Source organism: Bacteroidota bacterium, from assembly GCA_016713925.1.
Taxonomy (GTDB): Bacteria; Bacteroidota; Bacteroidia; order AKYH767-A; family OLB10; genus JAJTFW01.
Genome location: JADJOH010000006.1, coordinates 346,030 through 403,700 on the forward strand (window position 1 = coordinate 346,030; position 57,671 = coordinate 403,700).

General features: G+C 38.8%; 54 protein-coding genes (2 of these 54 only partly in view). 30 read left to right on the forward strand and 24 right to left on the reverse strand.

The window, feature by feature from the left end:
* The 5 genes from IPJ86_07845 to IPJ86_07865 all read left to right on the forward strand — a co-directional run.
* On the forward strand, positions 1–76 hold the 3' portion of the coding sequence (locus tag IPJ86_07845) for a sulfite exporter TauE/SafE family protein (GenBank protein MBK7887203.1). The gene continues 728 nt to the left of window position 1, outside the view; the window shows 76 of its 804 coding nt (coding positions 729–804); the start codon falls outside the window, past its left edge; it ends in the stop codon at positions 74–76.
* A 45-nt stretch (positions 77–121) separates the two neighbouring features.
* The gene (locus IPJ86_07850; GenBank protein ID MBK7887204.1) at positions 122–1,537 is read left to right on the forward strand and encodes an MBL fold metallo-hydrolase; all 1,416 of its coding nucleotides are present in this window, start codon (positions 122–124) and stop codon (positions 1,535–1,537) included.
* Between the two features lie 330 nt (positions 1,538–1,867).
* Positions 1,868–3,283 carry an MBL fold metallo-hydrolase gene (locus tag IPJ86_07855; protein ID MBK7887205.1) on the forward strand — a complete coding sequence of 472 codons (1,416 nt, stop codon included), beginning with the start codon at positions 1,868–1,870 and terminating at the stop codon, positions 3,281–3,283.
* Positions 3,284–3,361: 78 nt separating this feature from the next.
* Positions 3,362–3,688: a rhodanese-like domain-containing protein gene (locus IPJ86_07860; GenBank protein MBK7887206.1), complete on the forward strand. Its 327-nt coding sequence runs from the start codon at positions 3,362–3,364 to the stop codon at positions 3,686–3,688.
* A gap of 69 nt (positions 3,689–3,757) precedes the next feature.
* A complete protein-coding gene (locus IPJ86_07865; GenBank protein ID MBK7887207.1) occupies positions 3,758–5,029 on the forward strand; it encodes an NAD(P)/FAD-dependent oxidoreductase in 1,272 nt (423 codons plus the stop codon).
* Between the two features lie 275 nt (positions 5,030–5,304).
* On the opposite strand, the gene IPJ86_07870 is transcribed toward IPJ86_07865, so the two are convergent.
* From IPJ86_07870 to IPJ86_07890, 5 genes are all read right to left on the reverse strand, one after another.
* Positions 5,305–5,817, reverse strand: coding sequence for a peptidylprolyl isomerase (locus tag IPJ86_07870; protein ID MBK7887208.1), 513 nt, complete (start codon positions 5,815–5,817; stop codon positions 5,305–5,307).
* 222 nt (positions 5,818–6,039) lie between these two features.
* Entirely contained in the window at positions 6,040–6,648 is a 609-nt protein-coding gene (locus IPJ86_07875; GenBank protein ID MBK7887209.1) for a DNA-3-methyladenine glycosylase 2 family protein, read from the reverse strand.
* 44 nt (positions 6,649–6,692) lie between these two features.
* Positions 6,693–8,018: an RNA methyltransferase gene (locus IPJ86_07880; protein ID MBK7887210.1), complete on the reverse strand. Its 1,326-nt coding sequence runs from the start codon at positions 8,016–8,018 to the stop codon at positions 6,693–6,695.
* A 9-nt stretch (positions 8,019–8,027) separates the two neighbouring features.
* Positions 8,028–8,540: a YkgJ family cysteine cluster protein gene (locus IPJ86_07885; GenBank protein MBK7887211.1), complete on the reverse strand. Its 513-nt coding sequence runs from the start codon at positions 8,538–8,540 to the stop codon at positions 8,028–8,030.
* A gap of 12 nt (positions 8,541–8,552) precedes the next feature.
* Positions 8,553–9,773, reverse strand: a complete 1,221-nt coding sequence (locus IPJ86_07890; GenBank protein MBK7887212.1) for an MFS transporter — start codon at positions 9,771–9,773, stop codon at positions 8,553–8,555.
* 194 nt (positions 9,774–9,967) lie between these two features.
* Between IPJ86_07890 and IPJ86_07895 the strand changes: the two genes are divergently transcribed.
* Positions 9,968–10,804, forward strand: a complete 837-nt coding sequence (locus IPJ86_07895) for a DUF2911 domain-containing protein (protein ID MBK7887213.1) — start codon at positions 9,968–9,970, stop codon at positions 10,802–10,804.
* 47 nt (positions 10,805–10,851) lie between these two features.
* On the opposite strand, the gene IPJ86_07900 is transcribed toward IPJ86_07895, so the two are convergent.
* The 4 genes from IPJ86_07900 to IPJ86_07915 form a co-directional block, all read right to left on the reverse strand.
* Positions 10,852–11,397, reverse strand: a complete 546-nt coding sequence (locus tag IPJ86_07900; protein ID MBK7887214.1) for a hypothetical protein — start codon at positions 11,395–11,397, stop codon at positions 10,852–10,854.
* A gap of 74 nt (positions 11,398–11,471) precedes the next feature.
* The gene (locus tag IPJ86_07905; GenBank protein MBK7887215.1) at positions 11,472–13,184 is read right to left on the reverse strand and encodes a sodium:solute symporter; all 1,713 of its coding nucleotides are present in this window, start codon (positions 13,182–13,184) and stop codon (positions 11,472–11,474) included.
* A 124-nt stretch (positions 13,185–13,308) separates the two neighbouring features.
* Positions 13,309–15,798: a PIG-L family deacetylase gene (locus tag IPJ86_07910; GenBank protein MBK7887216.1), complete on the reverse strand. Its 2,490-nt coding sequence runs from the start codon at positions 15,796–15,798 to the stop codon at positions 13,309–13,311.
* A gap of 95 nt (positions 15,799–15,893) precedes the next feature.
* A complete protein-coding gene (locus IPJ86_07915) occupies positions 15,894–17,249 on the reverse strand; it encodes a tail fiber domain-containing protein (protein ID MBK7887217.1) in 1,356 nt (451 codons plus the stop codon).
* A 255-nt stretch (positions 17,250–17,504) separates the two neighbouring features.
* Between IPJ86_07915 and IPJ86_07920 the strand changes: the two genes are divergently transcribed.
* The 18 genes from IPJ86_07920 (at position 17,505) to IPJ86_08005 (ending at position 32,904) form a co-directional block, all read left to right on the forward strand.
* Entirely contained in the window at positions 17,505–17,657 is a 153-nt protein-coding gene (locus IPJ86_07920; GenBank protein MBK7887218.1) for a T9SS type A sorting domain-containing protein, read from the forward strand.
* Between the two features lie 127 nt (positions 17,658–17,784).
* Positions 17,785–18,279 carry a hypothetical protein gene (locus IPJ86_07925; GenBank protein MBK7887219.1) on the forward strand — a complete coding sequence of 165 codons (495 nt, stop codon included), beginning with the start codon at positions 17,785–17,787 and terminating at the stop codon, positions 18,277–18,279.
* The gene (locus IPJ86_07930) at positions 18,248–18,649 is read left to right on the forward strand and encodes a hypothetical protein (GenBank protein MBK7887220.1); all 402 of its coding nucleotides are present in this window, start codon (positions 18,248–18,250) and stop codon (positions 18,647–18,649) included. Before IPJ86_07925 ends, IPJ86_07930 begins: the two co-directional genes overlap by 32 nt.
* A 99-nt stretch (positions 18,650–18,748) precedes the next feature.
* Positions 18,749–19,732, forward strand: a complete 984-nt coding sequence (moaA, locus tag IPJ86_07935; GenBank protein ID MBK7887221.1) for a GTP 3',8-cyclase MoaA — start codon at positions 18,749–18,751, stop codon at positions 19,730–19,732.
* Between the two features lie 84 nt (positions 19,733–19,816).
* Positions 19,817–20,356: a hypothetical protein gene (locus IPJ86_07940; GenBank protein MBK7887222.1), complete on the forward strand. Its 540-nt coding sequence runs from the start codon at positions 19,817–19,819 to the stop codon at positions 20,354–20,356.
* On the forward strand, positions 20,262–20,948 hold the full coding sequence (locus IPJ86_07945) for a hypothetical protein (GenBank protein ID MBK7887223.1): 687 nt from the start codon (positions 20,262–20,264) through the stop codon (positions 20,946–20,948). The genes IPJ86_07940 and IPJ86_07945 overlap by 95 nt, the downstream gene beginning before the upstream one ends.
* Positions 20,949–20,955: 7 nt before the next feature.
* Entirely contained in the window at positions 20,956–21,690 is a 735-nt protein-coding gene (locus IPJ86_07950) for a sulfite exporter TauE/SafE family protein (GenBank protein MBK7887224.1), read from the forward strand.
* Positions 21,687–22,280, forward strand: a complete 594-nt coding sequence (locus IPJ86_07955; protein ID MBK7887225.1) for a molybdenum cofactor guanylyltransferase — start codon at positions 21,687–21,689, stop codon at positions 22,278–22,280. Before IPJ86_07950 ends, IPJ86_07955 begins: the two co-directional genes overlap by 4 nt.
* Positions 22,271–22,504, forward strand: a complete 234-nt coding sequence (locus tag IPJ86_07960; GenBank protein MBK7887226.1) for a MoaD/ThiS family protein — start codon at positions 22,271–22,273, stop codon at positions 22,502–22,504. The genes IPJ86_07955 and IPJ86_07960 overlap by 10 nt, the downstream gene beginning before the upstream one ends.
* A 3-nt stretch (positions 22,505–22,507) precedes the next feature.
* Positions 22,508–22,972, forward strand: a complete 465-nt coding sequence (locus IPJ86_07965) for a HesA/MoeB/ThiF family protein (GenBank protein MBK7887227.1) — start codon at positions 22,508–22,510, stop codon at positions 22,970–22,972.
* Between the two features lie 57 nt (positions 22,973–23,029).
* Positions 23,030–23,626 carry a hypothetical protein gene (locus IPJ86_07970; protein MBK7887228.1) on the forward strand — a complete coding sequence of 199 codons (597 nt, stop codon included), beginning with the start codon at positions 23,030–23,032 and terminating at the stop codon, positions 23,624–23,626.
* Position 23,627: 1 nt separating this feature from the next.
* Positions 23,628–24,086: a molybdenum cofactor biosynthesis protein MoaE gene (locus IPJ86_07975; protein MBK7887229.1), complete on the forward strand. Its 459-nt coding sequence runs from the start codon at positions 23,628–23,630 to the stop codon at positions 24,084–24,086.
* A 1-nt stretch (position 24,087) separates the two neighbouring features.
* Positions 24,088–25,773 (forward strand): formate--tetrahydrofolate ligase, encoded by a 1,686-nt coding sequence (locus tag IPJ86_07980; GenBank protein ID MBK7887230.1) that lies wholly within the window; start codon positions 24,088–24,090, stop codon positions 25,771–25,773.
* A gap of 3 nt (positions 25,774–25,776) precedes the next feature.
* Entirely contained in the window at positions 25,777–26,586 is an 810-nt protein-coding gene (gene fdhD, locus IPJ86_07985) for a formate dehydrogenase accessory sulfurtransferase FdhD (protein ID MBK7887231.1), read from the forward strand.
* A gap of 17 nt (positions 26,587–26,603) precedes the next feature.
* Positions 26,604–28,253, forward strand: a complete 1,650-nt coding sequence (locus tag IPJ86_07990; protein MBK7887232.1) for an NAD(P)H-dependent oxidoreductase subunit E — start codon at positions 26,604–26,606, stop codon at positions 28,251–28,253.
* 1 nt (position 28,254) lies between these two features.
* Positions 28,255–30,984, forward strand: coding sequence for a formate dehydrogenase subunit alpha (gene fdhF / locus IPJ86_07995; protein MBK7887233.1), 2,730 nt, complete (start codon positions 28,255–28,257; stop codon positions 30,982–30,984).
* On the forward strand, positions 30,981–31,928 hold the full coding sequence (locus IPJ86_08000; protein MBK7887234.1) for a bifunctional molybdenum cofactor biosynthesis protein MoaC/MoaB: 948 nt from the start codon (positions 30,981–30,983) through the stop codon (positions 31,926–31,928). Before fdhF ends, IPJ86_08000 begins: the two co-directional genes overlap by 4 nt.
* A 25-nt stretch (positions 31,929–31,953) precedes the next feature.
* Positions 31,954–32,904, forward strand: a complete 951-nt coding sequence (locus tag IPJ86_08005; protein MBK7887235.1) for a sterol desaturase family protein — start codon at positions 31,954–31,956, stop codon at positions 32,902–32,904.
* 213 nt (positions 32,905–33,117) lie between these two features.
* On the opposite strand, the gene IPJ86_08010 is transcribed toward IPJ86_08005, so the two are convergent.
* The gene (locus IPJ86_08010) at positions 33,118–33,789 is read right to left on the reverse strand and encodes a hypothetical protein (protein ID MBK7887236.1); all 672 of its coding nucleotides are present in this window, start codon (positions 33,787–33,789) and stop codon (positions 33,118–33,120) included.
* A 331-nt stretch (positions 33,790–34,120) separates the two neighbouring features.
* Here IPJ86_08010 and IPJ86_08015 point away from each other — a divergent pair, with 331 nt between their 5' ends.
* Complete coding sequence (locus IPJ86_08015) at positions 34,121–34,966, forward strand: T9SS type A sorting domain-containing protein (GenBank protein MBK7887237.1); 846 nt, start codon at positions 34,121–34,123, stop codon at positions 34,964–34,966.
* 598 nt (positions 34,967–35,564) lie between these two features.
* On the opposite strand, the gene IPJ86_08020 is transcribed toward IPJ86_08015, so the two are convergent.
* The gene (locus IPJ86_08020) at positions 35,565–35,882 is read right to left on the reverse strand and encodes a hypothetical protein (GenBank protein ID MBK7887238.1); all 318 of its coding nucleotides are present in this window, start codon (positions 35,880–35,882) and stop codon (positions 35,565–35,567) included.
* Positions 35,883–36,229: 347 nt separating this feature from the next.
* On the opposite strand from IPJ86_08020, the gene IPJ86_08025 reads away from it, so the two are divergent.
* From IPJ86_08025 to IPJ86_08040, 4 genes are read left to right on the forward strand one after another with little or no spacing between them, the layout of a single operon-like run.
* Positions 36,230–36,976, forward strand: coding sequence for a hypothetical protein (locus tag IPJ86_08025; protein ID MBK7887239.1), 747 nt, complete (start codon positions 36,230–36,232; stop codon positions 36,974–36,976).
* Complete coding sequence (locus IPJ86_08030) at positions 36,973–37,368, forward strand: hypothetical protein (GenBank protein ID MBK7887240.1); 396 nt, start codon at positions 36,973–36,975, stop codon at positions 37,366–37,368. The genes IPJ86_08025 and IPJ86_08030 overlap by 4 nt, the downstream gene beginning before the upstream one ends.
* Entirely contained in the window at positions 37,365–37,709 is a 345-nt protein-coding gene (locus IPJ86_08035; protein MBK7887241.1) for a SprB repeat-containing protein, read from the forward strand. Before IPJ86_08030 ends, IPJ86_08035 begins: the two co-directional genes overlap by 4 nt.
* Positions 37,706–40,852, forward strand: coding sequence for a T9SS type A sorting domain-containing protein (locus tag IPJ86_08040; GenBank protein ID MBK7887242.1), 3,147 nt, complete (start codon positions 37,706–37,708; stop codon positions 40,850–40,852). Before IPJ86_08035 ends, IPJ86_08040 begins: the two co-directional genes overlap by 4 nt.
* 391 nt (positions 40,853–41,243) lie before the next feature.
* On the opposite strand, the gene IPJ86_08045 is transcribed toward IPJ86_08040, so the two are convergent.
* From IPJ86_08045 to IPJ86_08065, 5 genes are all read right to left on the reverse strand, one after another.
* Entirely contained in the window at positions 41,244–41,441 is a 198-nt protein-coding gene (locus IPJ86_08045; GenBank protein ID MBK7887243.1) for a cold shock domain-containing protein, read from the reverse strand.
* Between the two features lie 637 nt (positions 41,442–42,078).
* Complete coding sequence (locus IPJ86_08050; protein MBK7887244.1) at positions 42,079–43,293, reverse strand: hypothetical protein; 1,215 nt, start codon at positions 43,291–43,293, stop codon at positions 42,079–42,081.
* A 216-nt stretch (positions 43,294–43,509) separates the two neighbouring features.
* Positions 43,510–44,493 carry a HipA domain-containing protein gene (locus IPJ86_08055; protein ID MBK7887245.1) on the reverse strand — a complete coding sequence of 328 codons (984 nt, stop codon included), beginning with the start codon at positions 44,491–44,493 and terminating at the stop codon, positions 43,510–43,512.
* A gap of 22 nt (positions 44,494–44,515) precedes the next feature.
* Complete coding sequence (locus IPJ86_08060) at positions 44,516–44,836, reverse strand: HipA N-terminal domain-containing protein (protein ID MBK7887246.1); 321 nt, start codon at positions 44,834–44,836, stop codon at positions 44,516–44,518.
* On the reverse strand, positions 44,833–45,051 hold the full coding sequence (locus IPJ86_08065; GenBank protein ID MBK7887247.1) for a helix-turn-helix transcriptional regulator: 219 nt from the start codon (positions 45,049–45,051) through the stop codon (positions 44,833–44,835). Before IPJ86_08065 ends, IPJ86_08060 begins: the two co-directional genes overlap by 4 nt.
* An 859-nt stretch (positions 45,052–45,910) precedes the next feature.
* On the opposite strand from IPJ86_08065, the gene IPJ86_08070 reads away from it, so the two are divergent.
* Positions 45,911–46,537, forward strand: a complete 627-nt coding sequence (locus IPJ86_08070) for a hypothetical protein (GenBank protein ID MBK7887248.1) — start codon at positions 45,911–45,913, stop codon at positions 46,535–46,537.
* Positions 46,538–46,827: 290 nt separating this feature from the next.
* Here IPJ86_08070 and IPJ86_08075 read toward each other — a convergent pair whose 3' ends face one another.
* The 8 genes from IPJ86_08075 to IPJ86_08110 form a co-directional block, all read right to left on the reverse strand.
* A complete protein-coding gene (locus IPJ86_08075; GenBank protein ID MBK7887249.1) occupies positions 46,828–47,523 on the reverse strand; it encodes a hypothetical protein in 696 nt (231 codons plus the stop codon).
* A gap of 398 nt (positions 47,524–47,921) precedes the next feature.
* Positions 47,922–48,611: a macro domain-containing protein gene (locus tag IPJ86_08080; protein MBK7887250.1), complete on the reverse strand. Its 690-nt coding sequence runs from the start codon at positions 48,609–48,611 to the stop codon at positions 47,922–47,924.
* A gap of 1 nt (position 48,612) precedes the next feature.
* Positions 48,613–49,119 (reverse strand): hypothetical protein, encoded by a 507-nt coding sequence (locus tag IPJ86_08085; protein ID MBK7887251.1) that lies wholly within the window; start codon positions 49,117–49,119, stop codon positions 48,613–48,615.
* Complete coding sequence (locus tag IPJ86_08090; protein ID MBK7887252.1) at positions 49,088–49,483, reverse strand: DUF4433 domain-containing protein; 396 nt, start codon at positions 49,481–49,483, stop codon at positions 49,088–49,090. The genes IPJ86_08085 and IPJ86_08090 overlap by 32 nt, the downstream gene beginning before the upstream one ends.
* A complete protein-coding gene (locus IPJ86_08095) occupies positions 49,479–53,333 on the reverse strand; it encodes a hypothetical protein (protein ID MBK7887253.1) in 3,855 nt (1,284 codons plus the stop codon). Before IPJ86_08095 ends, IPJ86_08090 begins: the two co-directional genes overlap by 5 nt.
* Positions 53,333–56,839 carry a hypothetical protein gene (locus tag IPJ86_08100; GenBank protein ID MBK7887254.1) on the reverse strand — a complete coding sequence of 1,169 codons (3,507 nt, stop codon included), beginning with the start codon at positions 56,837–56,839 and terminating at the stop codon, positions 53,333–53,335. Before IPJ86_08100 ends, IPJ86_08095 begins: the two co-directional genes overlap by 1 nt.
* Positions 56,840–56,878: 39 nt before the next feature.
* Entirely contained in the window at positions 56,879–57,226 is a 348-nt protein-coding gene (locus tag IPJ86_08105) for a hypothetical protein (protein ID MBK7887255.1), read from the reverse strand.
* A gap of 14 nt (positions 57,227–57,240) precedes the next feature.
* On the reverse strand, positions 57,241–57,671 hold the end of the coding sequence (locus tag IPJ86_08110) for a hypothetical protein (protein MBK7887256.1). It continues 481 nt past the right edge of the window; only the last 431 of its 912 coding nucleotides appear in the window; the start codon falls outside the window, past its right edge; it ends in the stop codon at positions 57,241–57,243.

Consider the following 57,671-nt stretch of genomic DNA (forward strand, 5'->3'; position numbering starts at 1 on the left):
ACTGAAGAGAGGTTTTGGATGGTTTGTTCTGGTCACAGGAATTTATATCATTATTAAGGAAGTTTGGTTTAAATAAAACTTGCAGATAGTCGTCATAAAATAATATTAAAAATATAAAAACATGAAAATAGAACAAATTTATACAGGGTGTCTGGCACAGGGCGCGTATTACATTGTTTCAGAAAATGAAGCCGTGGTGATTGATCCCCTTAGGGAAGTGCAGCCCTATATCGACAGGGCTGAAAAAGATGGAGTGAAAATCAAATATGTGTTTGAGACACATTTCCATGCAGATTTCGTTTCAGGTCATATCGACCTGGCGAATGCTACCGGAGCAACTATCGTTTATGGTCCGAATGCTCAAACAGGTTTTACAGCACATGTAGCGAAGGATGGTGAAGAGTTTAAGGTGGGAAAGGTTACCTTTAAAGTTTTACATACCCCCGGACATACCATGGAGTCCACTTGTTTTCTGTTGAAAGATGATAAAGGAAAAGAATCCACATTGTTTACAGGAGATACGTTGTTCATCGGCGATGTGGGTCGTCCTGATCTCGCGCAAAAGGGAGATATAACGCAAGATGATCTTGCCGGTTATCTATTTGATTCTTTACGAAACAAGGTCATGACATTGCCGGATGATATTACCGTTTATCCTGCGCATGGTGCAGGTTCAGCATGTGGTAAAAATATGAGCAAGGAGACGTATGATACACTCGGTCATCAAAAGGAAGTGAACTATGCTTTGAGAGCAAATATGACCAGACAGGAATTTATTAAAGAAGTGACTGCCGGTTTAATGCCTCCTCCTGCGTATTTCCCACAGAATGTCAAATTGAACAAGCAGGGGTATGATAATATTTCAGATGTTTTGAAAAGAGGTACAAAAGCGCTGAGCCCTGAGGCTTTTGAAGCTGCTGCCAATGAAACGGGTGCACTTCTGCTCGATACCAGAGATGCTCAGGTTTTTGCAAAAGGCTTTGTTCCGAATTCTATTAATATTGGTATTGATGGTAGTTTCGCTCCATGGGTAGGCGCTTTGATTCCTGATGTGAAACAAGAGTTGCTCATTATCACCGAACCGGGAAGGGAGGAAGAAGTAGTAACACGATTGGCGAGAGTGGGATATGATTTTACTCTGGGATATCTGGAAGGCGGTTTTGATGCCTGGAAAGCTGCAGGGAAAGAGGTAGATACCATCACGTCCATTTCTGCAGAAGAGTTGGCTGATTTGAGAAAGAAGAATGCTGCAGCTAAAATTGTAGATGTAAGGAAGAGTAGTGAATTTGCTTCTGAGCATATTAAAGAGGCCACCAATGCCCCTCTTGATTTTATAAACGATGCTATGTCACAGCTGGATAAAGATGAGCCGGTGTATATTCATTGTGCAGGTGGTTACAGGTCTATGATTTTTGTTTCGATCCTCAAGGCGCGCGGGTATGATAACCTGATTGATGTGAAAGGTGGTTTCAAATCTATTAAGGAAACTGCGAAATTTGAATTGACAGATTACGTTTGTCCTAGTACTTTATTGTAAAATCAATAGTCATAAATAATTGAACCCGGAAAGTGATTGGAAGTTCCAATAGCTTTTCGGGTTTGTTTTTTTTTATGATAAAACATTGCATTTTTATCTGCTAAGAGATTACATTTGATAGTCTAAGATCTAGGTCATCGAATGAGTTTAAATTGATTTTTGAAAATTCTGCAGATTCTTTTTTAAAAATCAATCTTTCCAATCCAACATTAGCAATGACAAAGATCATAAGATTCATGTAACATAAGTAGCTCGAAGAGGGGAGGGAGCCGTGTAAATTTGTAGAATAAATAATACCCCCGTTAAATATAACCTTAAAAAATAACTATCATGAAAATTGAACAAATCTACACCGGCTGTTTGGCTCATGGCGCTTATTACATTGAATCCAATGGTGAAGCCGCTATCATTGATCCATTACGTGAATTCGCACCTTATATGGAACGGGCTGCGAAGGATCATGCGAAGTTTAAGTATGTCCTTGAAACGCACTTTCATGCTGATTTTGTTTCCGGTCATCTCGATTTAGCAAAAGAATCAGGAGCAGAAATCGTTTTTGGTCCGACAGCTCAACCGGAGTTTAAGGCGCATGTTGCTACAGATGGTGAGATTTTAACATTGGGAAAAATTAAAATTAAAGTATTACATACTCCCGGACACACGATGGAGTCCAGTTGTTTTTTGGTGATAGATGAGAACGGAAAAGACTATGCAGTATTTACAGGTGATACCTTGTTTATTGGAGATGTAGGTCGCCCTGATTTGGCACAAAAAGGTGCAATTACGCAAGAAGTACTGGCGGGCTATCTTTATGATTCTTTGAGAAATAAAATAATGAATTTATCGGATGAAGTGATCGTTTTCCCCGGACATGGTGCCGGATCTGCTTGCGGCAAGAACATGTCAGACGAGACAACAGATACTTTAGGTCATCAAAAGATGTCAAATTATGCATTGAGATCCAATATGACTAAGGAAGAATTCGTGAAAGAGGTTCTAACCGGATTGATGCCTCCTCCTGCATATTTTCCTAAAAATGCTGCCATGAATAAGAAGGGCTATGAGAGCTTTACCGAAGTAATGCACCGTGGCGCAAAGCCCTTAACTCCTGAAATGTTTAAGATGGTAGCTGCCGAAACAGATGCTATGATTTTGGACACGCGTAAACCGGAAGAATTTATAAAAGGCTTTATACCTAATGCAATTAATATAGGACTGGATGGTAATTTCGCTCCGTGGGCAGGTGCATTGATTCCTGACCTGAAACAAGAAATATTAATTGTTTGTGAACCGGGAAATGAAGAGGAAGTCATTACGCGGTTGTCACGGGTGGGTTATGATTTCACAATCGGTTATCTGGATGGTGGATTTGAATCCTGGATGAAAGGAAAACATGAAGTGGATGCGATTGAATCAGTTTCTGCAGAAGAAGTATATAAACTGACCGGCAATGACCCATCTCTTCCTATAATGGATGTCCGTAAAAAAAGCGAGTATGACGCAGAGCATCTCCTGAATGCAGTAAACGCTCCTCTTGATTTTGTGAACGATAGCATGACAAAAATTGATCGCAATAAGAAAACACTCGTTCATTGTGCAGGAGGATATCGTTCTGTAATATTTATTTCAATATTAAAAGCACGTGGATATAATAACCTGGTAAATATAGCCGGCGGATTTAAAGCGCTCAAAGATACCGGGAAATTTAAAGTGAGCGATTACGTTGCTCCTACTACAATGTTGTAAAATTAAATTCCGGGGTCAGGAAATTATATCCTGATCCCGGACTAATTTATTTAAATAGAATCCTCAAAACAAGAAAAGATGTTTAAATTTATTTCAAAGTTATTTGCAAGCGAATTCGAGAGCCTGGACGGTATTGAATTTAAATTGAAATACAAACAAACTCCAAATGCGACGTTGCTGGATGTTCGCACACCGGCTGAATTTAAATCAGGTACTATTCAGGGTTCAGTAAATGTTGACGTGATGAGCACAGGATTTAAACAAGCGTTTGTTAAATTAGATAAGTCTAAGGAATATTTTCTGTTTTGCAGAAGTGGAGCGCGGAGTGCAACGGCATGTAAAATGATGTCTAGTGAAGGTTATAAAGTTTATAATCTGAAAGGAGGAATTAGTTCGTGGAAGTAATCCTATACAACTAATGGATGGCTTACTTTCAAATGCTATAATTGTAATTAACAAATTAAATATTTTATTATGAAAACGAAACATCAGGTACTCATCATTGGCGGCGGTAGTGGAGGGATTATGACTGCAGCTTATATGAAGAGGGTGAATCCCAAAGTAGATATTACAATTATTGAACCTTCCGGTGATCATTATTATCAGGCAGCGTGGACATTGGTCGGCGCGGGCACTTTTAATTTTGAGGATACGCGTCGCAATGAATCTTCGGTGATTCCAAAAGGGGTGCTGTGGATAAAAGATTTTGCTGTTAAAGTAGTTCCGGAAGAGAATAAGGTGATAACAAAAGATTCGGGAGAACATATCTATGATTTTTTAGTCGTTACTCCGGGTTTAATTATGGATTTGGATGCCATGCCTGGCTTGCGTGAAGCATTGAAAACGGATTCGGTTTGCAGCAATTATGTTGATCCCAAACATACCTGGGAAGTATTGAAGAATTTCAAAGGTGGGAATGCCGTCTTTACCCAGCCTTCATCGCCAATAAAATGTGGCGGCGCACCTCAAAAAATCATGTATCTTGCTGAGGAAGCATTTGTAAAGAGCGGTGTTCGCGATAAAACAAATGTTATTTATGCGTCTCCGGGATCTTCCATTTTTGGAGTTAAAGCTTTTGCGGATACGTTGAACGAAGTCATTAAGAGAAAGAAAATAATCACCCGCTTTTTTTACAATCCGGTAAAGATAGATGCTGTGCAAAAGAAAATCTGGTTTAAGTATACCAAGCCGGAGACATCTACCAATAATCTTGCTGCGGATGCTTCTATAAAAGAGAAGTTTGAGGAGGGAAATTTAATAGAGATGTCCTATGACATGCTTCATCTCGCGCCTCCGCAGAAAGCACCTGATTTTATCCGTGAATCTATGCTAGCGCATCAGGACGGTCCTTCTAAAGGCTGGATGAACGTGAACATTAAGACCTTACAGCACGCTCTCTATCCAAATGTTTTTGGTCTTGGGGATGTTGCAGCACTTCCAACCGCGAAGACGGGTGCAGCTATTCGAAAACAAGCACCAGTTGTAGTAGAGAATATACTCTCACTCATAAAACATGGCGGAACACTCTCCCGTGAGTATTCCGGTTATTCCTCTTGTCCATTAGTTACAGGTTATGGTAAAATGGTGCTCGCAGAATTTAAATATGATAATGTCCGCGATTCAGATCCATTACTCAGTAAATTTTGGGATACCTCCAAGGAGCAATACAGTATGTGGATTTTGAAGAAGTATGGTCTCCCGTTCCTCTATTGGAATATGATGATGAAAGGAAAGATGATGGAATAGAAGTTAATTCAGAATTCAGAATTCAGAATGCAGAATTCAGAATTCAGAATTGGGAATAGGTAACCGGGAATATGGAATCGGGATTTCGGAATTGGGATTTCGGAATATTGCACTTGTCTATAGCGAGCTAATCCTACATTCTCATACTTAAAACTATAACTTCCTGTAGCATACCACAATCTACCTGTAGCAAACAGGTTCTGCCTTCTGAACTCTACATTCTGAATCCTACATTCAAAATTCAAAATTCTGAATTCTGCATTCTGAATTCTGAATTAATGATCGTGCATCCCCGGATGATGCGCATGTCCATGCGACAATTCCTCAGCAGTGGCTTCTCTCACGCTCACAACCGTGCCGCTAAAATGCAAATCCTGACCTGCGAGCGGGTGGTTAAAATCTAATAAAATAGTAGTATCTTCTATTCCTGCAATTTTTGCGACCAGTTGATTTCCTTCTCTGTCCAGCAATGGAACCATATTGCCAATGCGTAAAACTTCCAGATCCAATACACCGTCTACCTTAAACATATCGTCCGGAACACGTACCAATGCATCTTCCTCCATCTCTCCATACGCTTCTCCTGAATTGATATTAAAAGCGAAAGGACTGCCTGAAGTTAATCCCATTAAATTTTCTTCAAAGGCAGGAATAAGTTGACCTGAACCTACCAGAAATACGAGTGGATTCTCTTCTCCTGTTTCCTCAACCATGTTTTTTTCACTGCCTGCCTTACTGCTATGTAAAACATAAGTCACTGTTACTACTTTGTTCTGTCCGATTTGCATTGTGTTTAGTTTTTACAAAGGACAGAGTACAAGATGTGATTTCTGACACTTTGGGTTGTTGAATGGCCTACTACAGGCAGGTGCAAATTTACTGAATATTTGGTGTTTTAAATTCATGTGCTCTTCAAAATTAATTGATTGTGAAACAAATAATTGCGGAGAAAGGCCACTCGAAAGTCCTTATCCATTCATAAGAAGTTAGAGATAAAACAAAAATAAATTTTAAAAGTCCCTCCATCTCCATAGATGTCGAGCGGCCAGACTTCTGTACGGCCTCCATGTATTTGAAATCTCTATCATTTTTTGTTTGAGTTCCTTCCTTTCTTCTTTCAGGTTATATAGCGCTATCATCGCTTGTTGTATGCCAATGTCATCAACTGGAAGAATATCGGGTCTGTTTAAGTTAAACATCAATAGCATTTCCGCCGTCCATCTGCCTACACCTTTAATCGAGGAGAGATAGAGGATAAGTTCTTCGTCACTTTTTCTATAAAGTTTGCGATAATCGAGTGTTTGCTCCAACGAAAAGGTGGCAATGTTTTTCAGGTAGCCCGCTTTCTGATAAGATAATCCTGCACTGCGCATCAGCTCAGGGTCTAATTGGAGTATGGATTCCGCTACCGGCTGCTGTTGATCGAAGAGTAAGATAAATCTGCTCCAGATGGTATCGGCAGCCTTTGTTGAAAGCTGTTGTGAAACGATAGCTCTCAATAGTGAAGTAAAAAGATCTTTATGCCCGGTATGGTCGAGTTTGCCGGTTTCCTTAATGATGATTTTCAAATGCGGATCTTTGTTCAAGACTTTATAAGCAGTACTTAAATCCCAATTCATGGTGCAAGGTATGATATATTATTCATGTATTTAACCAACTATTTTTAAGGAATCGCCATTCGAATTCTCCAGTCTTTAGGATAGTAATTATTCCATCGTTGTCGGATCTTCTTTGCCCAACCTAATGCATGACCTTCAAAGTTAATGAGATGCCAGCCTTCCATTTCAGATTCAGCTATGATGGAATCTCCTCTTAAAAAATGTAAAACCTCTTTTAGCTGAAGAGAACAAGCGGGTGTGTCGCTTTTTAATTGAAGACTCATGGCTAATTCCGGTGCGGGAATAAAATCATTTCCCTTGGTCTGTCCAAGAGGTAAGCCCGATTGACGTATATAACATTTTCTTGCTAGTGCTTTTGTCAGAGAGATGATAGCCGGGGTAGCTGCATTCAGATATTCTTCCTGCTGAACTACTTCAAATTTATCCGGTTCTTTCAGCCACAAGCCTTTATTAAAGGAACGATCGGTTTTAAAATTTTGTTCAATGTTTTGTTTTTTATTGCCGGTACCCTTGTATTGTAAAAGGCAACAGTAAAAGCCTTCCGCTGCAACTTTATGAGGAAAGGATTGCCATCCATGAGTGGTAGCTACTATTCCTTCAGGTGCGGGAGGAGTAATGTTAATGAAAGGATGATGTAGGAGTAGTCGTTCTATTTGTTGATCATTTTCGGAAGGTTCATACGTACATGTAGAATAAAGCAGGTACCCCCCCGGCTTAAGAGCGGGAATGATATCCTCTAAAATATTTGTCTGTCGCACTGCACAAACATCCACCTGTTCCGGGCTCCATTCCCGTATAGCTTCCGGATCTTTTCTAAAGAGTCCTTCTCCGCTACAAGGAGCATCTACTACAATAAGGTAAAATAAAACAGTACTAGTCGCTATATCTTTTGCTTCATTTTGCGTGACGATACTATTTGAATATCCCCATTTCGCAAGGTTATGTCTGAGTATTTTATTCCGTCCGGGAATTATTTCATTGCAGATGATATTGCAGTCTTTGGAGAGAAGACTAATCAGATGTGTTGTTTTGCCTCCAGGGGCTGCGCAGAGATCAAGTACATTAGCGGTTTTCAAATCCCCGATCACATCCCTTAATATGGATTCAATAAGCATCGACCCTGCTTCCTGCACATAGTAACAGCCGGCATGGAACAAAGGGTCGAGTGTAAAAACAGGCCTGTCCTTTAAGTATCTTCCTTGTGAACACCAGCTCACCTTTGTGGCATCACGGAAAAGTCCATTGTCTTTTTCGGGATGGATTCGAATACTTACTGGTGAAGGTCCTTGTAAGCAGGCTATAAGAGAAGAAGCTTCACCACCCAATTGATGGTGCATTCTTTTATAAAAATCTTCATATAGTCCTTGCATGGCGTTAGTTCAATTTCTCTTTTGCTTCTCCACAGCGTAATGTAATTTTAGTTTTTCTACCGTGTGAAAAACAATCGGACAAATTCCATAATGAGCTATAATTTTTCGTATTCTATATTTTACAAGAGGTCTTTCCAAATCAGGGAAAGAAATACATGCATTGGGTCGTGATGTGTAGATGGTGCATAAATTACAGGAGAGAAAGATACATGGTTTTTTACTTAGAAACTGAATTTTCGTGTTATCTTCAGTAGAAACTTCTGAATTTGTGAAATCTTCTTGCGAAAGTCCTTTTAAGTGAGCCAACTTTATTAATTCATCAGGTGAGATTCCGGCTTCTAAAACTTTGCAACAATTTGCACATAGCCGGCAGTCGATTGCGGTGGAAATATCTTTTGCTATGGGTAATATGATTTGGTCGAATTCTTTGGCGTTCGCAGCTATTACCTTCTTGAGAAGAATTTGCAATTCTTGTTGTTGAAACCTTGCTGCGTCTGCTATTTTACTTAAATTGATTTCCACCTTGTGTTTTAGTTATTCTTCAATGAAATCGAGATTTTTCCCATATGTTTCAGGTAGATAAAATACAGCGATCAATGCCAGGCTCCAGACGATTCCTCCTGTTATGGCAAGACTTTGAATAAGATCTATTCTGAAATATGATTCTAACCAAAGATGTAGTGGAACCAGCAATGTAACGGCACCACGCATAAAATTGGTGACAGTAGCAGTTATCAAAACTCTGAGATTGGTTCCAAAATGTTCGGCTGTGGCAGTCACAAAAACCGAAAGATAGCCGCAACCTGTTCCCATAAGTAAGGAAGTAAGATATATACCGGAACTATTACTGATGAGAATAAAATGAAAGAGGGTAGATGCCAGAGCGAAAAGCATATAGGCGATCATCACTTTTTTCCTGGTCCTTAGAAGTTGACTTAGAATCCCACTGCTTAAATCTCCAACAGTTATTCCAATTTGAAAAAGGATAAAGCAGGTCGCCAGTTGTAAACCTTCAATGTTTTTTAATGCTGCAATTTCAGGAGAAAGAGTAATTAAAAGTCCCACACTGTACCAAATGGGAATACCGGTTAGAATACAAGCTAAATAAGTGAGTGAACGTTTTCTATTGGAAAATAGTAAAGGAAAGGATCCTCTCATAATGCCATCAGCTGATGTTCGCTTACTAAACATTTCAGGTTCTATCGTGCTCATTCTTAGAAGGAGAAGTAGCAATCCTATACAGCCCGCGGCGAAAAATGCGATTCTCCAGGGAACGACGTTTCCAATTAATCCTGCAGTTACTGCACCCATTGCTCCTAAAGTCGCTACCATAATAGTTCCATAGCCTCGTCGCTCAATGGTCATCGATTCACTCACCAATGTAATGCCGGCACCAAGCTCTCCTGCAAGACCCGCCCCGGCCAAAAATCGAATCACTGCATAAGAAGTAGTATCCTCAACAAAGGCATTCGCAATATTACTAATTGAGTATAACAAGATCGATCCATAAAGAACGTATACCCTTCCTTTCCGGTCACCAATAATTCCTGTGATTATTCCGCCTACAATCATCCCAGCCATCTGAATCGCTAAAATATTTTCACCCGTGCGGGTGAGGTCTTTTCCGCTTAATCCTAAGTCCTTCAAACTGGGAATCCTGTAAATATTAAAGAGAAAAAGATCAAATGCATCAATAAAAAAGCCAAGGCCGGCCGCGAAAACAACGAGATTGAAGGGTGATTTTTGGAGTGACATATTAAAGTATGGCGAATCTAGGTGTTTTTACTGTAAATTCAATTTGTTGATATTCAGTGCGCTATAAGTAGAATATGTACTTTAACTGATATGCGGCAATGATAATTTAATTTATAAGCATTGAACTTATTTCCAATTTAATTGTGGAACTTTGCCCACCGGTAAAAAAATAAATATTCTTAAAACATATAAATATGAAAAAACTTATTCTTGTTTCCTGTGCCATTGTGTTCGCAACCCTGGTTGCTGATGCACAATCTCTGAAAGTTCCTGCTCCTTCACCTTCACAAACATTGAAGCAGGATTTCGCATTATCAACTATTGAAATTTCTTATTCCCGCCCTGGTGTTAAGAATCGTACCATATTTGGGGATATTGTTCCTTTTGGTACATTGTGGAGAACTGGTGCAAATTCAGCAACTACAATTTCTTTTGGCGACACAGTGATGATAGGTGGTGTAAAAGTGAACCCCGGAAAGTATGGCTTATTGACAATTCCCGGTCAAACAGAATGGGTGGTCATTATCAGTAAAAGCACAACAACTACAGGTGCTGATGATTATAAGAAAGAAGAAGATGTTGTTCGCATGAATGTGAAGCCATCTGCATTAAGCAGCAAAGTAGAAACTTTTACCATTCAATTGGAGAACATTAAAAATAATTCATGTGATTTGCAATTGATGTGGGATAAAACAATGGTTTCAGTGGGGATCAGTACTGATATCGATGGCCGGATTATGAAGGATATTCAGAAATTGGTAGTAAATGATAGCCGACCATATGGTGCTGCGGCTAATTACTATATGGAGAATGGAAAGGACTTGAAGTTAGCTGCGGAATGGTATGACAAAGCTATTGCAGGTAATCCTAAAGCCTATTGGTTGGTTCATCAAAAAGCGAATTGTCAGGCGAAGATGGGCTTAAAGAAAGAAGCTGTTGAAACGGCAAATAAGTCTATTGCCATCGCAAAAGAACAAGGCGATGATAATTATGTGCGATTGAATGAAAAGTTAATCGAGACTTTGAAATAATATGAAAGAAAATTTAATAAAAAGGGGAGCTAAAAACTCCCCTTTTTTTATTTAATCACTTCTCCTTCAAATTTCACAGTCAGCCCAATTTTGACTTCAAAGACATGGTCTATAGGTGCCGTAGTAAATCCGGATAACTTGAATTTAAATTTAGATTGTTTAAAATAACTGAGTAGTTCTACATCTGAAACATCGAGGTCAATTGTATTTAAACCGCCGGTGGGAACAGGATCTTTTTTTGCAAACTCGATCAAACCGGTACCACTCAAATTTCCTATTTCTGCATTTATCTTATTGGTCAGATCAAAGGTATACGGTGTACTATTGCTGTCTATCATTGTCAAAGTTACTGCTTTGATTTTTACAGAATTCAAATTATCTATACTTACCCCATTATCAGACACAAGTCCTTGTATATCGGTATCGAATTCAATAGTTCCCATTTCAATATTACCTTGTGTTGTCGTAGGATTAACCTGAATAGTGAATTCTGCATAGTCATTTGTAAATGAAAATGCAGTGGGGTTATCTTTGTCGCAGGAAGTGGTAGTAAGTACCATGGCGACTAACAGAGCGTAGAGGTATCTTTTCATGATTTGGATTTTGTAAATTATAGGAGACCAATTTAGGAAAAATACCAAAGAATTCCAATAAAAAAGTACGATTTTTATCCGGTGACCTGAAATTTAGGAAGAATCAGTTTTAAGAGGAGAGATAACAGAATCACAAAGGCACAACCGATGAGGTTTAACCAAAGAAATGAAATGGTATCGGAAAAATAGATGGCTATCACCAATACTTCAGTAATCAGTGCAGCAATAAACACCTGATTTCCCTCAATTGATTTCAAAAAGAGCGCTACTGAAAAAATACCCAGAATTGTTCCGTAGAAGAGAGATCCCAGAATATTCACTGCTTCTATCAATGAGCCCATTCTTCCTGCTAATTGTGCTACAATAATGCAGAAGATCCCCCAGGCTAATGTATAGTATCTGGATAATTTCAAATTTCGGGCATCCGTTCGATCCTTAGGTCGTGCCAGATGATGCCAGTCGATCATGCAGGTCGAGGCCAGTGAATTCAATGCAGCGGCAATGGAACCCCATGCGGCAAGGAATATGATAGCGATGAGTAATCCGACTAATCCTCGTGGTAAATTATTTACAACAAAGTGAAGAAAAATATAATTGGTATCATTGGAATCTGCAGAGGCATTTGATTTTTGAATGAGTGTTGCCGCTTTCTTCCTTAGACTTGTGTTTAAAATACTTAAAGAATCAAGTTTTGATTTATAGAAATAACTACGCATCTCGTCTCCGGATTTTTCAGCATTCAGGTAGTTAACAGCTACTTCATTCTGCAATTTTTGCAAGGAAGAATAATTTGTTTCAATGTCTGAAATTTCGTTCCCATAGCTACCTTCTCTCGCTGAATCCAGCATTTTCGTGTTAAAATAGACCGGACTCTTATAGAAAGTATAAAAGGTGAAAACCAATGCACCCACCAATAAAATTAAAAATTGCATAGGGATTTTGACAAATCCGTTCATCAATAATCCTGCTCTGCTTTCATTGGTATTTTTTGCAGTCAGGTAACGACCAACTTGCGATTGATCTGTCCCGAAATAGGAGAGCGCGAGAAAGAATCCCCCAATAATACCACTGAAAATATTGTACTTGTCATTCCAGTTGAAGCCATTTTCATTGAAACCGCTCGTGATTACATTTAATTTACCGGATGCCCCTGCAATTTTTAACGCGTCTGCAAATCCCATATCCTCCGGCAGTAAATGAACCACCATGTATCCGGAAAGGAACATGGCAAGAAAAATAATGATGAGTTGCTGCGTTTGGGTATACGATACCGCTTTAACTCCGCCACTTACTGTATAAATGATGAGCAAACCTCCCATCAATAAGTTGGTAAGATGAATATTCCAACCCAATAAGGAAGAAAGTATGAGTGATGGAGCATAAATACTGATACCGGTAGATAAACCTCTCTGAAGCAGGAAAAGAAAGGAGGTGAGCAATCTGGTTTTGGTGTCAAATCTTTTTTCCAGATATTCATACGCCGTATAGATGTTCAGCTTACTGTAAATAGGAATGAAGAAAATGCATATAAATATCATCGCCAGCGGCAGTCCGAAATAGTATTGAACAAAACGCATTCCATCAGTATAGGCTTGCCCCGGAGCTGATAGAAACGTAATGGCACTCGCCTGTGTTCCCATAATGGAAAACAGAACAATATACCAGGGCAAAGAGCGATTGTTTAAAAAATAGCTCTCAAGATTTTTTTGACCCCTGCTTTTATATATACCGTAAATAATTACAGAGAATAACGTAACGATCAATACAATCCAGTCGAGGAGGCTCATTGGAAATAATTACTAAACCATGTATAAAATGCTATTTGGAAAAATAAAAATGCGATCAGATACAGATAATTCTTCCACTTGTATTTTTCATCTTCCTTACTCATAGTTTGGTGATCAGTTGTTTCTATTTCTTATCGTTAGATGGCTTTTGTCCGATGAGGTTGGCAAATAAGCGGAAAGCTCCCGGAACTCCAGCCGGAAGTTGACGAAAGAAGGAGAGCCCGGTATAAATATAAGTTCCCTTTCCATATTTGGTCACTATGAGACTCCCTTCTTGCGGTTGCTCGCCCTTGTCATTCATCAATAAAATATTGGTGAAAGCCGAATCTATTTTTGTCGCGAAATATAGGCCTCGTTCCTGTACCCAGCCTTCAAAGTCTTTGGAGGTAATTTTATTCGGATGATTTAAGAGGGGGTGATTTTCATCCGTTAAGGTTACTACAGCCTCTTCTTCTGTGACTCTGTTCCTGCTGATGGTGTATGGATACGGCGTCATGATCGATGCAGGATGAAGATTAGAATTGGTATTGTACTGTACTAAAAATGTTCCTCCCTTTTCTACATAGGCCATTATTTTGCTGAATACAGATGGAAGATTTTTATCGGTATTGTATGCTCTGATTCCGGTTACAATGGCATCATACTGATCCAGATTAATTTCAGAAATTTCTTCTGCAGTTACTTCATCCGATTGAATTCCGATTTGCTTTAACATGACCGCTACATCATCACCGGCGCCTTTGATGTATAAGATTTTAGTCGCGTTAGTTTTAATATCGGCAAATTTTAACGTTGTCTTAAGTTCAGGAAACCACGTAATAGGTGGAATATGATCATAGGTGATCTCTTTACTACTCTTCAGTTGTTCCGTAGTGGCATTTTTCATTTGAAATCTGAAACTCAATGCAGCATCTTGCAAGGTTTTCTCTGTTGGCTGTATGAAAAAATCGATTTCCTTTTCTTCTCCCTTTAGGGAAAAGGATAAAAGGGTATCGGTAATATTTATTTTCCATCCTTTATCTCCTGTAATATCGGTATAAAGTTTAATCTGCTCCGATTGGGAACCTTCGTATTTAAGTTTAAGTTTATATTTTCTTTTACTAAGATTATTATAAATAGAAGTGTTTTCGGATAGACGACCGGTTAGTAGGGGAGCTATCACTAAAGGTTTTATCGATTCGCCTTTTACTGGATCGGTTACTTTATAAGTGACAGGTATTTCAATGGGGATTCTGCTATCCTTTAAAACAATTTCGGCTTGCAAAATAATGGGTTCGGGATTCCATGCTTGTCCTGTAAGTAAAATATCCGGAATCTTAAAGGTACCTTTGTCGGGAGTTGTTTGCAGCCAATACGGTTGAGTTGTTGCAGATGGTCCTTTCAGAATGATCGCTTTGTTTTGCATCGTTTGGTTGACAAGTGAAAAGGTACTGCTGCTGTCATTGTATTGATTTCGTAGTAAACGAACCGTAACAGAATCATATTCGCGGACGACCATCTGTAAATTCACATGCAAGGTATCGTTTATGGCGTACTTTTCACTGAATGAATAGGCGGATTTCCACAGTCCAAGACAATCCGAAATGATGAGATCGAGTTCTTTTAACTTCTGATTTTTTATACTATGATCAGGGAGTTGTGAAATGATTTTGCGAAGATTTATAAGAGAGGGTATGGATGAGGAAGGCTTTTTGAAATCAAATGCCGTAAGTGTGCTATTAATTAGTTGTATAATTTCATTTCCATCTTTTTGCGAGGCCCAGAAATTATCATTCTTAAAAACATCAGTCACATTGGTATCACCTGCCACCGGACTGAAATACTCTATTTGAGTTCCTCTTTGTGAGGGTACACCAAATCCCTGGCTTTTATGCTGAGATCTGCTTTCGGCAGATAACTCTCCGTAACTTTTTCCAAGCAAAGGATTATAACTACCCACATCAATCTTTAGTTGTTGTTCACTTGTAGTGTTGTTCCCTCCAAACTTAAATGTATTCCAGTAGAGCCTTTTTACTTGCCACGATCCTAACGATGTAACTTGTTGAGGGAACTTAGAAGGATCAGCAGCCATATCAAATGCTTCTTTCGCCAATAGGGCACTGGAGGAATGATGTCCATGTCCTGCACGTTGATCTGGTGGAAAGCGACAAATCATTACGTCGGGTTTGATTTTACGGATAACATACACCATGTCTTCCAATATTTTTTCTCGGTTCCAAAGTGTAATCGTTTCTTCTGAAGTTTTTGAATAACCAAAATCATAAGCCCGGGTAAAATATTGTTCACCGCCATCAATAGTTCGTGCTGCCATCAGTTCTCTGGTGCGAATTAGACCCAGGTCTACGCCAAGTTCTGCTCCGATTAAATTCTGACCACCATCTCCTCTGGTCAATGAAATATATGCCGTTCGAAATAGTTTTTCTTTCGACATCCAGGTGATTAATCTCGTGTTTTCGTCATCCGGATGTGCAGCAATATATAAAACCGTGGTAGTTTGTTCCAGCTTTTTGATACGACGGTAGATGTCTGATGAAGATTGAGCCAGAGCGCTGTTATAGGTCATAATCAATAGCAATTGAAGTATGACCTGAAGAGGTGTTGAATGATTTTTCATGATTGTAGAGGTCCAAAGATACAGACAATGCCATTAAAAAAGGAAAGGTCGTTACCTGTCAGATAACGACCCTTCCTAATGCTTGGTAAATTAATTTACTTTGTGATGACCAGTGTTTTAGTTGCTGTCATAACACCGTTCACGTACAATGAATAGAGGTATGAACCAGCACTCATATCTGCAGCAGAAAGTTGAACCTGTCCGGACTTGTTACCATTGATACTTACTTCACGGATCAATTTACCATCCATAGTAGTGATCATTAATCTTGCATCACTTGTATTTGAAGGGATTTCAAAATTGATAATTGTGGAATTACTAAATGGGTTAGGTTGATTCTGATCTAAACGAACATCACTCAGGCTGGCGCCGGTTTTACTGGTAGAAGGAGCGTTCGCTTCGAGGCGGGCTAAACGTGTTTCAAGGGCAATCAGTTGCTTTTGCATATCAGCTATTGCAGCGTCCTTGGCAGCAATTTGTACTTGTTGTTCCTGAATGGCAGAAGTAAGTACCGGAATCATTCCCATGTAATTTACAACTTTCACATCGGCTTTTTCAGAAATAATTCTTCCTGTTTTCGGATGAATTTTTTCCGGCATTGTAGTTTCTACAACCATATCAGGGAATTGTTGTTGTAAGTTCTCGGCCAGGAAGCCGGTTTGCAAGCCTGCAGGAAGGTGAAGTTTTGGAAATTCAGCTGTTTTATAATTGTAGGTAGCTGTTTTCACATTCATAAGGCGAGACAACACGCTATGAAGTGGCTGTACATTCTTTTTCATTCTTTCATCAGAGAGTTGAAAGTAGCGATATCCGAATACATTTCCCTGAAAATAGCCTGCATAGTCACGAACGCCGCCTACCGTTGCGGTGTCCGTTGCAATTCCCCATACAGATATATTTTGGGTAGAATTTTCGGCGATTCCAAAAACTCCGTTTCCTTGTTCTCCCCCGTCTGATTGTCCCCATACACCGGTTGGAAAACCTGTTGTTCCTGCTACAGAAGATGATCCCAATACTCCAATTATACCGGAACCGCTAACTCCAAATAAATTACTAATTCCTTCTACACCCGCTAAGTTTCCGACCCCCTGAACTCCAATGCCGCTGGTATCAGATGGAGTGGAAGTACCTTTAATAGCAATAACATCTGCACTGCCTACATACTTTCCGGTAACGTTTACTACCGGCTCAGTCGCAGAAGTCAATCCAAGAATATCCAATCGGGATACAGGTGCAGCATTTGCTATACCAACTTTACCGGTGCCGGTGATCACCATTCGGGTTGCATTCTTGGTTTTGAATTTTAAAGGTATGTTGTTTATTGTACCAATAAAATCATTGGTTGTCGCATTTGAATTTCCCTGTAATAACCATCCTGTTTGTGCATGGCTATTCATACTTAGGCAGGCAATGCCTAGTACAGTAATTGTAGTGAGAAGTGTTTTTTTCATAAGTATTGTTTTAGTTTTATTTGATTATAAAATTATGACTTTATTTACTATTTAGAAATAAAAAGCATATTTATTTTCTGTTTACCTGCAGCCACTGCAAATTTTACTGAATTCGAGTGTCTGTTTATTCACAACGCTGAGTTATTTATTGTTTTTGAAACCATTGTTCAATACTATCTGATTGGGGTGTAAATCACGGAAATCATGGCTATTTTCGCTATTGCATTGATTATTAGGGTTATGTTTTTATAAACTTTGAGAGGCCAGGTGACTTTTAACCAATCGTATTCAGCACTGAGCGGTAAAAACATCATTAATCTTCCCGTAAGTGATTTGAAAGCGGGTGTTTACATGGTGAAAGTAAATATAGGTGGTTCCGTCCTAAACAGCCGTCTTGTTTTCAACTAGTTCGTACATTATTAATCATAAAACGGTCTCTTTAATCAGGGGCCTTTTTTTTTGAATAGTTGCAAGCCTCATTATCACTTTTTTGATATCTATGTTAGTTTTGTTCCGATATTCGCAACAATTCACGATGAGAGAACTTCCCGGAAAAATATTGTATTATCTCGTCATACTTCCTGTATCGCTATTGCCTTATTTTTTTCTGTATAGAATATCGGATTTTCTTTTTTTTCTTTTTTATTTTGTTTTGGGCTATCGTAAGAAGGTAGTTATTGGAAATATCAAACGTTCTTTTCCGGATAAAACGGAAGTAGAACATAACCGAATTGCAAAGGCATTTTATCGTCATTTTGCAGATCTGATTGTGGAGAGTCTTAAGGTTTTTACCATTTCTAAGAAGGAAGTGGGAGAAAGAATGAAATTTGTGAATCCGGAATTGATCAACCGGTATTTTGCAGAAGGGAAAAGTGTAATTTTGGCCGGGGGTCATTTTAATAATTGGGAACTTTTTGCGGTGGCCATTGATCAGGCAGTGAAGCATCAGAGCATTGCCATTTACAAGCCTTTGACCAATAAATTTTTTGATCGAAAAAATGCGTGCTACAAGGGGAAAATATGGTCTTGAAATGATTTCCATTAAGGATGTAAAGCCCGTTTTTGAGAAAAATAAATCTACACTGACACTTACTATATTTGGTACAGACCAGTCTCCGGGAAAAGTGAAAAATGCCTATTGGACCAGATTTTTAAATCAGGATACCGCAGTGCTTTATGGGACAGAGAAATATGCAAAAGAGTATAATTGTCCTGTAGTTTTTTGTTGTATTCATAAGATTTGCCGCGGACATTATTCCATTGAATTCCGGGACTTGATTCCCGACCCATCGAAAACCGTGTATGGAGAAATTACGGAGGCACATACTAAGATGCTGGAACAGGATATTCTTCGGAAATCCGGAATTTTGGCTTTGGAGTCATCGCCGATGGAAACATAAAAAGCCGTTGGAGTGAAAATTAAATTGAAGAGTAAATTTCGTACTTTTATTCCTGTACTTCAACTTTTATGGTAGTGATAGATATTCAATTAAGAACAGATGCTGACTGATTCATTTAACAGAAACCATGATTATCTTCGGATTTCCTTAACAGATAAATGTAATCTGCGTTGCACCTATTGCATGCCGGTTGACCCTCCCCATGGATTTTATGCAGGGAAAAATTTGATGAATGCAGAAGAGATCAATCGCCTTGCCGGAATTTTCGTGAAATTGGGCGTAAAGAAAATCCGCCTAACAGGTGGTGAGCCATTGATCAGGAAGGATGTGGCTGAAATCATACACCTGCTTTCACAATATCCTGTAAAACTTACGCTGACCACCAATGGCGTTTTTCTGGATCAGTTTATTGAAGTTTTTAAACAGGCTGGAATAAATTCTGTGAATGTGAGTCTGGATTCTTTAGAGTCGAATGCCTTTAAAATTATTTCGCAACGGGATCATTTTGATAAAGTCATGTCAAATATTCTCTTGCTGCTCAGGGAAGGCTTTCATGTCAAAGTAAATATGGTAGTGTTAAAAGAGTTGAACCATCTTGAAATAATTGATTTTATCCAATGGACAAAGGAATACCCGTTGCACGTACGTTTTATTGAGTACATGCCTTTTCGTGACAATAACTGGAACCATCTTCAGGTTTTTACTGCAGAAGAAATTTTATCTTTAGCAAGCCGGAAATTTAATTTTTATAAATTGAACGATCGTCCGAATGATACCGCCCGGAATTTTCAGGTTCACGATTATAAAGGGACATTTGCAATTATTTCAACGATGTCAGATCCATTTTGCAGCAACTGCAACAGATTGCGATTGACAGCAGATGGGAAAATGAAGAACTGCCTTTTTTCAACCGGAGAAGTGGATTTGCTTTCTGCATTGCGTAATCAGGAAGATGTAGAACAGCTGATTCGTCAATGTGTTTGGGATAAGAAAGCCGAACGGGGAGGGCAAATGGATGCAGCAATGGAAGATTTGAAAGCGGATGCACTAATGAACAGGTCAATGATCTCAATAGGCGGTTGATATGAAAGTGAAAAGAATGATTCATGATCACATGCCGGAGTTCGGAGAAGCGCAGCAAATCGTACTTAAGCATCTTCCCGCTCAATGGTTAAATCTGTTCCTCTATTGGAGGCAGTAGGTCGGGTGTTGGCTGAAAATATAAAAGTGACCACTGACTCTCCTCCGTTTCATCAATCTGCTATGGATGGTTATGCTTTTAATTTTAAGAGGTGGGATAAAGTGTCGCCTCTTCGTATTATTGATGAAATCCCGGCTGGTAAAGTATCAAAAAAATTGTTGAAAGCGAATGATGTTGTTAGAGTTTTCACAGGTTCCGCTGTACCTGCTACTGCTGATACTGTAGTGGTGCAGGAGAATGTGATAAAAGATGGTGCTTTTATTCACTTAAATGATCCTTTTCTGCAACAAGGGGCCAATATTCGTAAAAAGGGGTCGCAAATTAAAGCCGGTAACATTGCTTGCAGAAAGGGTGAAGTGTTGTCTGTGGGAGCTATCTCCTATCTTGCTTCATTGGGAGAGCGTAGAAAAAGTGAAAATATTTGCTCCTCCGGGTGTCAGTATATTGGTTACAGGTTCAGAGTTGTCCCAACCCGGAAATCGACTTCCCCCCGGTCATGTATTTGAATGCAATTCGTTTGGATTGTCTGCGGCTTTAGGGAAAATACAAATAGTGCCTGCCCTTATTGTGCATTGCAAGGATAAGGAGACTGATTTGGTAAAAGCGATCAGGAAATCACTAAAAGTATCGGATATTCTTATCCTGACAGGTGGTGTTTCGGTGGGGGATTATGATTTTGTGGCTGCAAGTTTAGAGAAATGTGGCGTGAAGAAAAAATTTCATAAAGTGCGTCAGAAACCGGGAAAGCCCTTGTATTTTGGAGTGAACGGTGAAAAATTAATTTTTGGTCTTCCCGGTAATCCGGCGGCAGTGTTATCCTGCTATTACACTTTTGTTTTAAGAGCAATAAGTGCTATGATGAAAGTGCCCTATACACATACTGTTCTTTTGCCGGCAATGAATTCATACAGTAAGAAGGGGACTTTAACGAATATTCTAAAAGCCCGGACAGCTGCACGTGGTGTGGAGATTCTGGATCATCAGGAAAGCTATAAGTTGAATGCAATGGTGGTGGCAGATAGTCTGGTTATTTTGCCTCCGGATAAGCAAGATGTGAAACCGGGTGATATGCTGGAGGTTCTATTGATAGATAATTGAACAAAGGATGGAAATTTCGTTTGCATTTTATTTTTTCTTGCTGCTGATTGCCTGCATGTATTCCTGCGTAGGACATGGCGGTGCAAGCGGCTACATTGCTTTAATGTCCATCTATGCTTTTTCTCCCGATTTTATCAAACCTGCGGCTTTGTTGTTAAATATAGTGGTTTCCATGCTTGCCTTTGTTCAATTCTACCGTGCAGGATATTTTAAGTGGGAATTGTTTTATCCTTTTGCTTTGGCTTCTGTTCCCGCTGCTTTTCTGGGTGGCACATTAATGGTGGATGAAGATGTTTTTCATGTGATTTTGGGTCTATTGCTCATCTTCCCGATTTTAAATTTATTGGGATTGTTTAATCCGGGAATAGAAAGTGTACAGCGAAAGCCTCCTTTGGTATGGGCATTTGTTGCAGGAGGATTAATCGGTTTCTTGAGCGGCGTGATGGGCGTAGGTGGTGGGATATTGCTCAGCCCATTACTTTTGTTGGCACGATGGGCAAATGTGAAAGAAACCGCTGCCATTTCTGCGCTCTATATTTTTGTGAATTCGGTGGCGGGATTGTTGGGTCATACCGTTGTAGGTTTCATCTTGGATGGTTCTTACTTTGTTTTGATCACAGTTGTGCTCCTGGGTGGTCTCGCCGGTGCATATATGGGTTCATTTAAATTGAATTCGCTTGTTTTGAAAAGAGTTCTGGCTGCTGTATTGTTAGTAGCAACAATTAAATTGATAATACTATGAGCGCAGCCAAACAAATAGACGGCTATATTCTGGCCGGAGGTAAGAGCTCGAGAATGGGGACAGATAAAGGTTTGTTGAAAGTGAACAACCGTTTCCTGATTGAATTTGCCATTGATCATCTTCGAAATTGTGTAGATAGAATATTCCTCTGTACCGGCAATCCTGAGTATGTTCAATTTGGTTTGGAATTGGTGCCGGATAAGATTCAAGAAGAAGGTCCTGCCAGTGCTATTGCAACAGCATTGCAGCATGCTATAGCACCGAAATTGTTTGTCTTAAGTTGCGATACCCCGTTCATAGGTGAAGTAATTATTCAACGAATTATTTCATTCTCAGAAGGTGCAGAAATTACGGTACCTTTGGTGAAGAACAGGATCGAACCCCTATGCGGTGTGTATGCTTCATCTTGTAAAGATAAATGGAAGGAACAGTTTGATGGCGGTGTGCGGAAAATGCAAACATTAATTGAACATTTTAATTTTAAAACACTGGATGGGGTGTCGGAAATCAAAGCGGACGAAATGGCCTTCATGAATATCAATTCACCGGAGGATTTTGAAATAGCAAAAAAACAACTAAGATGGGTGTAAAAATTCTTGTTTTTGGTAAATTAGCAGAGGTGATCCGGTTAAAGGAAATTGAAATCGCTGAAGTGAAGGATGTAGCTGCACTGCGTAGCCTTCTCATGAAAAATTATCCCGGACTGAACGGATTAAATTATATAGTAGCTGTGAACAGGAAAGTGGTGGCTGATGCATTTCCGATCAGTACAGGAGATGAAGTGGCACTGATGCCGCCCTTTTCAGGAGGTTGATGTATGGAAAAGAATGGGAACGATAGATATAGCCGCCAGATCATTCTTAAGGATTTTGGGCCCGAAGCGCAACAGCAATTAGCTCATGCCCGGGTACTGATCATCGGTGTTGGTGGACTCGGATGTCCTGTGTTAATGTATCTCGCCGCCGCAGGAGTAGGAACAATTGGAATTGCCGATGGTGATCATGTGGAATTGAATAACCTGCATCGACAAATTTTGTTTGACACCCCTGATGTCGGTTTATCAAAAGTGCAGGTGGCTTTTACGAAAATGAAACTGAAGAATCCTGAAGTAAAAATAGTTGCTCACGGTTGCTTTGTTTCTACAGCGAATGTTTTCGATCTGTTATCCTGCTATGATTTGATTGTTGATGCTACAGATAATTTTGCCTCCCGTTATATGATAAGTGATGCATGCCATTTGATGAATAAGCCGTTGGTGTATGGGGCAGTTTCCTGTTATTAAGGTCAGGTTGGTGTTTTTAATTTTAATCCGAATGGTTTTGCATCAAACTACAGAGATTTGTTTCCTGTGCCCCCTGCCCCCGGAGAAGCAAACTCCTGTACTACCGAGGGGGTTTTAGGGGTATTGCCGGGAATTATTGGCCTTATGCAGGCAAATGAAGTAATTAAAATACTTACCGGCGTCGGAATTCCCTTGATCAATAAATTATTTACCATTGATATTTCCGATTACCGTACACTTGAAATGGAAGTCTCCCCGGGTGTACATTCCGGAATGCCAGGTTCTGTTGAGGAGTTCATGCGTTTTGACTACGATTCTTTTTGTTCCGTTAATGCTACCTCTGATGAGGTGATTGCTGCTTTCACTTTGAAAGAATGGATGCTCAATGAAGAATGGAGTATCATCGATGTGCGTGAAAAGGAGGAGGTGAAAGAGAATGATTTGTTTTCAAGCGTAAATGTTCCTCTTTCCACTTTCAAAACTGAAATAGAAAATGTTACTTTAGCGGAGAATGTGATTTTCGTTTGTGCTTCCGGCGTGCGAAGTCGTCTGGCTTTGGATATTGCTAAGAATATTTTTCCTGAAAGAAAATTGTTTTGCCTTAGAGAAGGTGTTCAAGCATTGATTAATTTAGAGTTTCAAAAGGAAAATTAAGATGTCAGAAAAGAAGAAGAAGACAATGTTTGTTGATGGGCCGATAACACCGGCATTCATTGCAGAAGCTATCTCAAAACATAGTGCTAATTTGGAAATTGGAGCTCATGATATTTTTCTCGGACAGGTTCGCGCCGATGAAATCAAGGAGAAGAAGGTGATTTCAATTTTGTATTCAGCTTATGAACCCATGGCAGAAGATGTCGCTTATGAAATCAGGGAAGCCATTTTTGAAAAGTATCCCCTAACTTGTATGCATATTTATCATAGTCTGGGAAATGTGAAGGCCGGTGAGATTTCCCTGTTTATTTTCACCTCTTCAAAGCATCGAAAAGCAGCCATAGATGCCTGTTCTGAACTCGTTGAAAGAGTCAAAGCAGAAGTTCCTGTTTGGGGGAGGGAAATTCTCGAAGATGAGACTTATATTTGGAAAGAAAATAAAGAAATACCTCAAAATTAATATGATTACTACTGAACATTTGACGGATCTGGAAATAGCCCAAAAAGCTGATATTAAGACCATTAGAGATATTGCCAGGGGGATGGACCTTGATTTGGATCTTTTGGAGCAGTATGGAAAGTTCAAGACGAAACTGCCTTTGTCGCTGATAAATGAAGAAAAAGTAGCTAAGGGTAATCTGATCCTCGTTTCTGCAATCAATCCAACCCCTGCCGGAGAAGGAAAAACAACGGTTTCTATTGGTCTAAGCGATGGATTAAATAAAATTGGAAAAAATTCAGTGGTAGTTCTTCGGGAGCCTTCCCTGGGTCCCGTTTTTGGTATGAAAGGTGGTGCTGCGGGCGGTGGTTACTCTCAGGTGATTCCCATGATTGATATCAACCTGCATTTTACAGGGGACTTTGCCGCCATTGAAAAAGCAAATAATTTATTGGCAGCGCTGATCGATAATAATATTCAGAGCAAAGTGAATAACCTGAATATCGATCCACGAACGGTTGTCTGGAAACGTGTCATGGATATGAATGACCGTGCACTTCGTCATATTATTATTGGAGTCGGCGGTAGCGCGAATGGCATTATGAGAGAAGATGGTTTTAATATTACTGCTGCATCTGAAGTCATGGCAATCATTTGTCTTTCTAATGATATTGATGATTTGAAGAAGCGGTTGGGTAATATATTTATAGGCTATACATTCGATAAAAAGCCAATATTCGCCCGCGATCTGAAAGCACAAGGAGCGATGGCCTTATTGTTGCGTGATGCGATTAAGCCCAATCTCGTGCAGACGCTTGAAAATAATCCTGCAATAATTCATGGTGGACCTTTTGCAAATATCGCCCAGGGAACTAACACGATCGTAGCTACGAAAATGGGACTCTCTCTATGTGACTATGCGGTGACGGAAGCCGGATTTGGTGCTGATTTGGGGGCAGAGAAATTCCTGGATATTAAATGTCCGATGGCCGGTTTGAAGCCCAAAGCGATAGTGCTGGTGGTGACCATCCGCGCTTTGCGCCATCATGGCGGTGCGAAAAAAGCGGAATACAATACGCCAAATATGACTTATCTGGAGAGAGGCTATGAGAATCTCGCAAAGCACATTGAGAATTGTAAGAAGTTTGGACTGACTCCGGTGGTTGCAATTAACAGTTTTTACAGTGATACAGAAGAAGAGGTGAATTATGTTCAGACCCGGTGCGCAACAGAAGGGGTGAAAGCGGTTGTTTCTAAAGGATGGGAGTTTGGAGGAGAGGGAACAAAAGATCTCGCTCGTGCTGTGGTGGAGATTATTGAGAGCGGAAAGAATAATTATAAGCCACTTTATGAAATGAGTCTTCCATTGGAGGATAAAATTAAAAAAATAGCTACTGAAATCTATGGAGCAGATGATGTCACCTATTCTTCGAAAGCGAAATCACAATTGAAAGATTATATTGAACTTGGTTTTAATCATCTTCCGGTTTGCATGGCTAAAACACAAATGTCATTTTCTGACGATGAGAAAAAAATTGGAAGACCCAAAGGTTTTAAAGTGAACGTGCGTGAATTTGAACTCGCTGCCGGTGCAGGTTTCGTAGTGCCAGTGCTGGGAACGATAATGCGTATGCCGGGTTTACCTGCAGTACCAGCTTCAGAAGGAATGGATATCGATAACAATGGGAATATAACCGGACTTTCATAAATAATGGATGTTAAAACCTACCGGGGACTTTTTTACAACGAGGGACTTTTTTCCACGGTTGAAGACGTATTGGCTGTTGAGGAAGCATTGAGTATTTCAATCAACAATATTCCTTTTACGATAACGATGCGTTCACCGGGCAGTGAAAAGGAGTTAGTAAGAGGCTTGCTGTTATCGGAAGGAATTTTTAAGGATACTGCTCTCGACCCCGATATTCAGATCACTGCTACTAACGGTAAGGGATATGTTACTTCAGTAAATGTGGTGATTCCGGATTGGCTATTGTTAAAGGATTTTTCAGGATCTAGAAATATGATGTCGGTTTCTTCCTGTGGGATCTGTGGGAAGAAAACCTGGGACGAAGAAATGGATACTATACAGCTAAAGAAATCCGGTGTTATCGATCCGGGTTGGGTTGCTTTGATGTTTGAACGTATGAGTGACCAGCAGAAAGCGTTTACTCAATCCGGAGGGACACATGCCGCTGCTGCATTTACATTGGAGGGTGAATTGTTAGATATAAGAGAAGACATCGGTCGTCACAATGCAGTGGATAAGGTCATTGGTGCCTTGCTGTTAAATAAAAAATCAGACAGCGCGGGATTTTTGACTGTTAGTGGAAGAATCAGCTATGAAATTGTGAGCAAAGCAGCCCTCGCCGGAATTCCTGTGCTCGCTTCTGTTTCTGCTCCGAGTAGTCTGGCAGTAGATTCTGCTGAGAAATGTGGAATGACCTTGCTGGCCTTCTGTAGAAAGAAAAAATTGACCGTGTATTCACACCCGGAACGTGTGTTGCAAAAACAAATAGTGTAAAATAATATTGCCGGAAAATGTCGAAGAATTTAAGCGAATTAGCAGGACGAAAAGGACTTAGCAAGACTCTCTTTGAAGAACTCGGGAATGCCGCTTCTCAAAATGGTACTCCATCCGGGAGTGATATGGATGCTTTGTGCGATGAATTCCTTGTAGGAAAGGCGAATGTATATGGTACGGTTTCCTTTTATGATTTTTTAAAACCGGAGAATCAGGGAAAGAAAGTGTATGTATGCAACGGAAGCGCTTGCATGACAGCAGGAACACAGGATGCTTTGAAAGCGAAGTTGCGAAAACAATACGCAGTTCAGGAGATAGGGGAGATGTGTTGTTTGGGCCGTTGTCACGAGAATAATGCGTTTCATGTGAACGGAAAAAATTATTCTGGCACTGATATTGAAAAATTTAACAGTGCTGCGGATGATGTAACTGCAGAGAAGTACGCCGTTGGAAGTAAGGGTACTCCTGTACTAACTGCACCTTACGGAGATGTAAAATCCTATTATTCGATTTTTCTGGATGCGTTGAAGAAATCTCCTGATGAACTTTTAGCAGAATTGAAAGATTCCGGTTTAAGAGGAAGAGGTGGAGCAGGATTTTCAATGGCGTTTAAATTGGAGTCGTGTAGGAATAGTACCGGTGAAGTGAAGTTTATCGTCTGTAATGCCGACGAGGGTGATCCCGGTGCGTATTCCGATCGATACATTATGGAACAACGCCCGCATGCCATGCTGATGGGGATGATGTTGGCAGGGTATATTACCGGTGCTGCCTATGGAGTGGTGTATATCCGTGCAGAGTACCCGGAGTCCATTACTATTATTGAAGAGTCAATTGCATATTTAAGAAGGGAACAATTAATCGGAGAAGCTATTCAGGGATCTTCATTTTCTTTCGATTTCAAAATTATTAAAGCACAGGGGGCCTATATCTGCGGAGAGGAAACCGCGCTTTTATCCTCTATTGAAGGGCAACGTCCTGAAGTGCGTACGCGTCCCCCTTATCCCACGCAACAAGGACTTTTCAATAAACCAACGGTCGTTAATAATGTAGAGACGCTCGCCAATCTACCTTTCATTTTTAAAAATGGTGGTAAAGCGTATGCCTCAATCGGCACGGCAAAATCTACAGGAACAAAGTTAGTTTCACTCGATGGATTCTTTAATCGACCCGGTATTTATGAAGTGGACATGGGCACTCCATTAAAAGTAGTGATCGACGAATTAGGTGGCGGTTTCCGGAAGCCGGTAAAAGCAATGCACATAGGCGGTCCGTTAGGTGGTTTGGTGCCCGTACCGAAAATTGATAGCCTTACCGTTGACTTCGATTCCTTTGCCCGCGAAGGATTTTTGCTGGGTCATGCTTCCGTAGTTTGTATTCCCGATGATTATCCATTGATTGCCTACCTGGAACATTTATTTCGGTTTACCGCTCATGAAAGCTGTGGAAAATGTTTCCCTTGTCGTCTTGGTTCAACACGTGGTTATGAAATGATTGATAAAGCAAGGAATAGTGATTATAAAATGGATAAAACATTAATGAATGATTTGCTCGAAACACTGGAAACAGGATCACTTTGCGCCTTAGGTGGTGGTCTTCCATTGCCGGTAAAGAATGCATTGAAATATTTTGAAACGGAATTGGCTCCTTACTTCAATAAATTGTAAAATGAGTAAATCAGCATATATCAATGATACCTTGTTCCCAATTCAGGAAGGGGAAACAATTTTGAACTTCGTGCGTCGTCATTTCGGAAAGGATTATGTACCTACTTTATGTGATGCGCCCAACCTCGATCCTTATGGTGCTTGTCGTGTTTGTAGTGTCGATGTGGCCTTGGTGAAAGATGGTCCCGCAAAAGCACAGGCATCCTGTCATACCCCTGTCATTCCGGGATCGTTTATTTTTACAGAGTCTGAGCGAATCCAACGATTGCGGAAAAATATTATTGAATTGGTCTTAACAGATCATCCGCTGGATTGCCTGACGTGCGAGGTCAATAATAATTGTGAACTGCAAACGGTAGCTGCCCGCGTGGGGATTCGTGAGGTGAGATATCCTGCCGGAAAAAATCATTTGCATTATGCAAAGGATAAATCACATCCCTACATGACGTCTGATTTTTCCAAATGTATTAACTGCGGTCGCTGTGTGCGGGCCTGCGATGAAGTGCAGGGCGAGTTGGTACTCAGCATGGCCGGACGAGGTTTCGATAGTCACATCGTGAAGAGCAATAACAATAGTTTTTTTGAATCGGATTGTGTGAGTTGTGGTGCGTGTGCCCAGGCTTGTCCCACTTCGGCCATATCGGATGTATTCGAGTCTAAATCGGTGGTGGCTGATAAAAAAGTGAGAACGATTTGCACGTATTGTGGTGTTGGTTGTAATTTGGATATTGCGGTTGTCAATGGAAAAGTGAAATCCATTCAGGCACCTTATGATGCAGAAGTGAACGAAGGACATACCTGTCTCAAAGGGCGTTTTGCTTTTTCTTTCTATAATCATCCGGATCGTCTCCGTACTCCAATGATCCGTCGTAACGGTGAATTACAGCCTGCCACATGGGACGAAGCTTATGATTATATCACTGCTCATCTTTCTGAAGTAAAATCTAAGTATGGCCCTGATGCTATTGCAGGAATTTCTTCGGCACGTTGCACCAATGAAGAGAATTACCTCATGCAGAAATTTATTCGCGCCGTAATAGGTACAAATAACATTGACTCCTGCGCAAGAGTTTGTCATTCACCCACAGCATTGGGGATGCAACGTGCATTTGGTACCGGTGCTGCTACCAATTCCATCATTGATTTAAAGTACACCGATTGCATCATGGTGATTGGTGCGAATCCCACCGATGCGCATCCAGTTACAGGTGCAAAGTTGAAGCAGTTTGCGATGAAGGGCAAAACAACGATCGTGATTGATCCGCGAAGAACGGAGATTGCACGTTATGCCACTTACCACCTGCAACTGAAGCCGGGAACCAATGTGGCACTGCTCAACATGATGTTGTACTACATTGCTTCTTCAGGGTTGGAAGATAAAGATTTTATAGAGCGACGCACTGAAGGGTATGACGAATTCAAAGCGCAAATTCTGAAAGTGAATATTGATCAACTGGAAGAGATTACGGGTGTAAACAGAGAGCTGGTGAAAGCCGCAGCACTTGCTTATGCCAAAGCACCGAATGCTATGTCATTTCATGGACTGGGTGTAACAGAACATAGTCAGGGCTCTTATACCGTCATGCTGATATCTGATCTCGCCATGATCACGGGGAATATTGGCCGGCGTGGCGTTGGAGTAAATCCATTGCGCGGACAAAATAACGTGCAGGGTGCAGCGGATATGGGTTGCCAGCCTCATCAGGGAGCCGGTTATCTGAATGCATACGATCCGGAAATCAATAAGCAGTATGAGGAATTTTATAAAGTGAAAATCCCGATAGGAAAAGGATTGAAAATTCCGGAGATGTACGAGGCATCCATAGGAGGGAAGCTCAAAGCGATGTGGCTCATGGGTGAAGATTTGATTCAAACCGATCCCAATACCAATGTAGTCATTGCGGCGATGAACAATCTCGACCTGCTCGTAGTACAGGAAATTTTTATGACGGAAACGTGTAAGTATGCGCATGTGGTGCTTCCTGCTGCATCTTTCCTGGAGAAGGATGGTACCTTTACCAATGGTGAACGAAGAATTCAGAAAGTGCAGAAAGTCGTAGAGCCGCTCGCAGGTACAAAGAGTGATGGGCAGATAATGGTAGATATCATGAAGCGTATGGGATTTCCTCAGGAAGATTATCATCCGGCTACCCTGCTCAAAGAGATTTCAAGAATTGTCCCCTTCTTCGCAGGAGTGAAATGGGAGGAACTGGGTGAGAATGGTAAACAATGGCCGGTACTCGCCGATGGATCGGATACGGAAATACTCCACACCGAAACTTTTAAGAGAGGAAAGGGAATGTTTCATTATTTTGACTGGAAAGAATCTGAAGAGCTTAGAAAGAATGGAAAAGAGTTTCCTTATATCATCACCACCAACCGCGAACTGGAGCATTACAATGCCGGTACCATGACCAGACGTACAGGGAATGTGGACATTCTTACTGAAGATGTACTCCTGATTCATCCCGATGATGCAAAGAAACATTTTATTGAAGAGGGAGATATGGTATGTGTTGAATCGCCGAGAGGAAAGGTCGATATAAAAGCCCGGTTAACTGATGAAGTGAAACAAGGTGTGCTAAGTACGACCTTCCATTTCCCGGATCTCACATTGAATGTCATCACCAGTAGTGAACGCGATTCGGAAGCGATGTGTCCGGAATATAAAGTGGTCGCAGTGAATATCAGAAAGAGTAAAGGGAAGTTTAAGGAGAGAGAGAAAGTATGATAAATATAACGCATAAAAGTAGCACGCTACGTAAAGCTATCGCTGCGGCGGTCGTTAAAGTGAGTGCAGTTTCTACCATTGATGCTATTTTGGAGAAGCGTGTGCCGAAGGGAGATGTGCTGGAGTGTTCACGTGTAGCCGGACTTTTTGCAGTAAAGAAAACCAGTGAAATGATTCCCGATTGCCATCCTCTTCCTGTAGAGTATACAGCCATCCGGCATATAATTGAAGGATTGGAAATACACATCGAAGTTGAAGTGCATACCATTTACAAAACCGGTGTAGAGGTGGAAGCCATGCATGGTGCTTCTGTTGTTGCATTGACCATTTATGATATGCTTAAACCCATCGATAAGGGAATTGAGATAAGTCAGATTCGATTGCTGAATAAATCCGGAGGGAAAAGTGATTTTAAGAATAAGCCCATGAGAGCACTCAAAGCTGCTGTTATCGTTTGTTCGGATACCATTTCTGCCGGAAAGAAATCCGATAAGGCAGGATTGGTAATTATGGAAAAATTAAAAGTAGCCGGTATTAGTGATCTGCAGTATGATATTATTGCTGATGAGATAGAGCTGATAGCTGATAAAGTTAAATCGTATTCAGCACAACATGTTGATTTGATCATTTTCACCGGTGGGACAGGACTTTCGAAAAGAGATGTTTCACCTGAAGCCATTCAGCCCTTACTCGACAGAGAGATACCGGGAATTATGGAAGCTGCGCGCAGCTACGGTCAATCGCGGACGCCCTATGCGATGTTATCGAGAGGAGTGGCCGGAATGAGAGGGAAATCGCTCGTGTTGACGTTGCCGGGTTCTACCAGGGGTGCTGCGGAGAGCATGGATGCCTTGTTTCCACACCTGTTGCATGTCTTTGCCGTGGCAGAAGGTGCTCGTCATGAGAAGGAATCCGTGACTGAAAAAGAGGAGTTGAATAATTAAATGGTTGTGAAAAGTAGTGCAGATTATGATTTCATTATTTGAAAAATACTTATTATTAATTTCATTACCACTCTACTCATTGGTCATACTTACTGAAGTAGTGATGAGTAACTGGCAGATGAAAGCATTCTATTCTGTCAAAGAGTTTATCATGAACTTTTACATGACAGTAGTGAATGCCGGGATAGATTTACTCTTTCGGGGTGTATATTTGATTGCATTGTTTTTTATATATGAACTTAGTCCGGCTGAAACAGCATTGAATCCAATTACATATTGGGTTTTATTATTTCTTCTGGAAGACCTTGCATTCTATGTGGAGCATCGCATGGATCATTCCACCCGAATCTTATGGGCGGTGCATGTTACCCATCATTCTTCACCGGAGTTTAATTTAAGTACAGGCTTCAGGTCTTCCGTGTTGCAGCCGCTCTACCGGTTTATTTATTTTCTTCCCATCGCATTCTTAGGTTTTGATCCGGTTGACATTCTGTTCATGTATTCCCTCACACAGGTCTATGGGGTATTGGTGCATACACAGTACATCAATAAAATGCCTTCCTGGTTTGAAGCTATTTTTGTAAGTCCATCACATCACCGCGTTCATCATGCCAGTAATGTGTTGTATCTCGACAAAAACATGGGAATGGTATTAATTATCTGGGATAAACTTTTCGGTACCTTTCAACCTGAAGTCCCCGAAGAGCCCGTAAAATTTGGTATTACAACAATGCCTGACCATCCTTATCATCCCATAAAAGGCATCACCCATGAATTTAAAAACATAGGTCAGGACTTAAGTAAAGATATTCCATGGAAAGCTAAACTGGGCTACGTTTTCATGCCACCCGGCTGGAGCCATGACGGTAGTACAAAAACTTCACGGGAACTGCAAGATGAACTTCAAACGCAAAAACAGTTAGATAATGAACTAAAGAGTATTTTCAAAGATAGATTACTTGAAGAGAGTCTTTAGTAATCGAATCTTTGCTACTAGCTTCTTGCTTCTGGCTGCTTGCTTTTTTTCAGGAGAATTCGAATTCCTGTACCATCCATGAAAATATTTGCAAGAGTAAAGCGAATCCCTGTTTGGATGTTCGCAAATATAGAAGAATAGAATCTTCTGATAATTTTTCAAGCTTTCTGAGCTAGCAGCCAGAAGCAAGCGGCAAGAAGCCAAACGAAATTTTCAAACCTGTTTACTCGCTTTCTTTGACCCGGAATAAATTTCAAATTTTAAAAAACGGCATTCAATCGGACCATTGTACAATTGCATTTTGCGGGAAGGTCGTAATCCAATAAACTTTGCAACTTCCAGATTGCCTGTGAAAATCCAGCAGGTCCAGCCTTTAAAATCTTGTTTCATTTTATCTCCCATGCGTTGATACATATCCATGATGTCTTTCGGTTCAATGCGTAACCCATAGGGTGGATTGCAAATTAAAACACCTTCTTCAGCAGGAACAGGGAATTTTTCAAAAGGACATTTTTTTAAGCGGATCACATCCGATAAGCCCGCATGTTCTATATTTTGTCGTGCTTTGTCCAATACAGTTCCGCTGATATCAGAGCCGTAGAGTAGGAGACCCTCCGGTTTTAATTCTGCTGCTATGGCATCTTTGTAAATTTGTTTCCATAAGGCTTCATCAAAATCTTTCCAGCCTTCAAATCCAAATCGCTGTTTGTGTTTGTTGGGGGCGATATTCAGGGCAATCATGGCGGCTTCAATGAGGATGGTTCCGCTGCCGCACATATAATCAGCCAATGGCATTTTTCTGTCCCATCCACTGAGCATCACTAAGGCTGCTGCCAAAGCTTCGTTGATGGGTGCCTTTTCAGAATTCTCAGGGCCGTACGGCAATGCAAATTTGCTTTGTACATCAATGCCAGATCGCCCTCAAACTCCACCGCCCGGGTTAAAATACGGGTTTCTGTTGCCCCCAGTGCCTCAAGTTCCTGAGATAATATTTCTTCGCACCCGGCGAATGTTTTAGCAATGAGGAGCATATGATTTTACCCGGTGGAAGAATGCCGGACTCCGAAAGTAGTGAATTATTCTCCCGAATGAATAATTTTCGTGTAGAGCTATTCGAGGGTATGTTGCCGGATTGATAAAAACTGAATTGCGGTTTGATCACTATTTTATTTTTCTGAGTTTTCACTATTTTTGAACTCAACTATAACTGTTATATATGATGAAAGCATTAGGATTAACGATTTCAGGCACTACTTTTATACTCCTACTGCAAATTATACCAGTTCAGAGTAAAATTTCAGGTGCACCGGCAGGACATACAGGTTCTCCCGGTGATGGTCAATCCTGTAATGTTTCCGGATGTCATACCGGCTCTCCAACATCCGCATGGGTCTTTGATTTATCAAATTCGATTCCTGCTTCAGGATATGTACCGGGACAAACCTATACGTTCACCGTTTTTATGACCAGGAATTCAACTACAAGATTTGGTTTTCAATGTTCGCCACAAGATTTAAGCGGGAATCTGGTGGGTACTTTGATCATTAGTAATACTGTCCAAACGCAATTAAATGGCAATGGAAAATATGTGACGCATACACAAATTGGGACAACAGGTCCAAACGTAAAAACATGGAGTTTTGACTGGCAGGCCCCGGTGGCGGGATCGGGTCCGGTAGTGTTTTATTCGGGCTTCAATTATGCAAACAATAATTTTTCACCCAGTGGAGATTTTACCGGTAGCGTAGCGGATACTGTAGTAGAAAATACCAGCGTAGGACTGCTGGATATGGTTTCGGATGTTAAGCCCCTATTAGTTTACCCTAATCCTGTTCGTGATGAACTGCAAATCGTGTTAAATTCCGGTTTGAAGGGAAAATTAAATTTTACCTTGTTTCAACTCAATGGAGAACAGATGCTGCAATGGTCGAATGAGGCGGATGCTGTGTTTGATCCGTTTGTTAGAGTTACTTTGCCGGAGAACATCAGAAACGGTGTTTACCTTCTTAAAACCGATGATAGCAACCATTCGTTTATTGAGCGGATTTTAGTCATGAGGTAAATTCACTTTGATGGAAATTGCCTTTTCTATTTCCGGCTTACTACGGAATCGTTTGATTCAAAATTTAAAGGCGATAGCATTGTACTTTTTTATAAAGTATGGTAATAGAACTCTTATTTAATTTCTTGATTTATTTCTTCTGCAGTGATCAGATTATAAATTAGTCATTTCATATTCTTTTAATGCTATAGAAATATTTTTCAAAGTGCTCCAAAAAAATATTTTATCCTACCGGAACATGTTTTTTATTATGCTCGTCGGTACAGTTTTAACGGCTATCACATCCTGACATTGTAGTTGCTAATGCCTCGAACATTGAGTCTCCATTGCCTACCGAACGAAGCTTTAGCGAAAAATGGTTTTAAATGAAGAATACCCTTTAGATGACGATTTCTATTCGCTTGAAATCTCAATCAATAATTTTCGATAAACTGATTTGCTAAACGGTAAAAATCGCGAGGCTTCATGATCATAATTTTCTCGAAAACTTCTTCACTAAAGCTTCGACGTTGCAGATCGTAACGAAGTGAAGATCCCGAGTGGAATGCGAAGCAGGGAGCACCGGGAACCGAAGAGCTGCTATCCAATCTCTTAAGCGTTAATCTCCGCATTTCCCATCTCCATAAAGTTTGTTTCCCGCAAAACCATCTCCGCAAAAACCATCTCCGCAAAAACCATCTCTGCAAAACCCATTACCGCAAAACCCATCTCCGCAAAACCCATTCCCGCAAAACCCATCTCCGCAAAACACATCTCCGCAAAATCCATCTCCGCAAAACACATTTCCGCAAAACCCATCTCCGCAAAATCCATCTCCGCAAAATCCATCTCCGCAAAATCCATCTCCGCAAAATCCATCTACACAAAATCCATCTCCACAATATCCATCTCCACAAAACACATCTGCCCAAAACACATCTGCGCACCACCCATCTCCCCGCAGCCCAATTCTAACTTCTAATTAATTCCTAATTCCTAATTCCTAATTCCTAATTCCTAATTCTGAATTCTGAATTCTGAATTCTGAATTAGCCCTACCGAGGTAAACAAGTGCAAAATCCTTCTTTGCATTGAAATGTAACAAACCAGCACAAAAATAGTATAAAGGTGTTCTGGTTGAAGCGAAAGTTATGTTCATTATTTCTTTAAATCAATTATAATCAAGATCTAAAACAGAGCCCTTCGTTCCAGAAATTCAACTGCAATCCACCATTAAATTATAAAAAATGAATAAAAATTTTACAAAAAAGAACCACCCGTAGCTTGTCAACCACAACTATCGCGTGTCTCCTGTTCGTTCTTCTGTTGACACAGAAATCGATTGGACAAACCTCAGTTACCGCCGGTATAACATCAGCCGGATATTCCTTGAATACTTCAGCCATTGCTGTTGATCCGGGAATAGTCATCACCTCCGGGTCTACTATTAATGGATTTAAGGTGACCATTTCAGCAGGCTTAAAATCTTCAGATGTACTGTCGTATACAGGAGCACTGCCCTCCGGAATCACTGTCACTGCTTATAACAGCAGTACCGGTGTGATTACATTCAACGGTTCCACATCTGCTGCCAATTGGCAAACATTTTTAAGAACTGTTACCTATCAGAATACAAATACGGCTCAATATGGTGATCGTACCATAACATTCAGTGCCGGGAATTTATCGGCAAATTCAAATGGGCACTTTTATGAATATGTGAGTACCGGGGGGTCCTGGACAACGGCTAAATCATCAGCCGCAGCACGAACTTATTTGGGTTATACCGGATATTTGGCTACAATTACTTCAGCTGCAGAAAACGCTTTTATTCGTCAGGTATTAAATGCAGATGCATGGATTGGTTCATCGGATGAAAGAACACAAATAAATACAGCTACCGGAGCTTCTACTTATGCAAATCAGGCAGCAGCAGAAGGTAATTGGTATTGGGTGACAGGGCCGGAAGCGGGAACAAGGTTTTCGATTGGAATAATATTTCCAATAACTCCGCTACAGGTGCACAAGTGATTTGTAACGGTTCATCTGCTTCTGCAATTACAGGCGCAACTCCTTATGGTGGAAACGGATCTTATACCTATAAATGGATCAGTTCGACCACAAGTTCAACATCCGGTTTTGCAGATGCCTCCGGTACAATTAATACGGCCAGTTATACGCCGGGGTCTTTAACCAATACTACATGGTACAAACGCGTGGTTACTTCAGGCTCTCTTTCAGATACAAGTGCTGCAATTATGAAAACGGTGAATCCTGCTTTAAGTTCATCAGCATCACAAACCAATGTTGCCTGTAATGGTGCAACAACAGGAATTGCTTCCATTTCAGTAAGCGGGGGACATCAGGTTATTCTTATAGCTGGTCTCCTTCAGGAGGAACTGCTGCTTCTGCATCAGGATTGACAGCAGGAACATACACCTGCCTGGTGACCGACGGAAACGGATGTACTCTTTCAAGAAATTATACGATCACTCAACCATCTGCTTTAAGTGCATCAACCTCTTCTACCAATGTGAGCTGTAATGGTGCAACTAACGGTACGGCAGCGGTGATAATGTCCGGTGGTACCCCTTCTTATTTCTATTCATGGTCACCGTCAGGCGGAACAAATGCAACAGCAACCGGTCTTGCGGCAGGAGCTTATACTTGTGTGACTACCGATATCAATGGCTGTACGATTGCAAGAAACTTTGCGATCACTCAACCCACCGCTTTAAACATAAGCAATAGTTCTACAATGTGAGTTGCAATGCCGGCACCAATGGTACAGCTTCTGTATCTCCTGCGGGTGGAACAAGTCCTTATACTTATTCCTGGTCAAATGGTGGTACATCAGCTTCTAAAACCGGATTGGCTGCAGGTGCTTATACCTGTACAACAACAGATGCAAACGGTTGTACATCTGTAGCAACGTTTACAATTACACAACCTACTGCATTGAGCGCTTCAACTTCGTCAACAAATATTTCTTGTAATGGCGGTTCAAATGGTACTGCCGGAGTTTCTATCAGCGGTGGAACCAGTTCTTATTCGTATTCATGGGCTCCGTCAGGTGGAACTGCAGCTACTGCTACAGGGTTGTCTGCCGGAACATATACATGTACGGTAACCGATGCCAATGGATGTACACTTTCTCAAAATTATACCATCACGCAACCAACAGTCTTAGCGGCCTCTACCTCTTCTACCAATGTGGCATGTAATGGTGCGACAACAGGTGCTGCATCTATTTCTGTTTCCGGCGGTACTGCATCGTATTCGTATGCATGGACTCCTACGGGTGGTACCGGTGCTTCTGCAACAGGTCTCGCAGCAGGTGCTTATACTTGTGTGGCTACGGACGCGAATGGTTGTACGATTGCCAGAAACTATACGATCACACAACCCACTGCTTTAAGTATCAGCAATAGTTCCACCAATGTGAATTGCAACGGCGGTACGAATGGTGCAGCATCAGTTACTCCATCAGGCGGAACGACTCCTTATACGTATGCCTGGTCAAACGGTGGAACATCTTCTTCTAAAACAGGTTTGAGTGCAGGTACCTATACTTGTACTACGACTGATGCCAACGGATGTACATCTGTAACTACGTTTACCATCACACAGCCCACTACAATGGCAGCAACAGCAACATCAACCAATGTTTCCTGTAATGGTGGTAGCAATGGTCAGGCAGTTATTTCTGTAAGCGGTGGAACAAGTTCTTATTCGTATGCATGGTCTCCTTCAGGAGGAACTTCGGCAACAGCTTCCGGATTATCAGCAGGAACTTATACCTGTGTGGCTACCGATGCAAATGGATGTACCATCTCTCAAAATTATACAATTACACAACCTACTGTTTTAGCAGCATCTTCTTCTGCCACAAATGTAGATTGTAACGGCAATGCCAACGGAACAGCTACTGTAACGCCTTCCGGTGGTACAAGTGGATATACGTATTCCTGGTTCCCTTCCGGACAAACAACAGCAACAGCTACAAGTTTACAAGGTGGATCATATACCTGTACCATTACCGATGCCAACGGATGTACCACTGTTAGTTCAGTGCAGATTACAGAACCGGGTGCGTCATTATCGATTAATGCGGGTGGATCAGATGTGACTTGTAATGGACAGGCAACAGGTCTCGCTGCAACAGGAGTAGGTGGTGGAACATTCCCTTATACTTACCTCTGGTCGAATGGAAGTACCAACGGTGCAGTCAATGGTTTGATGGCCGGTGTATATACTTGCACAGTAACCGATGCCAATGGTTGTTCAACACAAACGTCAATAACAATTAATGAACCAACTGCAATTACTGTTTCAACATCAACAATAGATCCACTTTGTTTCGGGTTAACCGGTAGTGCTTCAGTGAATGCAACAGGTGGCACAGGAAATATTACTTTTAGCTGGACCAATGGTGGTTCAGGTGCTGCTGTGAATAATCTTGCAGCAGGTACGTATACAGTAACTGCAACGGATGATAATTTCTGTACCATCGATCAGACAGTAACGATTACTGAACCCGCACAAATCAGCAGCACAACCGCTATCACAAGTCCTCTTTGTAATGGCGGTACCGGTACGGCAACTATTAACGTGACCGGTGGCACAGGTGCATATACTTACCTCTGGTCAAGTGGTGGTACTACTGATACAGAGCAGAATCTCGGCGCCGGACAATATACTGTTGATGTTACAGACGCCAATGGATGTACTTATACAGAAAACGTTACTGTTACCGAACCTACTGCTATTTCAACAACCTTTAGCACAGTAGATCCATTATGTAATGGTGGAACAGGAAATGCAACAATAGGAGTAACCGGTGGTACAGGAAACATTACGTATGCCTGGTCAACCGGTGGTACAACGGATACAGAAATCAATCTGGCCGCAGGTACTTATACAGTACAAGTGACCGATCAAAACGGTTGTATCGAAAATACTTCAGTAACGATCAATGAACCTGCCGCAATTACTGCAACGGGAACAGCGACCGATGAAAATTGCAATCAGTTAAATGGTACTTTATCCATCACTACAGGTGGTGGTACAGGTAACTTATCTTATTTATGGGATAATGGAAACACCACAAGTGCATTAACCGGTTTGAGTACAGGTTCGTATATGGTTACCGTTACAGACGATAACGGATGTGCTGAATCTTTCACCTTCGCTGTAGGAGCCACTGCAGTTCCGGTAGCCGTTTCAACCGCTGTTGGTGTTACTTGCAACGGGGATAGTAATGGTTCTATTGACTTACAGGTAACTTCAGGTACCGGAAATTATACCTATAACTGGAGCAACGGAATGACCACTGAAGATCTCCAGACTTTACCCGGAGGAACATATCTCTGTACGGTAACAGACGCGGCAGGATGTTTCACTATTGCAACAGTGACAGTGAATGAGCCTTCAGCCATCAACGGAACATATACGACTACCAATGAAGTTGCCGGTAATGACGGAAGTATTGATCTTACCGTGAGCGGTGGAACAGCGGGATATACATTTATGTGGGATAACGGTGCAACGACTGAAGATATCAGCGGGCTTCCCGCCGACGATTATACGGTGATCATTACGGATGCCAACGGTTGTACTACCAGTTATACGATTACGGTGAGTTCTTCTGTAGGACTTGATCCTAATGCAAATGCTATAATCGTTCAGGTTTATCCTAATCCTAACACAGGTGTATTCTTCATTAAAGGCTTACCAGCGGGACAATACCGTGTGGTGGATGCCATCGGTCGCTCCATTACACAGTTTGTAGCGCAGAATTCAGATCAAACGATTCTGGATCTAAGCCATATCAGCAATGGAATGTACTTCATCCATACAGCCGATGGAAGCCTGAACCACATCGCGAAATTCTCGATCATGAAATAAGATATTATTCTATCAGCTGAAATAAAAATCAGTTTCAGGAGAAGTCCTGTCTCACCCGGGACAGGACTTTTTCTATTGTAATCACTTCATTTTTAAGCATTGCAAATTCCGGATCATAGGTTAAGTATAGTTTTGAAAATGGGACATGAAAAGGACGGTCAGCCCCTTAACCCTTAACCCTTAAACCTTAAACCTTGAACTTTAAACTTTAAACTTTAAACTTTAAACCATGAAGCAGAATCGCGAAAAGCGATACGCTTCATGGGACCCCTTAAACAAAAAAAAGGCTCCATCCTGTTACGGAGAGAGCCTTTTCTAATGTAGTAAATATCTGAGTAATTATTTATATCGTTTTAAGCGATAAAAACAATGACAGGTTTTTACCAAAGGATTAATGAGCGTTAGCCAATCTTACGTTGATAGCGTTCAAACCTTTCTTACCTTGTTGAGTTTCGTACTCAACTTCATCATTTTCACGGATGTCTTCTGTTAATCCTGATACATGAACAAATAACTCCTGTCCATTTTCTTCTGTGATAAAACCAAAACCTTTAGCTTCATTGAAGAATTTTACTGTTCCTTTTTTCATTTGTTTTTTTAATTGTGCTCGTGGAATACGAGCGGTTATTGTTTAATTAGTTGGCAATAGCGCCAATGTTTTTATCTTTTTATTTCAGGATTCGAAATGAACCATAGGATATTTAGATCCTGAAATTGAAGTGGAGTGTGAGTTGTTGTTAATTTGCGTGGAATGAAATCTGTTCATTCATTAAAACCACTGCGGTGATGGGTGAGCGTTTAAAATGGAAATGATAATGATCTGTTTTATTATTCGGTTATTACTTATTTGATGTCAAACTATTCTTAATATTAAAATTTCTAATACGCCGAAGTTATTTTAGTTTATTTCAGATGGCTTTTTTACGTGTACTATCTGATAATGTTGCAAATGTACTACGAATTCTTCTCAAAACCTAATTGGGTAATCCCGCATTTCATCGAATATATTTATAAGTATTTGATATATAGTATAATAGATGTATTTTTATTATTATTTTGTCTTGGTTTTCATCCTTTTTGAAGAAAGTAGGTCTATTGTGAATTAAATAAATGTTGGATGTAACCGATTTGAAAGTGAGTGTAATCATCTGGTTCACGATTGACACTATCAGAACTGACATTTATGGATCTGCCGTTATTTTAAAAATTGCAGTAATTCAGTCGCATTAAAGTGAGTTTCTTTTATTTTGAATGAGCTGGTACAATGCCGTTGCCTTAGAAAGTGAAATCCCCGAGTTTTCCGCTAATTTTTTTAAATCGGGCTCTTTGTTGGTATTGATATATGGGAGGAGGATTTTGATAAAATCGTTTATTTTTTTTACTGTCTCCTCATTTTCATCATCAGCTTCATCTTCTTCCGGATCATTAAACAGGTGTGCGAATGGATTAAATTCTATGTCTCGTTTCAATATTTCAGAAGCTGCTATTTTCATACCGATGCTTAAACGAATGTCTGCATCCTCGTCTAAAGGGAAACCGGAAGCGATGAGCGCCTGACTTATTTGCTCAAACCCAAAAGCAGTATGACTCATTCTGAATAGGGAATTGGTATTGGTGTCAAGGTAACCTGCAGCAAAATGAGGAAACTGATGGCAGGAAGGAAGTACAAGTTTATAAACTCCGTTTTTGTTGGTCAATTCAAATGAATGACTTAGTGCATCAATATTATATTCGGTAATGCTCTCATGACTTACATTGTATTCAAATTGATGATTACTGTGAACTACCACCGGCACATCGGAATAGGCCATCAACATAAGAAATGGAAGCGGATGTTGTTGAAGATATCCCACCAAGTCATTTTCATCTTCAATTTTTGGATTTACTTCAGTGGCGAAAAAATAGATGTCATCGGGGTGGAAGCCCTTTAATCCAATGATTGGTCCGTAAGTTTCCCAGCATTGACCATTATAAGCCGTTAGTAATAACCATAGTTGAGGGGTGTAAGATACCATGGTCTGCGTCATTCCCGGCGAATAAAGCAAGTGTCTTTCATTGGTGAAAGCGTTTTCCATTACATAAAAATCAGTAGCCGGATTATCAATTATGACTGAAAATACAAATTTCCATGGATGTTCAATGTAAAAAGCCAGGTGATTTTGTTTTTCAATCTGGAGATTCTTAATGGCATTTTGGTTGATGTATTTATGGATATGTCCATCTTTTTTAAATATTTGATGTGCCATATATGCTGCTCTCAACCTGTTGATAAACTCTACGGGTATTTTTTTCGCTATATGTTTAAAAGGAAAAAGTTTAGCGTCAAACTCGACACTGAGTCTGTTCTTTTCATCTCCATAATAAAGAATGAATTCATCAATAGTATTCTCCTGCATCTTTCTTCTGGAAGATATATGGGCTTTGATTTCATCGTAGTTCATAGGGCGAATTTCAAGACAATTTTAGCAGACTTATGATGGATTAGAAATGGAGATTTTTTTTGATTGTTGAATTTCTTAATTCTAATCAAAGATAACAAAGTGAAGAGAGATGTTTAGAAGGAATAGTTATAAAGTGGGTGAATTGTTTTTTGGTACACTTGTTTTTTAGGAGTTGAGACCTGATACTTTGACTCCGTGCGTAACGCTGAAATTTGTTCACCTTGTTAATTTATTCAACCTTTTCTGATAGGCTTGCAAATAATTGCGCTTCATTGGTTCACTCAAATAGGAAGCTTCGATCAGGATTTTCACTTTATCAGAATTCGTTAAGAAAATAGTAACAAGTGAATTGACTTGTTTTTCACTAATTTCAGCCAACTTAGCCAGGAGATGAAATTGGTCTAAAATTTTCCCCTGTGCAAGATGGGGAGGGAGGAGTCCATCTTCTAACGCAAAATCGGTATCAGCCACATGCATCCTGCTGTTCAATAAGTCATAGGCGGGACTCAAGCGGTAATCTCCCAGAGGAGTTTCAATGACTGAAAAGTTTTTCAGATGCGCATCACCGTTAGAGAAAAGATAATTGAAAAGTAATAGGCGGAGAAGTTTTGGCGCTTCCGATTTATAGGCCGGTAAATACCGTTGCATCAGAAGAAACAATTCCAGATAATTTCCCTTATATTTATAATGTTCCCCATGCGTTTGTGGCGTCCTTTCTCCCAGGGAGGCGAAATCATCCTGCGCCCATTTACTTCCATCTTCTTTTACATCAAAACGTTTGGTGATATATGCGGGGTCGCCATTCCTGAAAAATATCAACGCGTTTTCTGCAGTTTCAATGCCAAACACCTGTCTTGCAATTTGCATGGTTAAGTGTTCGTTGGCTGGCATTTGATTTGCATTTTTTCCCGCACCGGGGATGGGTTTAAGGATATGAGTGCCCTTTTCCCCTTCATAGGTAAGTCGCAATTTATTTTTCTCAAGAACTACTGAGAATTTTTCCTGTACCCCGGAAATAGATGCATGCGTGCGATTATCATGAAACAAATCATTCGCATCCTCCTTCAACAATGGTGAATCGTATGGTAAAATAGGACTGACCTTACGACCGCCGAATACGCGCTTTAAACACGTTTGGCTGTAAGTTCCGAACCCTGGAGCTAATGTTCCCGGACAATTTTTTATTTCAGGCAATGGCATAGCGCTTTCGTTGAAGTGCGATTTACTGTTTGATCACGCGAACTGCTCCTATGGTATCGTGCTGTGCTATGGACATCAATAAACTGAAATGATCATCCGCATCAATCCGTTTCGCTTTGCAAATAATTTGCTTGTTGGAGCCCTCAGGAAGCATGTTGTAAAAAAAGGGAAAGAGATGTCCGGAATGAAATTCACGCCGGGCCTTCGGTAAGGTTAGACTAATAGATGGTTTTCCGGTATCTTTTTGCCAGGCGGGATGGTAAGAAAAAGTAAATGATCCATCATCGTGTTGAGTCAGGATACCTGCTTCCTCATCTTTAAAAAGAATTATTGCTGATCTCATTTGGTCTCATTCAATTTTTTTACCTGCAGGCTCATTTCCAATCCCAGTACATCAGCCAGCTTCTGCATTGTAAGAAGGGTGGGATTCCCCTTTCCGCTTTCCAGTTGCTTCAGCGTCCTCAACCCAACCCCTGAAAGTTCAGCAAGCAGCTCTTGAGTCACTTTAAGCATCTCCCGCCTTTCTTTAACTTTGATGATCAAATCATTCTGGTGCATTATATGGCTCTATTTTATGCAAATATAGACAAAGTTGAATGAAAATATCTTATAAAAGAGCATTAAATCGCACATTTATAAAGTTTTATATGATTATTTGTTAAAAAGTATAGAAAATGTGTATTATACTGCACTATTGGTAGTTGTAGCAGTTTGAATAAATCAAGTTTAGGACTGAAAAAAAAGTAAAGCTATATATTGACTTTTTGAAGAGGAAAGTAAAGCTATAACTTGACTTTTTGAATCCCGGGATGAAGTAGGGGATAGGTTAAAAATGCTCTGGGGGATGAATTTAAAAATGGAAATAGGTTACTTTCCAATACAAAAAGTGAATGTGTACTGATAATCAATTAAATAAGGTGTTTGAGATACAAATGGGCAACAGTTTGTTATTTAAATTGATTTTTTAGATTCGTTTAGTTTGATGTCAATTCTATATATTTGAAATGGTTGTTGAAAATGGAAATTGTTGTAGTTTATGTATATTTTATAAATAATTTATTGTACTGGCTATGTCACTAAATCTGACTATATTGAAATATTTGGGCTTATTTTTTTTCTTTTTACTGATGTTAAGTTGTGGTAGTGAAGAGAAAAAAACTGATCTTAATCTTCAAATTGATAATAGTGATTCAGTTGATCTTATATTGAACATTAATTCTTGTAGTTTATTTTATAAATCTCAGGATGTTTCAATTGTAAATATTTCGTCTTTGGAAAACTTGGAAAATTGTGCTGGTATTCGTGGTTTCAAGTTTGGTGATAGAGTGAGTAAGTTTGGCGATTGTATTAAATATGTTGAGAATATGACCGTTATAAGTTGTTTCATTGCGATTATATCGATTTTTTTGAAAAAGAAATGAGCCTTTCCATAATATTTAAGGACTCATTATTAATTGGCTATAGCTTGGGCTCTTATTTGCAGTCTAATGATGGAGTATGTGGAGTTTTAAAAAAATTTGTAAATATTTATGGTTCGCCAAACGTATTTAGTAATAAATTTATTAGGGGTAATTTAATAGATTCTGATGAGTATTTAAGATTTAAAAATGAAAGATTTGCGAAGTCTTATTATGAAAGCTATAATGACGCTATTAATTCATTCAATTGCGATTATCATGAGCTGAGCTCAGTTGATAGTTTTCTGGATCAATCTCAAGGTAATAATTTTCAAGTATGGTTGAGCCCGGACGATCGTGAAACAAATGATTTTGGATTTTTTCAAGGATGGAGTGTTAATAGGCAATATGCAGCAAATGATGAAAATGGTTATAAAGTTAATTTGCGATTCTATGATTATTTTGAGGTAGCTTATTCATGGAATAAAAAGAGATTTTTAATTATAAGTTTAAAAAGAAATAAAAGATTAAGGCCACCTGGTGATCAATTTAATAGAAGTGCTTATTCAAGATTATATTTTGAAAGTGATTTTGGTATTGAAATTACATTTTTGAAAATATTGATGTTTACAATAACTATACGTTAGCACAATACAATATTAAACATAATATTGTTGATTCGGTTATCCATAGGCAGAACACCATTAAGGACTTTGGAAAAAATTTTTAAATTGAATGTGGATTGACGTATGTAATTTTGTGTAATTTGGTTGTTGATTTATTTCTAATTTAAAATTTTGAATTTTTAGGGAAATAAATTGAGTATGGGGGGGGCATTAAAAAAAAGATGTCGGATTGCTGTAAAAGAAGATATGATACCCTCAGTCATATATTTGAATTGAATATTGATTTTTTAGGTTCCGGTAGAGTAGGAGGGTTAGAATTGAATGAAGAAGTTGTCACCGGATAATTCTTCAAATAAAATTTTGCGATCTGCTTTCAAGAGTTCTCCTTGAAAATGACCCAAGTTAAGCACATTTCCATTATTAAGAACTTCTCGAATCCGGCCTCCGGAAACAATTACTTCTTTATTCAATTGGAGCCCTTTTAAGGATATTAAGCCACCCTGTTTTATTGAAATGCGAAGCTGCTTCCTTTTTGAGCCATGAAACTTTACAATTGGACCAGAGTAAGAGTATTTGCCTGAACGTACTTCTGAGGCAAACCAGGGTTGAAAGTCTGCTGAAGGCGTTAAAAGCCTGTATAAGGAGATATTTAGCTTCCGGGCAAAGAAGCTACAGTAAACCAAACTTGGAGCCATGCTCTTGCCCCTGGCTACTTTTGCGGGATAGTCCTTATTTACATGAACACCCTCAGCTTGGATAGACCGACATAAAGTTTCGTAGGATATCCCAATTGCCTTAAGAACGTGCCTAATATTTGAAATGAAGGTATGGAAGTCAATTTTGGAACACTCCAGAGACTCTTTAAAATAGGGATTATCATATCTTGATCGATTTTCAGGGCTTCCTTTGTACATATTTTTGAGCGAATTTGAATGTATAAATATAGCATGCCTTTCAATTGAATTAGTAAAAATGCTAGCTATTTGTTCAGATATGGAGGTGAGCATAATTTTTTGGTGTTTATTATAAACTGTTAACAGATAACAATGGAAAACAAATGGCAAATCCAGGTTAGTGAAATTTATTTAATTTATAATCGATAAGACACTTTCATAGAGGTGCAAATTTTGGAATCCAAGTGAATATTATAGTGAGCTGAAGCCCGCTTTTTCTAGCCCGTTAAAAGTTAACACTTGTGTTGGTTTGGCTCTTTGGTCCATTTCAGCAAAACTGGACAATGTGCCAAAAACATTGGCTATATAGCCACAAAAGTATGACAGTTAAAAATGGCGACAACACGATAGATGCATTGGAAGCGTTGGCTTTGTAGGTTAGCCACTGCATAAGCTGTGCTTGTGGGCTGGCTCGGGGGATTCAAACGATTCGTGAGGAACGAAAACCGATTTTAATCAAATAATGATTTTTGCAACTCCCCTCTCATTATAAACGAAAAGCATCTCTCCATTGTTACTAAACCAATACCAGGTTCATTAATTAGATCAATCATTGACTTGATAGTTTTACTTTCAACAACCGTGGATATTGTATTTATCCTATCCTTCCTGATGCCTGTAACTTTTTGAATTTGAGTAGAACTAAACGAGCCCCATTTCAATGCAAATGATTCAAACAAATCATCTGGTGCTGATGGATCGTACTCAAATATTTCAACTGGAATTTCACATTTTGATAAATACCTTGTCATTAGCTGATATACCTTATCCCTATCTAACCCACCATTATGATCATCAAGTAAAGGAAATGCAATTGATACTATACCTTGATCTTTATATGTATCAAGAAATTTTTGAAGCCCCTTTTCAATGTATTCTAATTTGCTCGGATATTTCCAATGGAATTTTGTAGGAAAATTGAGAACCCACGGTGCATCCGGTTCACCTTTATATAACCATAATTTACCGATTCCAATGAGTTTTGATTTGCAATGCTCTTGATACAAATCAAACATTTTCGGATACCTTAGCTTGTAAACCAAAGCTATTCCTTTCCCCATAACCCCAACGCAGTTAACGGTATTTACCACTACCTGTGCCTTTGTATTAAATATATTTCCACTTATTAAATCTATTGCCATTTTAGTTCAAATTATATAACTCCCATTTTGTATTTTTTATTTCATCCTGAAAGTAAACTTTCAAAGAAGTGTGATTTTCAAATTTGATATTCAAACTTGGATATGCACATATCATTGATTCGGTTGCATTGATAACATTCCCACTTATCATTTCATATTTTGTACCGGATGGGAATTGAACGATAAACATTCCTGATTTGTACCCATTTCCCTTGTAATTTGTTGAAATATCCAATATGCCATCGTTGTAATTACATGAAATATCCTTGTTCTGATTGTGGTAAATATCATCACCATAAGAAGAAACTTTGATTCTATTAACGTATTGACTTCTTTCTCCAATCCTTCTTAACAATTCTTCCTTATCACTTTGGTTTCGGACTATAATATCAACATTTATAATGTTTGTAAAATCAAACTCATCTTTAATTAGAAATTCTTGTTGTGAATAATTAATATAGGTTCTATAGTCGCCGTCAGAGGTATTGGAATATTGTACTATACACATCACTAAAATTAAACTTCGATAACATTTGCAAGACAGGCTTGACTACTGCCCAATTTGTTTGCATGTTACCATTACTCATATAACATTTATCACGCAACTTCAATAAAACTTCCTGTAAATTAAATCGAAAAAAAACAGGAATGGGGCATTTAGGCAATCCTAATCTTAATGCACTTTCATAATATTTATCGTTTATATCTAACCCCAAACATTCGTTATAAAACTGAGTAGGTGTTTGTGGTCTGAAATAGAATCGTGCAAATTCATGAGCTGTATGTCGCCTGCCAACTACAGCACCTGCTGCATCTGCAAAACCAATGGCCTTATTCCGACTGAGTATCTTTTTATTCTTAATTATTTCAATTGCGTTTTGTCAGATGTGTAAAATTATAAATGTAACCTGACCAACTTGAATGCTTTGCTTTTAGATTTAAATAAAGTTCTAACGCAGGAATACTATTCACTACTTGAATTATATGCTCTCTTATGGTTAAAGGAATTGAAATATTATTTTGCAGATAAAAGTAATCCCAATACATCTTAAACTCATCAACCATTTCAATTGTAAAATTGATTGATGTATTTTGAGAAATGTATTCCCAATCCAAAAAGTCTTTAAATAGCCTCAATTCATTTATGTCAAAAACTATCATACCTGAAATAATCTTCCAGTTTAAAAACTCCTTGAATTTTGATAGTATTTCAGGGGAGGGGGAGAATTTTTCTGATTCGCAAAGCAAATTCCATTTTATTGAATCTTGATAAGAGGATAGTATTGTTATGTCATTAAAATCCAGTTTCCAAGATTTGATTAAAGCAATCCAATCCCATTTGCTTTTGTATTCTAACATTAACTCAGGGTGCTGCTGAAAGTCTAAATTACGATGTCTTGAAAGAGTAACCCACAGCTCGTTATTCAAAACATTATTTGAAACTAATAATTTAATAGAATCGGATGTAATGTGTATGGAATCACTATTCAATATGCTACTCCAATTGGAATCAGTTTGCTGTATAAATAGCCTTAATAAATTAAGATCAAAGATTAAATTTTTACTGCTGCTCAAAAGCGACCAATTCCATTGCTTATCTGATAGTGTAAGCAATGTATCATTGTCAATCCAACTTGCTTTTGAAAGCAAACTGTAATCCCAATCTTTATCCTGAAGTTGTAATAAAAGATCTTTGTCAACTTTTAAGAAACTGTGAGCAGATAAAGCGTGGTAATCCCAGGGCTTTGAGCCATTTTCTAATATAAATTCTTTTGTCAACTCAAAACGTGGGTGAGAAGATAGTTTTTCCCAATCCCAATGATGGTTACTATACTTGCTAACTAACGCTGGGTATAATGTTACTTCATAGCGAATGGATAATGCACCCCAATCAATTAGACTGGAAAACCTGTTCAAGCGTTTTGCATCATATTCTGTAATTCTTTTTTCCTTATTTGAATTTGTGAGTAATGGACTTGCTGCTGATAGTTTATGCCAATCCCATTGATCCTCAAATTCTGATATAATTCTTTCGTGCCAAGTAATATTATTTATAGAGCTGAGAGCCTTAAAATCCCATTGATCTATATATACATAAAGATATTCAAGTGTCCTATCCAGCCATTGTCGATTGTCTTTATAAACTACTTTACTGAATTGAAAAAAAGAAGATATAATGCTATTGCGTGAAAGCAGCTTCCAGTTTATTTTAGCTGAATAAGTTAAAAGGAACTTATGATCAATTGGGATGTGCTTAGATGAACTTATATAGTCCCAATCCCATCTAAAAAGTGTTTCTTCTTTATACTTTTCAATTGAGGATATTAATTTTTTAAAGGGTGTCTTTCTGGTAATTTCTTGCCAAGCCTTTAGACTAATTGCAATCGAAGTACTTTGTAATAATATGGCTAATGGATATAACTTTTCTTCCGGATTTAAGTCCTCAACAGTATAATGTTCCTTTACTAAAAATGGCCAAAACAAGTATTTGGAATACTTAATAAGAAATTTGTCATCATTAAATTTACTTTCATCGATCCTATGGCAAGTCAAAAACTCCCAATCCCAGAAAAGGTCAGGATTATCAAAGATGAAGTCCTGCTCACATTTTTCTGATAAATAATTCCTTAGGCCTTCAGCAGATGGCAATTTCAATAATTCAACCTCGTCCGATAATACAATTTCATTAAGAGATTCTACCGATGCTTCTCTAAGAACTGAAACCCAATTAATGACTATGTTATGAGAATTAAGAAGTTCCCGATTTAATAGTATTTGTTCAAAAGTAAATTCAGTCGATACATGCTTTGATATTAGCGCCAGCATCTCTTTTTCAACTGCCCATTGAATAAAGAAGGCCAAATTATCAGCCACAAGTTCCGATGGAATACTATTGATTAAAATATTTAATGCTAATTTAGCTTGGTGCTTGCGAATAAATTCAGAAGACCATTGTAAGTCTTTTCGATCACAAAGAGCTCTAAAGTTCCAGGGAAATGTTTCATTAAACTCAACTATAGAGATGTTATCAATAGAAAGGGATACATTATCATAGCCAGCATGATTTTTAACTAAACTGCTATATTTTTCAAATAGGTGTGATGACCACTTTAGATTTGGATTTGCTTCTATTCCGGGAATATTTCCATTGCCCCAAAACAATAAGTCATTATCAGATAGAAACTCAAAAATTTCTGAATTTAAAATAACATGCTGGTCCTTTCCAATTTTGAAGTTGGTTCTTTTGATGGAATCAATCAAATACGAACCGAATTTAGATTCGCTGAATGATAATTTAAAATCATCTTCATTTATAAGTAACCTGTTAACTACTGAAATAGGGTCAAGGTATGGCGATAATGTTTCAATATTTGAAATGAAATAATTTATTGAATAGCTAGAACTGATAAGTGACCAATCCCAGTTTAGCCGTGGGTTATTCAGAATTATAATCCCTGACTGTATTTCTCCAAAAGATATTATAGTGTGAAGGTCAAAAGGCAATGATTGAATTTTACTTTCTATAAATTCAAATGAAACTCTTTTTGTAACATTTTTCCAATCATCAATTGCATTAACATTCGTAATGGTTGCTAATAATTGTTCAAGTTCTTCTTGGTCAATACTTTCCAGAAATACATCAATATCCCAAGGAAATTGATTGATGGTTTTTATAATGTAAGGTATTTCAACTTTCTTTGAAAGGCGAGACCAATCCCAGTAATCAGCATATGCCTCGATATTCAATATCAACACATCATCAGGACAATTCTGTATTACCTGATACCAAACTGCGTTACTTGTAACTTCTTCACTAGACAACAATTCAAACCAATTATTATCCCATACTACTCTTGAATCACTCAGTATGTTTTGCCAATTGACATGCTTGGTGTATTGAGAAATTTCTGCCGCATGTATTTCTTTAATATCTCTAAGATATAACTGATAACGAAGCAACAGAATCCAATCAGCAAACAAATTTGAATTTACCTCTTTTAAAATTATTTCATCTAATTCAGGTGAAGGATTGTCATTTAAAGCAACTTGTATTCTATATACTTCATCCTCTTTTAGTAAGGAAAGGGATAAGTTTGAAATACATTTTTCATAATTAAGCACTAACTCATTTACCCATTGAATTTCAATATTCTTATTCTCTTCCAGTGCAGAATTAAAATTGAGTAATGCCTTGTGAAGAAATACATTTTCCTGCTGGTCTTCAGAATTATAATAGTAAGGTTTTATTTCCTTTGTCTTATATATTTCAGAAAAAAGGCCATATTTTGAAAAATTGAATAGATTGTCAAAACTTTCCCAATCAAAGAGAAGATAATGTTCATTAAGGCTGATAACACCTTCGTAAAACAAGTGCTTAACTCCTTTTATTCTTGCTTCTAAACCCCACTGGGTTGTAGAAATTATCTGATTACCATCTTCATTTTTATGAGTTGAAATCAAATGATATTCTGATAGTGTATCAAGTAATGAAGAGAATATCCCAGCTTCAGCTATGTCAAAATAAACCCGTTCCTCTTCATTGGCTTCAACAGCAAAACCTAAAATGGAGCCTAATTCATTGTAACTAATTGTATCCTTATACAAATTCAAAAATGAAAGAATAATATCGTCAAACTCAGTGAGTGGATATGCCTTCCTATATAGCACCTTATGCTTCGCAACCCTAATTGGCCATTCCTCTTTTATCGTTATTAGATTCATTATTTTAAGGATTTGGCATCAAATGTTTTTACAGCACCATTAGGATGTTGCTGTATTGTTTCGTAAACCTTGTTATAAATAGTATGTTTCCTAAAATGCTGAGAATTGCCAACAATTATCAGGAGCCTTTTTGCTCTGGACAAAGCGACATTCAGACGATTGGGAAATTCTGCAAACCCTAAACTTTCTTGGGATGGATAACCCTGCTCAGGATACGCTTCCATATTAGGAGCCTGATTTGGAAATTCTGCAATAGAATTGCTTCTTACTAAAGACACTATTACAATATTCCTCTCCATGCCTTGAAAACGGTCAACCGGTGAGATTCTTAGCGAAACATCGGGATACTTATCCTTCAACTTGTTTAATAACCCTGCTTGAGCACCGTAGAAAGTAATTATGCCAATTTGTTTCTGCTCTATATCACCTGATGGCCAATAATCCACAAAGCTTTTATACCCGGGTGATTTTTTGAAATAACTTAAAAGCCAATCAACAGCCTGTACTTCACCATAGTTAACTCTGGATGTACCGCTTTTTATTTCCGGTGATACTACATCAAGCCAAATAACATGTGTTTGTTTGTTGGCTGTAACACCATGATAGCGATTCAGCGGATGTGACATATCTTCCGAATTGGCTATCTCATCTGGAATACCACATTCTAAACCACCGTCAGCAATGTAAAACTGCTTTATAGTTTCATTTATCGCTGGATGCATTCTATACTGGACATTAAATGAACACTTCAAGTTTTCATCAATCCCAATAAATAATTTTTCAAAATGTGATATTGAAAATTCTTCTTTGTTTCTTTTTATATAACTTATCAGGTCATTGATTTCACTTCTGTTTTTTTCGTCCTTTGTTTTTTTCGACATCATTTTGAGATTGTCGATAAACTCAGCAGTATCAACCATTGGAGGCAACTGTCTATGATCTCCAATTACTACAGCCTTTTTTCCGTAAAGGCATGGTAGGGCTAATTCAGGAGGGGATGCTTTACTCGCTTCATCCTGCACAACAAGATCAAACTCAATGTTTCTTTTCTTTAATGCAGCAATAGTGCTCTTATTTATAGAAAGCCGAAAAGCATCATATTCCTTTGTGTGTACTACATTGCAATAGTCTGAGAAGAACCTTGTAAATTTCTGTTCTGAATTTTCTTTACCAATTGAACTACATGTTGCTCCGATTACATTTGCATTCTGAATATAGTAATTAAAAAATAACGAACGCAGTTGTTCATTTGCGTTTGTCAGGTAGGTTAACCACTTTTCAGATAACTCACTTTTAACACTGGTTCGTTTTCTTCTTGCCCTATTACTGATTAAAGCAATCCAGTCTTGTAAAATATTAGTAGCTGATTTATCTTCAGTTAAATCCTTATTTCCAAATAGAACCCATTGTTTAAGGGATTCCAATGAAAATCTTCTTCCTTCTTTATCTAATTTGTCATCAGAGCCAAACCTAATTGGTTTGATTAATAAATGTGTTTTGCTCCGGAGTTTATCTAAAGCGTTGTCAACAGCAAGGTTAGTCTCTGATGTGACAAGTATCTTATATGGCTCTTTCTTAACAGAAATATTGTAACGGATATGTTGCCATATCAACTCTGCAATTGCTGTTGACTTTCCAGTACCCGGGGGGCCTTGAATTAGGAAAAAGTCGTTTGCCAATAAACACTTTGCAATCGATTCTTTTTGCCGATCATTAATATTTTTTGAAAGCAATGAAGCATCTATTTCGTTGATTGTTTTTTGGTATTCAGCAGTACGTAAAATATCACCAGGGAAACTTATAGCCTTTGATGAATCCATCAATATATCCCGAAGTTTCTCATTTAATATCTTCTGCTTAGTAATAGAAAAAATAATGTCAATCGTATTTGACAACCTTTTTATTTTATCCCTTTCCCCTTTTAAAGTACAACAAACTGTAGTTGAAATAGCTGGAATACAGATTTCCTCCTTCATTGATTCCATTTCAATCACAATATTGGGATAGTTAATCTTTGAAATAGTCCCAAACGAGGCAGGTTTTTTAGCATCCCATATCGAAATTTCCTCGCCTCTTAAATAATTAAATTTGCTATTGATTTCAGCTTCAAATTCTTCTTGTTTAAAGTTTATAAAATATTTTAGTTTCCCTTCCTGAAGTTCTTCAAATACATATTGCATAATGTCGTTTAAATGCGGATCAATTGCGTCTTTTATTTTAGCAACAAGCAATTGCAACAGGTCGTGATTGTCAAAAAAGCAGAAGAATGATAGCTTTAAACCATTGTTAGACAATTTGGTTTTGATAGCCGGTATTTGCTGTAATTCCTCTTGTATTTCCAATAAGGGTGAGTCATATTGTAACTTTATCTTGAAACCATGCTCAGCCCCCTTGTTGTCAATATCTGCAATCTGTAATGCAGATAAATATTCAATTCCAGAATTTAATTCAGATTCATTAGTAAAGTCAAATGATACTGTTTCCTTGTCAACGCTAACATTAAAGCGTTCATCCTGAACAGAATTTTGGAAATATTCCAAAAATAGACTTTTATCAATTTGAAATATGTGTTGGTGCTTTATAGTGAAAGAATCGAGACCAAAATACCGTTCAAATACTTTCTGGTAATGAAATATCTCAAAACGAAAATCTGATAAAGTAATATCTGAATCATATGTTAGATGAAATTCATTATTTATTGGTGTTGGGAGTATGACACCCATTTTATCGTTCTTCCTATCTTCAGCAGAAAAGAATATATTTTTAGATTCTCTTATATCTAAAAAATGTTGAAATAAATCTTCATTAATAGTGAATATTACGCGGTGGTGAGATTTGTGATAGGTAGTGTTTTCTTTTATAAAATTCAGTGCAGGCTCATTTAAAAATATATCTTGAACAATTAGATTGGCAAAACGACCATGATTGGAGACAGACGGAATACCTAAAGTTTGAATCAAAAATCTGCTTGCTATTTCATATTGCTTTTGAATATAGTATTTAGAAGGTTGAACTTTAAAGATCCCACCAATAACACCAGACCGTGTAAACCCAATAAGGCTTTGTATTTTTTCATCAATGCGTTTTATTTCAGAAAAATTGGCAACAATTTGACCTTCCTTATTTGGCTGTTGCTCAGTTATTTCGTCTAACCATTTATATGGATTTTCTTTTAAACTAACATGACCTGAAAAACATGGTTTATAATCAAATTCGAAATAATTTGCATCAGCTATTTCTTTTAGTTCATCTGTATGTTGCGGAAACCTGGAAGAGTCATAAAGCAAATATCCTTCTTTTAAATTTATATCGTTTTGTGATATCTCGGGGAATGATCTTTCTAATGAATTAATAATATTCGTGAGGGGGTTTCTTTGTTCGATTGTGAAGTGAGCTAAATTCGTCTTATCCTTCTTTTTAAACTCAATTGCAAAAGGCTCAGAATATTGATTAACGAATATTTCTTGAGCTTTTATAAAGGCTTTCCAGCTGTTGATTGTTGACATAAACCTTTAGTTTTTTCTTGATATACCATTTTTTACAAATCAAAGGCTTTCCGGTCCGAAGAGTGATATTTTATTATGCTGAAAGTAGGGGTAGATTTCTTTCACCATTTTCGGATACTTTTTTGTTATGGGCAGGTTCTGCTGACTTACGGTCTTCCAATACATTCTGCTGAACTCATATACCTGTTGAATGTGTTGGTTAATCAATGCGGGTTTTCTTTTGTCAACTAAATATTCTAATGCTCCGTTCAAATCTTGTTTGTGATTTGTGCAATAACCCGGCCTGTCCGAAAGGCAGACATCCTTCTTTGCCGTGTAAAAAGCAAATTCGGCTTCCTCAACGGGAGCTGTTAATGGAATAATGTTTAATTGAATTTCTTGATGCATTGAGTGATGTTAATTCATTTTTTAATTCCTTGTTTTATCAAACTCATTATATATTCTAAGTCTTTATCTGTTTTAACCTGTATTTGATAATCACCATTTCCCCAATGCCCAATTTTTGATACATCCTTTGCTAATTTCTTTGGATCCTCCAATTTACCTTTTTTTAGGTTAATCCATATTTTTAGAGAATATTTTAGTATACATATATCTGTGAATACTTTATTTTCCTTAAGAAATCCTATTTCCTTTTTCTTTGGCTTTATCTCTATATTATCTGCTAATTGGATAACTCCCTGCCTGAATTTCTGGTATAGTTCTGCAATAAGTTCAGTAGTTTTTTGAATATGCTCTTCTTCAGTATAGACCTTTATTTCCGCTGCTACTGTTCTGAGGGCTTCCTTATTTTGAGTCAATGGCTTAATACTTTCCGCTGCATTCGATTTTT

Excerpts from the sequence above, each read along its gene's own strand:
- IPJ86_07850 (MBK7887204.1), top strand. The coding sequence starts at position 122 with ATGAAAATAGAACAAATTTATACAGGGTGTCTGGCACAGGGCGCGTAT.
- IPJ86_07855 (MBK7887205.1), top strand. The coding sequence starts at position 1,868 with ATGAAAATTGAACAAATCTACACCGGCTGTTTGGCTCATGGCGCTTAT.
- IPJ86_07860 (MBK7887206.1), top strand. The coding sequence starts at position 3,362 with ATGTTTAAATTTATTTCAAAGTTATTTGCAAGCGAATTCGAGAGCCTG.
- IPJ86_07865 (MBK7887207.1), top strand. The coding sequence starts at position 3,758 with ATGAAAACGAAACATCAGGTACTCATCATTGGCGGCGGTAGTGGAGGG.
- IPJ86_07870 (MBK7887208.1), bottom strand. The coding sequence starts at position 5,817 with ATGCAAATCGGACAGAACAAAGTAGTAACAGTGACTTATGTTTTACAT.
- IPJ86_07875 (MBK7887209.1), bottom strand. The coding sequence starts at position 6,648 with ATGAATTGGGATTTAAGTACTGCTTATAAAGTCTTGAACAAAGATCCG.
- IPJ86_07880 (MBK7887210.1), bottom strand. The coding sequence starts at position 8,018 with ATGCAAGGACTATATGAAGATTTTTATAAAAGAATGCACCATCAATTG.
- IPJ86_07890 (MBK7887212.1), bottom strand. The coding sequence starts at position 9,773 with ATGTCACTCCAAAAATCACCCTTCAATCTCGTTGTTTTCGCGGCCGGC.
- IPJ86_07895 (MBK7887213.1), top strand. The coding sequence starts at position 9,968 with ATGAAAAAACTTATTCTTGTTTCCTGTGCCATTGTGTTCGCAACCCTG.
- IPJ86_07900 (MBK7887214.1), bottom strand. The coding sequence starts at position 11,397 with ATGAAAAGATACCTCTACGCTCTGTTAGTCGCCATGGTACTTACTACC.
- IPJ86_07905 (MBK7887215.1), bottom strand. The coding sequence starts at position 13,184 with ATGAGCCTCCTCGACTGGATTGTATTGATCGTTACGTTATTCTCTGTA.
- IPJ86_07910 (MBK7887216.1), bottom strand. The coding sequence starts at position 15,798 with ATGAAAAATCATTCAACACCTCTTCAGGTCATACTTCAATTGCTATTG.
- IPJ86_07915 (MBK7887217.1), bottom strand. The coding sequence starts at position 17,249 with ATGAAAAAAACACTTCTCACTACAATTACTGTACTAGGCATTGCCTGC.
- IPJ86_07925 (MBK7887219.1), top strand. The coding sequence starts at position 17,785 with ATGAGAGAACTTCCCGGAAAAATATTGTATTATCTCGTCATACTTCCT.
- IPJ86_07930 (MBK7887220.1), top strand. The coding sequence starts at position 18,248 with ATGCGTGCTACAAGGGGAAAATATGGTCTTGAAATGATTTCCATTAAG.
- moaA (MBK7887221.1), top strand. The coding sequence starts at position 18,749 with ATGCTGACTGATTCATTTAACAGAAACCATGATTATCTTCGGATTTCC.
- IPJ86_07940 (MBK7887222.1), top strand. The coding sequence starts at position 19,817 with ATGGTTAAATCTGTTCCTCTATTGGAGGCAGTAGGTCGGGTGTTGGCT.
- IPJ86_07950 (MBK7887224.1), top strand. The coding sequence starts at position 20,956 with ATGGAAATTTCGTTTGCATTTTATTTTTTCTTGCTGCTGATTGCCTGC.
- IPJ86_07955 (MBK7887225.1), top strand. The coding sequence starts at position 21,687 with ATGAGCGCAGCCAAACAAATAGACGGCTATATTCTGGCCGGAGGTAAG.
- IPJ86_07960 (MBK7887226.1), top strand. The coding sequence starts at position 22,271 with ATGGGTGTAAAAATTCTTGTTTTTGGTAAATTAGCAGAGGTGATCCGG.
- IPJ86_07965 (MBK7887227.1), top strand. The coding sequence starts at position 22,508 with ATGGAAAAGAATGGGAACGATAGATATAGCCGCCAGATCATTCTTAAG.
- IPJ86_07975 (MBK7887229.1), top strand. The coding sequence starts at position 23,628 with ATGTCAGAAAAGAAGAAGAAGACAATGTTTGTTGATGGGCCGATAACA.
- IPJ86_07980 (MBK7887230.1), top strand. The coding sequence starts at position 24,088 with ATGATTACTACTGAACATTTGACGGATCTGGAAATAGCCCAAAAAGCT.
- fdhD (MBK7887231.1), top strand. The coding sequence starts at position 25,777 with ATGGATGTTAAAACCTACCGGGGACTTTTTTACAACGAGGGACTTTTT.
- IPJ86_07990 (MBK7887232.1), top strand. The coding sequence starts at position 26,604 with ATGTCGAAGAATTTAAGCGAATTAGCAGGACGAAAAGGACTTAGCAAG.
- fdhF (MBK7887233.1), top strand. The coding sequence starts at position 28,255 with ATGAGTAAATCAGCATATATCAATGATACCTTGTTCCCAATTCAGGAA.
- IPJ86_08000 (MBK7887234.1), top strand. The coding sequence starts at position 30,981 with ATGATAAATATAACGCATAAAAGTAGCACGCTACGTAAAGCTATCGCT.
- IPJ86_08005 (MBK7887235.1), top strand. The coding sequence starts at position 31,954 with ATGATTTCATTATTTGAAAAATACTTATTATTAATTTCATTACCACTC.
- IPJ86_08015 (MBK7887237.1), top strand. The coding sequence starts at position 34,121 with ATGATGAAAGCATTAGGATTAACGATTTCAGGCACTACTTTTATACTC.
- IPJ86_08045 (MBK7887243.1), bottom strand. The coding sequence starts at position 41,441 with ATGAAAAAAGGAACAGTAAAATTCTTCAATGAAGCTAAAGGTTTTGGT.
- IPJ86_08050 (MBK7887244.1), bottom strand. The coding sequence starts at position 43,293 with ATGAACTACGATGAAATCAAAGCCCATATATCTTCCAGAAGAAAGATG.
- IPJ86_08055 (MBK7887245.1), bottom strand. The coding sequence starts at position 44,493 with ATGCCATTGCCTGAAATAAAAAATTGTCCGGGAACATTAGCTCCAGGG.
- IPJ86_08060 (MBK7887246.1), bottom strand. The coding sequence starts at position 44,836 with ATGAGATCAGCAATAATTCTTTTTAAAGATGAGGAAGCAGGTATCCTG.
- IPJ86_08065 (MBK7887247.1), bottom strand. The coding sequence starts at position 45,051 with ATGCACCAGAATGATTTGATCATCAAAGTTAAAGAAAGGCGGGAGATG.
- IPJ86_08070 (MBK7887248.1), top strand. The coding sequence starts at position 45,911 with ATGAGCCTTTCCATAATATTTAAGGACTCATTATTAATTGGCTATAGC.
- IPJ86_08075 (MBK7887249.1), bottom strand. The coding sequence starts at position 47,523 with ATGCTCACCTCCATATCTGAACAAATAGCTAGCATTTTTACTAATTCA.
- IPJ86_08080 (MBK7887250.1), bottom strand. The coding sequence starts at position 48,611 with ATGGCAATAGATTTAATAAGTGGAAATATATTTAATACAAAGGCACAG.
- IPJ86_08085 (MBK7887251.1), bottom strand. The coding sequence starts at position 49,119 with ATGTGTATAGTACAATATTCCAATACCTCTGACGGCGACTATAGAACC.
- IPJ86_08095 (MBK7887253.1), bottom strand. The coding sequence starts at position 53,333 with ATGAATCTAATAACGATAAAAGAGGAATGGCCAATTAGGGTTGCGAAG.
- IPJ86_08100 (MBK7887254.1), bottom strand. The coding sequence starts at position 56,839 with ATGTCAACAATCAACAGCTGGAAAGCCTTTATAAAAGCTCAAGAAATA.
- IPJ86_08105 (MBK7887255.1), bottom strand. The coding sequence starts at position 57,226 with ATGCATCAAGAAATTCAATTAAACATTATTCCATTAACAGCTCCCGTT.